The organism is Micromonospora sp. NPDC023888, from assembly GCF_040639415.1.
In the GTDB taxonomy this organism is placed as follows: Bacteria; Actinomycetota; Actinomycetes; order Mycobacteriales; family Micromonosporaceae; genus Micromonospora.
The window spans coordinates 54,741-110,083 of the sequence record NZ_JBEZZW010000003.1 but is presented as its reverse complement, the minus strand read 5'-3'; the positions used below and the strand labels follow the sequence as shown (position 1 = coordinate 110,083).

56 protein-coding genes (2 of these 56 cut by a window edge) are annotated in these 55,343 nt (G+C 72.0%); 28 read left to right on the top strand and 28 right to left on the bottom strand.

Annotation, left to right across the window (positions count from 1 at the left end; genetic code table 11):
• On the bottom strand, positions 1-80 hold the 5' end (the start) of the coding sequence (locus AB0F61_RS03600) for a fumarate reductase/succinate dehydrogenase flavoprotein subunit (protein WP_357802918.1). Its footprint begins 1,858 nt before the window's first position; only the first 80 of its 1,938 coding nucleotides appear in the window; its start codon is at positions 78-80; its stop codon lies beyond the left edge, outside the window.
• A 1-nt stretch (position 81) separates the two neighbouring features.
• Complete coding sequence (locus AB0F61_RS03595) at positions 82-765, bottom strand: succinate dehydrogenase cytochrome b subunit (protein ID WP_357802916.1); 684 nt, start codon at positions 763-765, stop codon at positions 82-84.
• Between the two features lie 83 nt (positions 766-848).
• Here AB0F61_RS03595 and AB0F61_RS03590 point away from each other — a divergent pair, with 83 nt between their 5' ends.
• Entirely contained in the window at positions 849-1,781 is a 933-nt protein-coding gene (locus AB0F61_RS03590) for a LysR family transcriptional regulator (protein ID WP_357802914.1), read from the top strand.
• Between the two features lie 51 nt (positions 1,782-1,832).
• On the opposite strand, the gene hrpA is transcribed toward AB0F61_RS03590, so the two are convergent.
• Complete coding sequence (gene hrpA / locus AB0F61_RS03585) at positions 1,833-5,903, bottom strand: ATP-dependent RNA helicase HrpA (RefSeq protein WP_357802912.1); 4,071 nt, start codon at positions 5,901-5,903, stop codon at positions 1,833-1,835.
• A 117-nt stretch (positions 5,904-6,020) separates the two neighbouring features.
• On the opposite strand from hrpA, the gene AB0F61_RS03580 reads away from it, so the two are divergent.
• Positions 6,021-6,413 carry a cytidine deaminase gene (locus tag AB0F61_RS03580; protein ID WP_357802910.1) on the top strand — a complete coding sequence of 131 codons (393 nt, stop codon included), beginning with the start codon at positions 6,021-6,023 and terminating at the stop codon, positions 6,411-6,413.
• Positions 6,414-6,441: 28 nt separating this feature from the next.
• Here the strand turns inward: AB0F61_RS03580 and AB0F61_RS03575 are convergent, their stop codons facing one another.
• Entirely contained in the window at positions 6,442-6,801 is a 360-nt protein-coding gene (locus tag AB0F61_RS03575; protein ID WP_357802908.1) for a YciI family protein, read from the bottom strand.
• A gap of 130 nt (positions 6,802-6,931) precedes the next feature.
• On the opposite strand from AB0F61_RS03575, the gene AB0F61_RS03570 reads away from it, so the two are divergent.
• The 5 genes from AB0F61_RS03570 (at position 6,932) to AB0F61_RS03550 (ending at position 13,039) form a co-directional block, all read left to right on the top strand.
• Positions 6,932-8,887 carry a multicopper oxidase domain-containing protein gene (locus AB0F61_RS03570; RefSeq protein WP_357802906.1) on the top strand — a complete coding sequence of 652 codons (1,956 nt, stop codon included), beginning with the start codon at positions 6,932-6,934 and terminating at the stop codon, positions 8,885-8,887.
• Between the two features lie 61 nt (positions 8,888-8,948).
• A complete protein-coding gene (locus AB0F61_RS03565; protein WP_357802905.1) occupies positions 8,949-9,995 on the top strand; it encodes an iron ABC transporter permease in 1,047 nt (348 codons plus the stop codon).
• Positions 9,992-11,080, top strand: a complete 1,089-nt coding sequence (locus AB0F61_RS03560; protein ID WP_357802904.1) for an iron ABC transporter permease — start codon at positions 9,992-9,994, stop codon at positions 11,078-11,080. The genes AB0F61_RS03565 and AB0F61_RS03560 overlap by 4 nt, the downstream gene beginning before the upstream one ends.
• Positions 11,081-11,100: 20 nt before the next feature.
• The gene (locus AB0F61_RS03555) at positions 11,101-12,027 is read left to right on the top strand and encodes an ABC transporter ATP-binding protein (protein WP_357802902.1); all 927 of its coding nucleotides are present in this window, start codon (positions 11,101-11,103) and stop codon (positions 12,025-12,027) included.
• 64 nt (positions 12,028-12,091) lie between these two features.
• Positions 12,092-13,039: an iron-siderophore ABC transporter substrate-binding protein gene (locus AB0F61_RS03550; RefSeq protein WP_357802900.1), complete on the top strand. Its 948-nt coding sequence runs from the start codon at positions 12,092-12,094 to the stop codon at positions 13,037-13,039.
• 129 nt (positions 13,040-13,168) lie between these two features.
• On the opposite strand, the gene AB0F61_RS03545 is transcribed toward AB0F61_RS03550, so the two are convergent.
• Together AB0F61_RS03545 and AB0F61_RS03540 are read right to left on the bottom strand one after the other, a co-directional pair.
• Complete coding sequence (locus tag AB0F61_RS03545) at positions 13,169-13,813, bottom strand: hypothetical protein (protein WP_357802898.1); 645 nt, start codon at positions 13,811-13,813, stop codon at positions 13,169-13,171.
• A 551-nt stretch (positions 13,814-14,364) separates the two neighbouring features.
• A complete protein-coding gene (locus AB0F61_RS03540) occupies positions 14,365-15,252 on the bottom strand; it encodes a LysR family transcriptional regulator (protein WP_357802896.1) in 888 nt (295 codons plus the stop codon).
• Positions 15,253-15,359: 107 nt separating this feature from the next.
• On the opposite strand from AB0F61_RS03540, the gene AB0F61_RS03535 reads away from it, so the two are divergent.
• A complete protein-coding gene (locus AB0F61_RS03535; protein ID WP_357802895.1) occupies positions 15,360-16,277 on the top strand; it encodes an oxidoreductase in 918 nt (305 codons plus the stop codon).
• Here AB0F61_RS03535 and AB0F61_RS03530 read toward each other — a convergent pair.
• Both AB0F61_RS03530 and trmB read right to left on the bottom strand, forming a co-directional pair.
• Positions 16,274-18,787, bottom strand: a complete 2,514-nt coding sequence (locus tag AB0F61_RS03530) for a DUF3516 domain-containing protein (protein ID WP_357802893.1) — start codon at positions 18,785-18,787, stop codon at positions 16,274-16,276. The two genes, AB0F61_RS03535 and AB0F61_RS03530, sit on opposite strands and share 4 nt — an antisense overlap.
• Positions 18,788-18,890: 103 nt before the next feature.
• Positions 18,891-19,520: a tRNA (guanosine(46)-N7)-methyltransferase TrmB gene (gene trmB, locus AB0F61_RS03525; protein ID WP_357803221.1), complete on the bottom strand. Its 630-nt coding sequence runs from the start codon at positions 19,518-19,520 to the stop codon at positions 18,891-18,893.
• A gap of 208 nt (positions 19,521-19,728) precedes the next feature.
• Between trmB and AB0F61_RS03520 the strand changes: the two genes are divergently transcribed.
• From AB0F61_RS03520 to AB0F61_RS03510, 3 genes are all read left to right on the top strand, one after another.
• Positions 19,729-20,490 (top strand): hypothetical protein, encoded by a 762-nt coding sequence (locus AB0F61_RS03520; protein WP_357803219.1) that lies wholly within the window; start codon positions 19,729-19,731, stop codon positions 20,488-20,490.
• 77 nt (positions 20,491-20,567) lie between these two features.
• Positions 20,568-20,717, top strand: a complete 150-nt coding sequence (locus tag AB0F61_RS03515) for a hypothetical protein (protein WP_357802891.1) — start codon at positions 20,568-20,570, stop codon at positions 20,715-20,717.
• Positions 20,714-21,355 carry a class F sortase gene (locus tag AB0F61_RS03510; RefSeq protein WP_357802890.1) on the top strand — a complete coding sequence of 214 codons (642 nt, stop codon included), beginning with the start codon at positions 20,714-20,716 and terminating at the stop codon, positions 21,353-21,355. The genes AB0F61_RS03515 and AB0F61_RS03510 overlap by 4 nt, the downstream gene beginning before the upstream one ends.
• A 303-nt stretch (positions 21,356-21,658) precedes the next feature.
• Here AB0F61_RS03510 and AB0F61_RS03505 read toward each other — a convergent pair whose 3' ends face one another.
• From AB0F61_RS03505 to AB0F61_RS03490, 4 genes are all read right to left on the bottom strand, one after another.
• A complete protein-coding gene (locus AB0F61_RS03505) occupies positions 21,659-22,534 on the bottom strand; it encodes an alpha/beta hydrolase (RefSeq protein WP_357802889.1) in 876 nt (291 codons plus the stop codon).
• 365 nt (positions 22,535-22,899) lie between these two features.
• On the bottom strand, positions 22,900-23,217 hold the full coding sequence (locus AB0F61_RS03500) for an antibiotic biosynthesis monooxygenase (RefSeq protein ID WP_357802887.1): 318 nt from the start codon (positions 23,215-23,217) through the stop codon (positions 22,900-22,902).
• A gap of 17 nt (positions 23,218-23,234) precedes the next feature.
• Positions 23,235-24,032, bottom strand: a complete 798-nt coding sequence (locus tag AB0F61_RS03495; protein WP_357802886.1) for an exodeoxyribonuclease III — start codon at positions 24,030-24,032, stop codon at positions 23,235-23,237.
• A 37-nt stretch (positions 24,033-24,069) separates the two neighbouring features.
• Positions 24,070-24,990 carry a PAC2 family protein gene (locus AB0F61_RS03490; RefSeq protein ID WP_357802884.1) on the bottom strand — a complete coding sequence of 307 codons (921 nt, stop codon included), beginning with the start codon at positions 24,988-24,990 and terminating at the stop codon, positions 24,070-24,072.
• A 420-nt stretch (positions 24,991-25,410) separates the two neighbouring features.
• Here AB0F61_RS03490 and AB0F61_RS03485 point away from each other — a divergent pair, with 420 nt between their 5' ends.
• The 3 genes from AB0F61_RS03485 (at position 25,411) to AB0F61_RS03475 (ending at position 27,317) form a co-directional block, all read left to right on the top strand.
• Complete coding sequence (locus AB0F61_RS03485) at positions 25,411-26,259, top strand: peptidase M23 (RefSeq protein ID WP_357802883.1); 849 nt, start codon at positions 25,411-25,413, stop codon at positions 26,257-26,259.
• 106 nt (positions 26,260-26,365) lie between these two features.
• On the top strand, positions 26,366-26,512 hold the full coding sequence (locus AB0F61_RS03480) for a hypothetical protein (RefSeq protein ID WP_357802881.1): 147 nt from the start codon (positions 26,366-26,368) through the stop codon (positions 26,510-26,512).
• A gap of 49 nt (positions 26,513-26,561) precedes the next feature.
• On the top strand, positions 26,562-27,317 hold the full coding sequence (locus AB0F61_RS03475; protein ID WP_357802880.1) for an EcsC family protein: 756 nt from the start codon (positions 26,562-26,564) through the stop codon (positions 27,315-27,317).
• Between the two features lie 17 nt (positions 27,318-27,334).
• On the opposite strand, the gene AB0F61_RS03470 is transcribed toward AB0F61_RS03475, so the two are convergent.
• Both AB0F61_RS03470 and AB0F61_RS03465 read right to left on the bottom strand, forming a co-directional pair.
• A complete protein-coding gene (locus AB0F61_RS03470; RefSeq protein ID WP_357802878.1) occupies positions 27,335-28,186 on the bottom strand; it encodes a GDSL-type esterase/lipase family protein in 852 nt (283 codons plus the stop codon).
• Positions 28,187-28,307: 121 nt separating this feature from the next.
• Positions 28,308-28,898, bottom strand: coding sequence for an antibiotic biosynthesis monooxygenase (locus AB0F61_RS03465; protein WP_357802877.1), 591 nt, complete (start codon positions 28,896-28,898; stop codon positions 28,308-28,310).
• Positions 28,899-29,021: 123 nt separating this feature from the next.
• On the opposite strand from AB0F61_RS03465, the gene AB0F61_RS03460 reads away from it, so the two are divergent.
• Genes AB0F61_RS03460 through AB0F61_RS03440 form a run of 5 tightly spaced genes read left to right on the top strand, consistent with a single transcriptional unit; the run spans position 29,022 to position 33,596 of the window.
• Positions 29,022-29,285: a DUF6343 family protein gene (locus tag AB0F61_RS03460; RefSeq protein WP_357802876.1), complete on the top strand. Its 264-nt coding sequence runs from the start codon at positions 29,022-29,024 to the stop codon at positions 29,283-29,285.
• A 12-nt stretch (positions 29,286-29,297) separates the two neighbouring features.
• Positions 29,298-30,713 carry an NADP-dependent succinic semialdehyde dehydrogenase gene (locus AB0F61_RS03455; protein ID WP_357802874.1) on the top strand — a complete coding sequence of 472 codons (1,416 nt, stop codon included), beginning with the start codon at positions 29,298-29,300 and terminating at the stop codon, positions 30,711-30,713.
• A gap of 53 nt (positions 30,714-30,766) precedes the next feature.
• Entirely contained in the window at positions 30,767-31,732 is a 966-nt protein-coding gene (locus AB0F61_RS03450) for a TIGR03885 family FMN-dependent LLM class oxidoreductase (RefSeq protein WP_357802872.1), read from the top strand.
• A gap of 38 nt (positions 31,733-31,770) precedes the next feature.
• Positions 31,771-33,342, top strand: coding sequence for a Na+/H+ antiporter (locus tag AB0F61_RS03445; protein ID WP_357802870.1), 1,572 nt, complete (start codon positions 31,771-31,773; stop codon positions 33,340-33,342).
• The gene (locus AB0F61_RS03440; protein ID WP_357802868.1) at positions 33,339-33,596 is read left to right on the top strand and encodes a UBP-type zinc finger domain-containing protein; all 258 of its coding nucleotides are present in this window, start codon (positions 33,339-33,341) and stop codon (positions 33,594-33,596) included. The genes AB0F61_RS03445 and AB0F61_RS03440 overlap by 4 nt, the downstream gene beginning before the upstream one ends.
• Here AB0F61_RS03440 and AB0F61_RS03435 read toward each other — a convergent pair.
• Together AB0F61_RS03435 and AB0F61_RS03430 are read right to left on the bottom strand one after the other, a co-directional pair.
• Positions 33,572-34,843, bottom strand: coding sequence for an MFS transporter (locus AB0F61_RS03435; RefSeq protein WP_357802866.1), 1,272 nt, complete (start codon positions 34,841-34,843; stop codon positions 33,572-33,574). The two genes, AB0F61_RS03440 and AB0F61_RS03435, sit on opposite strands and share 25 nt — an antisense overlap.
• Before the next feature lie 198 nt (positions 34,844-35,041).
• Entirely contained in the window at positions 35,042-35,233 is a 192-nt protein-coding gene (locus AB0F61_RS03430; protein ID WP_357802864.1) for a hypothetical protein, read from the bottom strand.
• A gap of 283 nt (positions 35,234-35,516) precedes the next feature.
• Between AB0F61_RS03430 and AB0F61_RS03425 the strand changes: the two genes are divergently transcribed.
• Both AB0F61_RS03425 and AB0F61_RS03420 read left to right on the top strand, forming a co-directional pair.
• Positions 35,517-35,723 (top strand): hypothetical protein, encoded by a 207-nt coding sequence (locus AB0F61_RS03425; protein ID WP_357802862.1) that lies wholly within the window; start codon positions 35,517-35,519, stop codon positions 35,721-35,723.
• A 14-nt stretch (positions 35,724-35,737) separates the two neighbouring features.
• The gene (locus AB0F61_RS03420; protein ID WP_357802860.1) at positions 35,738-36,007 is read left to right on the top strand and encodes a hypothetical protein; all 270 of its coding nucleotides are present in this window, start codon (positions 35,738-35,740) and stop codon (positions 36,005-36,007) included.
• A 56-nt stretch (positions 36,008-36,063) separates the two neighbouring features.
• Here the strand turns inward: AB0F61_RS03420 and AB0F61_RS03415 are convergent, their stop codons facing one another.
• The 4 genes from AB0F61_RS03415 to AB0F61_RS03400 form a co-directional block, all read right to left on the bottom strand.
• Positions 36,064-37,314 (bottom strand): DUF222 domain-containing protein, encoded by a 1,251-nt coding sequence (locus tag AB0F61_RS03415; RefSeq protein WP_357802858.1) that lies wholly within the window; start codon positions 37,312-37,314, stop codon positions 36,064-36,066.
• A 266-nt stretch (positions 37,315-37,580) separates the two neighbouring features.
• Positions 37,581-38,141: a barstar family protein gene (locus tag AB0F61_RS03410; protein ID WP_357802856.1), complete on the bottom strand. Its 561-nt coding sequence runs from the start codon at positions 38,139-38,141 to the stop codon at positions 37,581-37,583.
• A gap of 109 nt (positions 38,142-38,250) precedes the next feature.
• On the bottom strand, positions 38,251-38,514 hold the full coding sequence (locus AB0F61_RS03405; RefSeq protein WP_357802854.1) for a hypothetical protein: 264 nt from the start codon (positions 38,512-38,514) through the stop codon (positions 38,251-38,253).
• 78 nt (positions 38,515-38,592) lie between these two features.
• On the bottom strand, positions 38,593-41,202 hold the full coding sequence (locus tag AB0F61_RS03400) for a glycoside hydrolase family 9 protein (RefSeq protein WP_357802852.1): 2,610 nt from the start codon (positions 41,200-41,202) through the stop codon (positions 38,593-38,595).
• A gap of 260 nt (positions 41,203-41,462) precedes the next feature.
• Here AB0F61_RS03400 and AB0F61_RS03395 point away from each other — a divergent pair, with 260 nt between their 5' ends.
• On the top strand, positions 41,463-42,188 hold the full coding sequence (locus tag AB0F61_RS03395) for a protein phosphatase 2C domain-containing protein (RefSeq protein WP_357802850.1): 726 nt from the start codon (positions 41,463-41,465) through the stop codon (positions 42,186-42,188).
• 9 nt (positions 42,189-42,197) lie between these two features.
• On the opposite strand, the gene hrpB is transcribed toward AB0F61_RS03395, so the two are convergent.
• Genes hrpB through AB0F61_RS03380 form a run of 3 tightly spaced genes read right to left on the bottom strand, consistent with a single transcriptional unit; the run spans position 42,198 to position 45,821 of the window.
• The gene (gene hrpB, locus AB0F61_RS03390; RefSeq protein WP_357802849.1) at positions 42,198-44,726 is read right to left on the bottom strand and encodes an ATP-dependent helicase HrpB; all 2,529 of its coding nucleotides are present in this window, start codon (positions 44,724-44,726) and stop codon (positions 42,198-42,200) included.
• Positions 44,727-44,754: 28 nt separating this feature from the next.
• The gene (locus AB0F61_RS03385; RefSeq protein WP_357802847.1) at positions 44,755-44,955 is read right to left on the bottom strand and encodes a DUF397 domain-containing protein; all 201 of its coding nucleotides are present in this window, start codon (positions 44,953-44,955) and stop codon (positions 44,755-44,757) included.
• 41 nt (positions 44,956-44,996) lie between these two features.
• A complete protein-coding gene (locus AB0F61_RS03380; protein WP_357803218.1) occupies positions 44,997-45,821 on the bottom strand; it encodes a helix-turn-helix transcriptional regulator in 825 nt (274 codons plus the stop codon).
• 183 nt (positions 45,822-46,004) lie between these two features.
• Here AB0F61_RS03380 and AB0F61_RS03375 point away from each other — a divergent pair, with 183 nt between their 5' ends.
• The 3 genes from AB0F61_RS03375 to AB0F61_RS03365 are packed head-to-tail and all read left to right on the top strand — an operon-like array spanning position 46,005 to position 48,771.
• Positions 46,005-46,631, top strand: coding sequence for a GPP34 family phosphoprotein (locus tag AB0F61_RS03375; RefSeq protein ID WP_357802845.1), 627 nt, complete (start codon positions 46,005-46,007; stop codon positions 46,629-46,631).
• A gap of 47 nt (positions 46,632-46,678) precedes the next feature.
• Complete coding sequence (locus AB0F61_RS03370; protein ID WP_357802843.1) at positions 46,679-48,184, top strand: APC family permease; 1,506 nt, start codon at positions 46,679-46,681, stop codon at positions 48,182-48,184.
• Positions 48,181-48,771, top strand: a complete 591-nt coding sequence (locus tag AB0F61_RS03365; RefSeq protein ID WP_357802841.1) for a GNAT family N-acetyltransferase — start codon at positions 48,181-48,183, stop codon at positions 48,769-48,771. The genes AB0F61_RS03370 and AB0F61_RS03365 overlap by 4 nt, the downstream gene beginning before the upstream one ends.
• Positions 48,772-48,887: 116 nt before the next feature.
• On the opposite strand, the gene AB0F61_RS03360 is transcribed toward AB0F61_RS03365, so the two are convergent.
• A complete protein-coding gene (locus tag AB0F61_RS03360; protein WP_357802839.1) occupies positions 48,888-49,712 on the bottom strand; it encodes a SigB/SigF/SigG family RNA polymerase sigma factor in 825 nt (274 codons plus the stop codon).
• A 389-nt stretch (positions 49,713-50,101) separates the two neighbouring features.
• On the opposite strand from AB0F61_RS03360, the gene AB0F61_RS03355 reads away from it, so the two are divergent.
• On the top strand, positions 50,102-50,857 hold the full coding sequence (locus AB0F61_RS03355) for a hypothetical protein (protein ID WP_357802838.1): 756 nt from the start codon (positions 50,102-50,104) through the stop codon (positions 50,855-50,857).
• Here the strand turns inward: AB0F61_RS03355 and AB0F61_RS03350 are convergent.
• Positions 50,806-52,395 (bottom strand): phospholipase D-like domain-containing protein, encoded by a 1,590-nt coding sequence (locus AB0F61_RS03350; protein ID WP_357802836.1) that lies wholly within the window; start codon positions 52,393-52,395, stop codon positions 50,806-50,808. The two genes, AB0F61_RS03355 and AB0F61_RS03350, sit on opposite strands and share 52 nt — an antisense overlap.
• Positions 52,396-52,528: 133 nt before the next feature.
• On the opposite strand from AB0F61_RS03350, the gene AB0F61_RS03345 reads away from it, so the two are divergent.
• Positions 52,529-52,657 carry a hypothetical protein gene (locus tag AB0F61_RS03345; protein WP_255508778.1) on the top strand — a complete coding sequence of 43 codons (129 nt, stop codon included), beginning with the start codon at positions 52,529-52,531 and terminating at the stop codon, positions 52,655-52,657.
• Positions 52,658-52,714: 57 nt separating this feature from the next.
• Here the strand turns inward: AB0F61_RS03345 and AB0F61_RS03340 are convergent, their stop codons facing one another.
• Together AB0F61_RS03340 and AB0F61_RS03335 are read right to left on the bottom strand one after the other, a co-directional pair.
• Entirely contained in the window at positions 52,715-53,701 is a 987-nt protein-coding gene (locus AB0F61_RS03340; protein WP_357802835.1) for a pirin family protein, read from the bottom strand.
• Between the two features lie 10 nt (positions 53,702-53,711).
• The gene (locus tag AB0F61_RS03335; protein ID WP_357802833.1) at positions 53,712-54,194 is read right to left on the bottom strand and encodes a MarR family transcriptional regulator; all 483 of its coding nucleotides are present in this window, start codon (positions 54,192-54,194) and stop codon (positions 53,712-53,714) included.
• A 156-nt stretch (positions 54,195-54,350) separates the two neighbouring features.
• Between AB0F61_RS03335 and AB0F61_RS03330 the strand changes: the two genes are divergently transcribed.
• Positions 54,351-54,884: a GNAT family N-acetyltransferase gene (locus AB0F61_RS03330; RefSeq protein WP_357802832.1), complete on the top strand. Its 534-nt coding sequence runs from the start codon at positions 54,351-54,353 to the stop codon at positions 54,882-54,884.
• 61 nt (positions 54,885-54,945) lie between these two features.
• On the opposite strand, the gene AB0F61_RS03325 is transcribed toward AB0F61_RS03330, so the two are convergent.
• Positions 54,946-55,343, bottom strand: the 3' portion of a protein-coding gene (locus tag AB0F61_RS03325) for an FBP domain-containing protein (RefSeq protein ID WP_357802831.1). Its footprint extends 91 nt past the window's final position; 398 of the gene's 489 nt are visible here — the last part of the coding sequence; the start codon falls outside the window, past its right edge — the gene reads right to left on this strand; its stop codon occupies positions 54,946-54,948.

The window sequence follows — 55,343 nt, the reverse complement described above, 5'->3', positions numbered from 1 at the left end:
CGGGTCTCCCAGCGCTTCTCGACCGGGCCGGCGGGAGCCCTGGTGTCGGCGATCGGGTCGCCCTCGGTGAAGAGTTCCATGTCAGGACACCAATCCGGTGAGTACGGCGAACGGGACCACCAGGTATCCGGCGCAGAGCAGCACGGCGAAGACGAGCGCCGCGGTGCGCGCCCGGCGCTCGCCACGGGGCGTCTGCTGGCCGAGGCTGCGGAACGCGCTGAACGCGCCGTGGCGCAGGTGGAAGCCGACCGCGAGGATGGCGAGGGTGTAGAAGAGCGTGACGTACCAGCGCTCGGGCGCGAAGTCGGCGACGACGTTGCCGTACGGCTTGCTCTCGTTGCCGACCGGGTTCAGCGTGCCGGTGGTGAGGTCCAGCAGGTGGTAGATCACGAAGAGCAGGATGATCACGCCGCCCCAGCGCATGGTGCGGGCCGCGTAGCTGCCGTTGACCTTCTTGCGGTGGGCGTACTTGACCGGGCGGGCGGCGCGGGCGCGCCGGGCCAGCACGGTGGCGGCGACGATGTGGGCGACGACTGCCACCACCAGCACGGTGCGCAGGATCCACAGGAACCAGACGCCGGGCAGCAGCGGCTTGCCGATGTCGCGCAGCCAGTGCGCGTAGTGGTCGAACGAGGTCTCCCCCGTGAACACCTTCAGGTTCCCGAACATGTGGGCGATGAGGAACAGCGCCAGCAGGATGCCCGTCACCGCCATGACGGCCTTGAGGCCGACGTTCGAGCGGATGGGCGACCGAGTTTTCGTCATTACCACGTACCCGACGCTAGGAGCACTTCGATCAGTCGTCCAATGCATCAAAGTCGTAGTGTTGATAGCCGTAGGCTATGTAGATGCAGCTCCATCAGCTCAGGTACTTCGTTGCGGTGGCCGAAGTACGACATTTCACCCATGCGGCCGACATCGTGGGCATCACGCAGCCCTCGCTCAGTAAGCAAATTCACGCTCTGGAGGCCGACCTCGGGGCGCCGCTGTTCGAGCGGGTAAGGGGCAACATCGCGCTCACCGCGGCGGGCGAGGTGCTGCTGCCGTTGGCCACCCGGATCCTCGCCGACGTGGAGACCGCGACCCGGGAGGTGCAGGAGCTGGTCGGGCTGCGCCGGGGCCGGGTCCGACTCGGCGCCACCCCGAGCCTGGCCACCTCGCTCGCCCCGCCGGTGCTGCGCCGGTTCCGCGACGCCCACCCCACCATCGACCTGCGCGTCGAGGAGGGCGGCTCCCAGGACCTGGTGCGTGACCTGCTCCGCGGCGACCTCGACCTGGCCCTGATCATCATGCCGGCGCAGGGGGCCGACCCGGGCCTGCGCGTCGACCCGATCCTGCGGGAGAGCCTGGTGGTGGCCTCGGTGGGGGAGGTGGCGACCGCCTCGGTGACCGGTGAGCTGCGCATCACCGACCTGCGCGACCAGCCGATGGTGATGTTCCGGGAGGGGTACGACCTGCGCGACGCCACCATCCAGGCGTGCCGGGAGGCGGGCTTCGAACCCACCTTCGCGGTGGACGGCGGCGAGATGGACGCGGTGCTCAGCTTCGTCGAGGCGGGGCTCGGCATCGCGCTCGTGCCCGGCATCGTGCTGGCTCGCCGGCCGGGCGTGCGGATCACCCCGCTCGCCCCGCCCGGCGTGCGGCGGACCATCGCGGTGGCCCGTCGGCGCGACGTCGTACCCACCCACGCCGGCCGGGAGCTTCGCCGGATCCTGCTCGACTACATCCAGTCGGCGATCGACCTCGGCGAACTGCCCCCCGGTGTGGAGCCACTGACCTGACCCGGCCGGGGCCGCCGCCGCGAAGAGCCCGGCAGCGGCCCGGCCGCCGGCTCAGCGGCCCTCGGCGTCGTCCATCGCCCGGTAGATCCGCTGTTCCGAGACGGGGTACGGGGTGCCCAGCGCCTGGGCGAAGACGTTCACCCGCAACTCCTCGATCATCCAGCGGATCTGCCGCACGGCGGTCGCCTGTCGGCGGGCCGGCGGCAGCGCGGCGAGCAGGTCGTCGTACTCCTTCTGCACCACCGCGACGCGGTCCTGCTGCTGGCGGTCCCGCTGCGGGTTGCCGCCGAGGCGGTCCAGTCGGCGTTCGATGGCGGTGAGATAGCGCAGCAGGTCGGGCAACCGGGCGTACCCGGTCTCGGTGATGAAACCGGCGTGCACCAGACCGGCGAGCTGCTTGCGGATGTCGGCAAGCGCGGCCACCACGGCGAGGTTGCGGGTGGCGCCGAGGCGCTGTTCCACGGCGTACGCGGCGGCGAGGACCTTGCGGACGCGGTCCATCACCTCGACCACGGTGTCGACCAGGTCGGCGCGGACCTTCTCGCGCAGCGCCGCGAACCCCTCGGCGTCCCAGGCCGGGCCGCCGGCGTCGCCGATCAGCCGGTCGATGGCCGCGCCCGCCGCGTCCTCGATCAGCTCCTGCACGCCACCGTGCGGGTTACGGCTCAGCGCCAGCTTCGCCTCGTTGCTGAGCCGCCCCTGCAGGAACCGGGCGGGAGACGGCACGGTGAGCCGCAACAGTCGGCGGGTGCCGGCCCAGTGCGCAGCCTCCGCCTCGGCGGCGGAGTCGAACACCTTCACCCCGACCGTGGCGCCCTCGTCGACGAGCGCCGGGTACGCGGTCACCGCGTAGCCGGCCCGGACCTGCTCGATGGTCCGGGGCAGGGTGCCGATGCTCCACTCGCGCAGCCCGGTGCGGGCCACCTCCGGCGCGGCGGCCGCCACCACCTGGCGTACCTCCTGGCGCAGTTGACGTTGCAGGGCCGGCAGGTCCTTGCCCTCGGCGACCGGCTTGTCGTCGTCGCCCAGGACCCGGAAGGTCACCCGCAGGTGGGCGGGCAGCTTGCCCGGCTCCCAGGCGTCGCGGGGCACTGTCACCCCGGTCATCCGGCGCAGCTCACGGGTGAGCGCGTCCAGCAGCGACTCCTCGCCGGGGGTGATCGCCGCCAGGGCGGCGCGGGCGTAGTCCGGCACCGGAACGAAGTTGCGGCGGATCGCCTTGGGCAGCGAGCGGATCAGCGCGATGACGGTCTCCTCGCGCAGCCCCGGCACCTGCCAGTCGAAGCTCTCCGCCGGCACCTGGTTGAGCAGCGGCAGCGGGATGTCGACGGTGACGCCGTCGTCCGGCGTGCCCGGCTCGAACCGGTACGTCAGCGGCAGGCGGACCCCGTCGGCCTGCCACTCGTCCGGGTAGTCGTCCTCGTCCACCCCCGGCCGGCCGTCGTTGACCAGCACCTCGCGGGTGAAGGTGAGCAGGTCGGGCTGCTCCCGGCGGGTCTTCTTCCACCAACTGTCGAAGTGCCGCCCCGAGGACACGTCGGCCGGGATCCGGCTGTCGTAGAAGCCGAAGATCGTTTCGTCGTCGACCAGGATGTCCCGCCGTCGCGCCCGGCTCTCCAACTCCTCGATTTCGGCGAGCAGCCGCTTGTTGTCCGCCCAGAACTGGTGGTGGGTCTGCCAGTCGCCCTCGACGAGGGCGTGCCGGATGAACAACTCCCGGCTCAACACCGGGTCGATCCGCCCAAAGTTGACCTTGCGCGAGCTGACCAGCGGGACGCCGTACAGGGTGACCTTCTCGTAGGCCATCACCGCGGCCTGCTTCTTCTCCCAGTGCGGCTCGCTGTAGCTGCGCTTGACCAGGTGCTGCGCCAGCGGCTCCACCCACTCCGGCTCGACCCGGCCGGCGATGCGCCCCCACAGCCGGGAGGTCTCCACCAGCTCGGCGGCCATCACCCAGCGTGGCGGCTTCTTGAACAGCGCCGACCCGGGGAAGATCCCGAACTTCGCGCCCCGCGCCCCCAGGTACTCATGCTTCTGGGCGTCCTTCAGGCCGATGTGCGACAGCAGGCCGGGCAGCAGCGACTGGTGCACCTTCGGGGTGTCGATCTCCTCCGGCAGGTCCGCGCCGCCGCGCCGGTTCTCGCCACGGCCGGCGTCCGCGCCGTCCGAGGTGTCGCGCGCCGGTCGCCCACCACGCCGGTCACCGTCGGCCGGGGTACGCAGCACCTGCCGCAGTTGGCTGACGATGTCCTGCCACTCGCGGATCCGCAGGTAGTTGAGGTACTCCGCCTTGCACATCCGGCGGAACGCGCTTGAGGACAGCTCCCGCTGCTGCTCCCGCAGATAGCGCCACAGGTTGAGGTAGGCGACGAAGTCCGACTCCTTGTCGGCGAACCGGGCGTGCGCCTGGTCGGCCTGGGCCTGCTTCTCCGCCGGCCGCTCGCGCGGGTCCTGAATGGACAGCGCGGCGGCGATCACCAACACCTCGGTGGCGCAGCCGTTGCGTTCGCCCTCGACCACCATCCGGGCCAGCCGCGGGTCGACAGGCAACTGGGCCAGGCGCCGGCCCAGCGCGGTGAGCCGCTTCGCCGGGTCGGCCTCGGTCGGGTCCAACGCGCCGAGCTCGTGCAGCAGGTTGACGCCGTCGGTGATGTTGCGCTTGTCCGGAGGATCGATGAACGGGAACGCCGCCAGGTCGCCGAGCCCGATCGCGGTCATCTGGAGGATGACCGACGCCAGGTTGGTGCGCAGGATCTCCGGGTCGGTGAACTCGGGCCGGGAGAGGAAGTCCTGCTCGTCGTAGAGACGGATGCAGATGCCGTCCGAGGTACGCCCACAGCGGCCCTTGCGCTGGTTGGCAGACGCCTGGGAGACCGGCTCGATCGGCAGCCGCTGCACCTTGAGCCGGCTGGAGTAGCGGGAGATGCGGGCGGTGCCCGGGTCCACCACGTACTTGATGCCGGGCACGGTCAGCGAGGTCTCCGCGACGTTCGTGGCGAGCACCACCCGGCGCGAGGTGTGCGCGGCGAAGACCCGGTGCTGCTCGGCGCTGGAGAGCCGCGCGTACAGCGGCAGGATCTCGGTGCCGAGCAGGGAGCGTTTGGACTGCACCAGCTTGGCGAGCGCGTCGGCGGTGTCCCGGATCTCCCGCTCACCGCTGAGGAACACCAGGATATCGCCGGGACCCTCGGCGGCCAGCTCCTCGACGGCGTCGCCGATCGCCTGGATCTGGTCGCGGACGTTCTCCTCGTCGCCGTCGCCGTCCTCCTCGCCCTCGGCGAGTTCGAGCAGCGGCCGGTAGCGCACCTCAACCGGGTAGGTGCGGCCGGAGACCTCGACCACCGGCGCGGGCACGCCCTCCGGCTCGTCGGCGGTGGGCGGCCCGGCGAAGTGCCGCGCGAACCGGTCGGTCTCGATGGTCGCCGAGGTGATGATCACCTTGAGGTCGGGTCGCCGGGGCAGCAGCTCCCGCAGGTACCCGAGGATGAAGTCGATGTTGAGGCTGCGCTCGTGCGCCTCGTCGATGATCAACGTGTCGTACTGGCGCAGCATCCGGTCGGTCTGCAACTCGGCGAGCAGGATGCCGTCGGTCATCAGCTTGACCAGGCTGCGCTCGCTCACCTGGTCGCTGAAGCGCACCTTGTAGCCGACCACGTCACCCAACTCGGTGCCCAACTCGTCGGCGATCCGGTCGGCCACCGTCCGGGCCGCCAACCGTCGGGGCTGGGTGTGCCCGATCAGGCCGTGCACCCCGCGCCCCAACTCCAGGCAGATCTTGGGCAACTGGGTGGTCTTGCCGGAGCCGGTCTCGCCCGCCACGATCACCACCTGGTGGTCGCGGATGGCGGCGGCGATGTCGTCCTTGCGCTCGCTGACCGGCAACCCCGCCGGGTACGTGATCACCGGCACCGCCGCTCGGCGGGTGGCGAGCCGCTGCTCGGCCCGGACCAGGTCGGCGGTGATCTCGGCCAGCGCTGCCTCCCGGCGCTGCGGGTCGCGCAGCTTGCGGGCACCGTCGAGGCGCCGCTGGAGCCGGCGCTGGTCGCGGAACATCAGAGGAGTCAGGCGGCGGTGCAGCTCGCGAACCGGGTCGGTCGCGACGGAGGCGGTTGGATTCTGCATGTCGTGCCCAAGGATAGGCAGCCCGACGGCGTACCGCTCCTGGGTTACCGCCCGGCCGGTCCCGCGACGCTCGCGGGACCTAGAGTTGGCGACCGACGTCGAGCGTTGGGGGCCGGGATGGAGTTGCGCGACACCGACCGCGCGTTGGTGCAGGCCGCCACGGCGGTCGCCAAACTGCGGTGCCGCAGCCAGCGCCACACTGTCGCGTCGGCGGCCCGGACCGCCGACGGGCGGGTCTTCACGGGCGTGAACGTCGCGCACGCCACCGGCGGAACCTGCGCCGAGCTGGTGGTGGTCGGCACGGCCGCCACGCAGGGCGTCACCGAGGTGGAGACGATCGTCACGGTCACCGACCGGGGCCGCGAGGTCAGTGAGCCGTGCGGCGACTGCCGGCAGGTGCTGCGCGAGTACTTCCCGGCGCTGCGGCTGATCGTCGGCCCGGTGGACGATCTACGGGTGGTCCCGCTCGGGGAGGTGCCGGCGGAAGCCGAGAGCGGCACGGCCGGCTGACGAGCGCGGCGTCCTGACCGGCGCGGCGTCAGTCGCCGGAGGCCGCCTCCAGCATCGAGCGTGGCATCGGCACGCCCTCGAACCGCACGTTGCCCTCGGCGACCAGCCAGCTCGTCACGTGTGCGACCAGGCGTCCGGCCCGCACCGCCGGGTCGTTGGCGTAGAGGGTGCGCGCGTCGTCCGGGGCGATGGAGAGCACGACGAAGCCCCGTAACTGGTCGTCGTCGGGGTGCAGGAACGGCCCGGTCGCGAGCACCAGCCCCTGTTCGACGAGCCCCGCCTGGTGGGCCAGGTGCGCGTCTTGCAACCTGTCGATCGCGTCCTGCGGCAGCTCCGGCGGGTCCGCCGGTCGGACCAGCAGGACGACCGTGTGCTGGTCGAATCGCATGCCCACACCCTAGGACGCGAATGGTGTCGGATGTCCCTCTTACGGGTCTGATCCGCCATCTGCCCCTCTTGTGACCCTCCGCGAAACTCATTCTTCTTCTGTCAGGGTCGGGAGCAACTGGAGGTGCGGCATGGTCAGCAGACGACGGCTGCTCGCGGCTGGTGCCGCCGGCAGCGCCGCGGTACTGGGTCCGGCGGGCTGGACGTCCGGCCGGGCGGCCGCCGCGGTGGCGCCGCTGGACGCTCGGGACATCCCGAAGTACGTCACACCGCTGCGGATCCCACCGGCCATGCCGGCGGTGGCGACCGACGCGGAGCGCGACACGTACGAGATCGCGGTGCGACAGTTCCGCCAGCAGATCCTGCCGCCGTCGTGGCCGCGCACCACCGTGTGGGGATACGGCTCCACCGCCCATCCCGACAGCTTCGGCTACCCCGCGCCCAGCATCGTGGCGCGGGTCGGCCGCCCGGTGCGGGTGACCTGGGTCAACCAGCTCGTCGACGGCCGGGGCGATTACCTGCCGCACCTGTTGCCGGTGGACCCCTCGTTGCACTGGGCCAACCCGGCCGGTGGGGCCGAGGGCCGCGACCGGCACGGGCGCTGGGACGGCAGCCCGCAGGGATACCGCGGGCCGGTGCCGCAGGTGGTGCACGTGCACGGTGCGCACAGCACGCAGGACAGCGACGGGCACTCCGAGGCGTGGTTCCTGCCGGTGGCCCGCGACCTACCGCCCGACTTCGCCGTTTCCGGCAGCGCGTACCGCGAATTCCGGTCCCGCTTCGTCGAACGCTGCGGCCTGCGTTGGACGCCGGGTTCGGCCACCTTCGAGTACGCCAACGACCAGCGGCCCTGCACCCTCTGGTACCACGACCACACGCTCGGGCTCACCCGGGAGAACATCTACGCCGGACCGGCCGGGTTCTACCTGCTCGGCGGCGGGGACGACCTGCCGGACGGGGTGCTGCCCGGGCCGGCGCCGGCCCGCGGCGATGCGCCGAACACCGCATACCATGACATCCCGCTCATGATCCAGGACCGCAGCTTCACCGCCGACGGCGAGCTGCGCTACCCGCGGCGGTACTCCGGCGGCGGCGACGGGGCGCCGACCTGGGTGCCCGGGTTCTCCGCCTCCACCATGGTGGTCAACGGCCGTACCTGGCCCACGCTCACCGTGCGGCGCCAGCGTTACCGGTTCCGGTTGCTCAACGGCTGCAACAGCCGCTTCCTGCTGCTCAGCGTGGTCGCCAACGCCACCGCGCGGCCGGCCCGCCCGGTGCTTCCGGTCTGGCAGATCGGCAGCGACGGCGGTTTCCTGCCCGAGCCGGTGCCGCACGAACGGGTGACGCTCGGCCCCGCCCAGCGGGTCGACGCGATCGTCGACTTCACCGACGTGCCGGCCGGCACCGAGCTGTACCTCGTCAACGAGGGACCCGACGGGATGTACGACGGCGGCCGGCCGGGTGTGGACTTCGCGCCGGCCGACCCGCACACCACCGGGCAGGTGCTGCGTTTCGTGGTCACCGACGCCACCGGCGTGGACCCGAGCGTCCCACCGGAGCGGCTGCGGCTGCCGTCGCACCCGCGGCTCGGAACGGCCCAACGGGTACGCCGGCTGTCGCTCAACGAGCGGATGTCCGACGGCTCGATGATCATGCTCCTCGGCGTCCTCGACGAACGTGGCAGGGGTCTGCCGCTGCGCTGGAGCGACCCGGTGACCGAGCAACCCACCCTCGGCGACACCGAGGAGTGGGAGGTGCGCAACTTCACCCGGCACGTGCACCCGATCCACCTGCACCAGGTCCAGTTCGAGCTGCTCGGGCGCGGGCACTCGGGCCGACTGCGGCCGGACCCGGGGGAGCGCGGCCGGATGGACACCGTGCTCGCGTACCCGTGGGAGGTGACCCGGATCAGGGCGCGCTTCGACCTGCCCGGTCGCTACGCCTGGCACTGTCACCTGCTGGAGCACGAGGACAAGGAGATGATGCGACCGCTGAACGTGCTGCCGCGCGGCGGCGCCGCGACCGGGGACGGCGGCGCGCTGGGTGTGCCGGAGAAGCCCCCGACGGCATCGACCGACGCCGGTTAGGTCACTTTCCGCAGGTCGGCTAAGGTTAGGCGAACCTAAGCCCGATCGTGCAGGGAGATTCGTGACCGCGCTCGCCAGCCGGCCGACCCAGGTCCGTAGCCGGTCCGGCACCCGCACCCGCAGGCGGGTGGCCGTCACCGTCGGGGCCGCCCTGGTGTTGCTGCTCGCCGTGCTGGCCAGCTTCGCGCTCGGCAGCCGGGACCTCGGCGTCGACCAGGTCTGGCACGCTCTCGTCGCACCCGACGGCGGCGAGGCCAGCACCATCGTGCGCGAGCTGCGGATGCCCCGTACCGCGCTCGGCCTCGCCGTCGGTCTCGCGCTCGCCGTGGCCGGCGTGCTGTTCCAGGCGCTCACCCGCAACCCCCTCGCCGAGCCGCGCATCCTCGGCATCAGCGCCGGCGCGTCGTTCGGTGTGGTGCTCGCCATCTCCGTCTTCGGCGTCGGCACCCTCGCCGGGTACGTCTGGTTCGGCATCGCCGGCGCGCTGATCGCCGGGCTGCTGGTCTTCGCCATCGCCACCCGGGCCCGTGAGGGCGCCAGCCCGGTCACCCTCGCGCTTGTCGGCGCGGCACTCGACGCCAGCCTCGCCTCCGGCGTGTACGCGCTGCTCAGCATCGACGCCCGCACCTTCGAGGAGTACCGGTTCTGGGTGGTCGGCGGGCTGGCCGGCCGGGACCTGACCGTCACCGCGCAGGTGCTGCCCTTCGTCCTCGCCGGTCTGGTGCTCGCCGCCCTGGTGGCCCGGGGTCTGGACGCGTTGGCCCTCGGCGACGACGTGGCCCGCGGCCTCGGCCACCGCATCGGCCTGGTCCGACTCGGCGGTGGCCTCGCCGCGGTGCTGCTCACCGGCGCGGCGGTGGCGGCGGCCGGACCTGTCGCCTTCGTCGGGCTGGCCGTGCCGCACCTGGCGCGTGCCCTGGTCGGCGCGGACCACCGCTGGACCCTCGCCGTCTCCGCCCTGCTCGGCCCGGCGCTGCTGCTCGGCGCCGACGTCGTCGGCCGGCTCGTCGCCCCACCCGGCGAGATACCGGCCGGGATCGTCACCGCGCTGATCGGAGCGCCGCTGCTGGCCGTGCTGGTCCGCCGCGCCCGGGTGGTGACCGCGTGACCAACACGCGTGTGTCGACCGCCGCGACCGCCGCCTCGCCCGCTGCCGGCGATGCCCGGCTGGCCGGACGGTCGCTGCTGCGGCTCGGCCCGGTCAGCCTGCTGATCCGCCGCCGCGCGGTGCTGGTGGCCGTCGTGCTGACCGTGCTGCTCCTGCTGGCCGTCGTGCTGAGCCTCTCGCTCGGCACCCCGTACGTCGCCCCGGCCGACGTGCTGCGCGCGCTCTCCGGCGCCGGCACCCCGTACGACCTGGTTGTCTTTGATCTTCGGCTGCCACGGGTCGTGCTGGCGGCGGTGGCCGGCGCGGCGTTCGGCGTGGCCGGCACCCTGATCCAGAGTGTGGCCCGTAACCCGCTCGCCAGCCCGGACGTCATCGGCATCACCCAGGGCGCCGGCCTCGCCGCCACCATTGCCCTGACCAGCGGAATGGCCGCCGTGCTGGTGGCGCCCACAGCGCTCGTCGGCGGGCTGCTCGCGGCGGTCCTGCTGTTCGCCCTCGGCGCCCGGCACGGGCTGGCCGCGCAGCGGTTCGTCCTCGCCGGAGTGGCGGTGGCGTTCGCCTTCCGGGCCCTGACCGAGGTGGTCATGCTCACCGCCGACCCGATCGACGGGCTGCGCGCGCAGATCTGGCTGATCGGCACCCTCGCCGGCAAGGGCTGGACCGAGGCCGCCTGGATCGCCGGCACCCTGCTGGTGCTGCTGCCGGTGCTGGCCTGGGCCGGTTGGGCGCTGAACAGCACCGCCCTGGACGACGACACCGCCCGGGGTGTCGGGCTGCGCCCGGTGGCTCGCCGGATCGGCCTGGCCGGCACCGGTGTGCTCGTCGCGGCGATGGTCACCGCCCAGGTCGGCGCCGTCGACTTCGTCGCGCTTGTCGCCCCCCAGGTGGCCCGGCGGCTGGTACGCGCCGAACGGCCACCGCTGGTCTGCGCGGCGCTGCTCGGCGCGTTGCTGCTGGTGCTCGCGGACCTGGCCGGCCGGCGGCTGTTCGCGCCCACGCAACTGCCCGCCGGGGTGCTGACCGCGGCGATCGGTGGCCCGTACCTGATCTTCCTGCTGCTGCGTGGACGGCGGCGGTCGTCGTGACGCCCCCAAGGAGTCGTGTGATGCTCTCCACCCGCGACCTGGTCGCCGGCTACGACGAGCGGACCGTGCTCGACGGTCTCGACCTGGACCTGCCCACCGACGCGTTCACCGTGATCGTCGGGCCGAACGCATGTGGCAAGTCCACCCTGCTGCGCACGATGGCCCGGCTGCTCACCCCGCGTCGGGGCGCGGTGCTGCTGGACGGCACCGCGATCCGCGACCTGCCCACCCGGGAGGTCGCCCGCCGGCTCGGCGTCCTGCCGCAGAGCCCGCTGGTGCCCGAGGGCGTCACCGTGGCGGACCTGGTCGGCCGCGGCCGGCAGCCCTACCAGCGTTGGTGGCGGCAGTGGTCGTCGGAGGACGGCGCGGCGGTGGACGAGGCGATGGCCCTGGCCGACGTGACAGACCTGGCGGACCGGCCGGTGGACAGCCTCTCCGGTGGTCAGCGGCAGCGGGTGTGGATCGCCATGACGCTCGCCCAGGACACCGACGCCCTGCTGCTGGACGAGCCGACCACCTTCCTCGACCTGGCCCACCAGGTGGAGGTGCTGGACCTCCTGCACCGGCTGCGCGTCGAGCGGGGCCGCACCGTGGTCGCCGTGCTGCACGACCTGAACCAGGCCGCCCGGTACGCCGACCACCTGGTCGCGATGCGCGACGGTGCCGTGGTGGCCGCCGGACCGCCCCGGGAGATCCTCACCGCCGACCTGGTCCGCGACGTGTTCGGGCTGGCCTGCGTGGTCGTGCCCTGCCCGGTGACCGGCGCGCCACTTGTGGTGCCCGCCTACACGGGAGGCACCACCAGCCCGGCCCGGCCGTCCACCGACGCGCCCGCTGCGGCGGGCGCGTCTCACGGTGCCGGCAACCCGGTCGTCGGGCCGCGCTCCGGGTCGCCCGCCGTCGCGGACGACCTCAATTCGTCGAAAGCGTCCGCACCGGACGCCTGACCCGCCACCACCGGCGACGCGGCCACCCCGCTCGCCGGCCCGTACCCCCCTCGAAAGGACTCTGATGCGTCGTCTCGTCGCCGCTCTCGCCGCGGCCGTCGCCCTCGGCGTCGGTCTCACCGCCTGCGGTGAGAGCGACCCGGTCGCCGGCTCCACCACCGGGGACACCCGGGAGATCACCCACGCCATGGGCACCACCAAGGTCCCGGCCGAGCCCAAGCGTGTCGTCGTGCTCGACACCGACAAGATCGACACGGCGCTCTCGCTGGGCGTCACGCCCGTCGGCGCCGCCACCGCCGGTGAGGCCAAGAGCTGGCCGACCTACTTCGGCGCGGACAAGCTCGCCGGCATCAAGACGGTCGGGGTGCTCGCCGAGCCCGACCTGGAGGCGATCAACGCTCTCAAGCCCGACCTCATCCTCGGCAGCAAGTTCCGCCAGGAGAAGTTCTACGACGAACTGTCCGCCATCGCGCCGACCGTGTTCACCGACAAGGTGGGCATCACCTGGAAGGACAACTTCCTCCTCGACGGCAGGGCGCTCGGGCGCGAGCAGCAGGCCAAGGACCTGCTCGCCGCGTACGAGAAGCGGGCCAAGGACTTTGGCGCCACCCTCGGCGACGCCGCCGCCCGCAAGGTGTCGATCGTGCGGTTCCTGCCCGGCAACATCCGGGTGTACGGCCCGGACTCCTTCTCCGGCATCGTCCTGCGCGACACCGGGCTGGGGCGCCCCGAGCGGCAGTTGCTCGCCAACAAGGAGGACAAGCGCTTCGACCTGGTCAGCCCCGAGCGGGTCAGCGAGGTCGACGGTGACGTCATCTTCGTGACCGCGTACGGCGACAAGGCCGCCGCCGAGCAGGCCAAGGTGGCCGGCGGGACCCTCTGGAAGGGCCTCAGCGCCGTCCGGGCCGGCAAGGCGTACTCCGTCTCCGACGAGGTCTGGATGACCGGCATCGGCGTCGGCGCCGCCAACAAGATCCTCGACGACCTGGCAAAGTACCTCCCCGCCGCCTGAGGCCCCCGCCACACCGCACACAACGCCCAAGATCCGCGCAACTTCGGTGAAACTGCTGCCTCATGAGCTGTTCAGGCAGCAGGATCCCTGATGTTGCGCGGATCTTGGGGTGTCTGGGTGGGTGGGGGGTTAGGCGGCGGTGGACCAGATGGCGCGGAAGGCGGCGGCTTCGCCGGACAGCCAGCGTTCGATCTGGTCGGGCTTGGCGTCGCTGGGCATGCGGTGGGCCTGGCCGCGGCGGACGTCGACCAGGATCGGCTCGGCGTGCGGGAGCACCGCGTCCATGTGTCGGGCCATCAGGTGCAGGGTGGCGAGCACCGACTCCTCGCTCGGTGGGGTCTCGTCGAAGTGCAGGCGGACCGCTTCGGCGCGACCGTCGGCGTGGCGTACCCCGAAGTGGGGGTTGATCTTGACGGGCAGGTCGCCCAGCATGGCGAGGGCGTCGCGGGTCTGGGCGAGGTCGACGGCGGCCGGCTCGCCGAGGGAGTGCAGCCAGGCCGTGGCCCCGGGGACGAGGGCCTGGTAGAGCGGGCGCCAGCGTGGCTTGACCACGTCGACCACCCCGGTCAGGTGGGTGCCGCCGGTGTGGAAGGCGATGTCGGCCTTGAGCGCCTTGACGAACTGACCGTGCGGGTTGAAGCCGGACCGACTGGCACGCTGCTTGCGCAGGCCACCCACGAAGGTCGCCTTGGTGGGGCCGGTGCGGTCGACGTAGCGGGTGAAACCGAGCAGTGTGGCGTAGGGGGTGAGGGGCGTGGAGGTGGGCGCGGTCACGGGCGTCCTCCCAGGTCAGGATCTCTATTAGTACATACATTCTAATCGACGGGTCTGACATTGCCCAGCGAAAGTGGGGCCTGCGGGGGCGCCGGGGAGTGCCGGAATTCGCACACACATCCGTGATGATGTGGGCGCATATGACCGATATGCAACATTATTGCGCCCTGTGACCATTACCTGGGCACCCCGGGTGCCGGCTGACCGGGGTGTGCCTGCTGACCGCCGGAGCGGTGCTGCTGTTCGGCTGGATCGAGGACGTGACCGCCCGGCGTACCCCGGCGCTCTTCCGCCCCGGGCCGGTCCGCCCCCGACGGCCCGTCGGGGGCGGACACGTCAGAGCTGGCCGACGTCGGTGATCCGGACGACCGCCGCCCCGACCTCGTCGGTCCACCGCTCCCGGCCCTGCTCGATCATCAGCAGTGCCGGCCCTCGGGCCAGTGTCCCGTCCGCGGTGATTCGGCACGGTCGGGAAGTTGGTCGGTACGCCGGAGCTGGCGGCGGCGAGCACCCACCACCATGTCCCATGGCTGCACACCGCAACGGTCCGGCTAGGCCCTCTCGGCGGCGAGCTCCCGGACCACCTGGGCGAAACCGCCGACGAGTCGGGTGTCGGTGCGGTCGGGCCAGGCGAGGGCGATCCGGAGCGGTTCGACGTCGATCAGCGGCACCCAGGCGAGGTCGGGACGGGCGTAGTAGCTCGCCATGCTCTCCGGTGCGAAGCAGATGGCCGTCCCCTCCGCCACCTGCTCCAACATCTCCTCGACGTTGTTGCTGGTCGGGCCCCAGCGAGGGCTCGACCCGTCCGGCCGCGGGTTCACCGCCCACCAGTCCACCCACTCGCGCGGCGCCCGCTCGGTCCACACCAACGGCTCGTCGTTGGTGTCCAGGATCGAGACGCTGTCCCGACCGGCGAGTGGGTGTTCCCGGGCCACGGCAAGCAGCCGCTGCTCCGTCTGCACCACCTCGACACGCATGCCGGTGAGGTCGTTCGGGAGCCAGACGAAGGCGACGTCGACCCGGCCATCGCGCAGCGCGGTGGCCTCCTCGCCCCAGTCAAATCGCCTTGGCTCGACCCGTACGCCCGGATACCGGCGGGCGAACTCCGCCCGGGAACGCGTCGTCAGCTCGCCCGCGCCGCTCGCCTCGAAGCCCACCCGCAGCACCCCGGTCTGGCCGCGCCGGTGCCGCTGCGCCACGGCCGTGATCCGGTCGACCTGCCGGAGCGTACGGCGCGCCTCGGTGATCACGTCGCGCCCGGCGGCGGTCGGCGTCACGCCCCCGGCGTGCCGGTCGAAGAGCTGCACGCCGATCTCCGCCTCCAGTTTGCGCAGGGCGTAGGAGAGAGCGGGCTGGCTGACGTAGAGCCCTTGGGCGGCCCGGCCCAGATTCCCGGCCTCGTCGATCGCCACCAGGTAGCGCAGTTGGCGCAGCTCCATCCCGGAATCATAAATCGGCCTTATGGCCTGAACGATCTTCTGTCTTGGACGCGCCAGGGCGCCGCTGGCCACACTCTGCTCAGCTCATCGCGCCACTGGAGGCCGAGATGTCCACCGAAACCCCGTCCACCCGCCCGCCGACCGGCCGGATCTGGCTGATCACCGGGACCTCCTCCGGCTTCGGCCGGACGATCGCCGAGGCAGCACTGCGCGCCGGTGACACCGTCGTGGCAACCGCCCGCCGCCCGCAGACGCTCCAGGACCTGGCCGAGGCCCACCCCGACCGGGTACGCCTGGTCGAACTCGACGTCACGGACGCAGCCCGGATCACCGCGGTGGTCGCCCAGGTCATCCTCTGGTACGGCCGGATCGACGTCCTGGTCAACAACGCCGGCCGCGCTCTGGTCGGCGCGGTCGAGGCGACCACCGACCGGCAGCTACGTGACCTGATGGACCTGCACTTCTTCGGTCCCGCGGCCCTGACCCGGGAGGTGCTGCCGCACATGCGCCGGCGGGGTTCGGGCGCCATCGTGCAGCTCAGCAGCATGGGCGGGCGGATGTCCTTCGCCGGAGTCTCCGCCTACTCGGCGACCAAGTTCGCCCTGGAGGGACTCTCCGAGGCACTGGCGGCCGAGGTGGCTCCGTTCGGGATCAAGGTACTGATCGTCGAGCCGGGAGCCTTCCGGACGAACCTCAACGCCGCTGGGGCCATGCTGCGCGCTCCTGCGATCGACGCGTACGCCGACAGCGTGGGGGCGGTCGCGGCGAACCTCGACGCGGCCGACGGCCGGCAGCCCGGCGACCCCGCCAAGGCCGCCACCGCCATCCTCGCCGCCCTCGACGCTGACGCGACCCCGCTGCGGCTGGTCCTCGGCAACGATGCGGCCGACGCGATCTCGGCCAGCCTGGAGCAAGCCCGCGCCGAGTTCCTGGCCTGGGAACCGACCACCCGCAGCGTCCACTTCGCCGACGTCCAAGGGGAGCCGCCGGCGTACCGGCGACCCCCTGGTCGAGACGGTCGCTAGAGCTGGCCGACGTCGGTGATCCGGACGACCGCCGCCCCGACCTCGTCGGAGGCCACCAGGTCGATCTCGGCGCTGATGCCCCAGTCGTGGTCGCCGTTGGGGTCGTCGAAGCTCTGGCGTACGGTCCACCGCTCCCGGCCCTGCTCGATCATCAGCAGTGCCGGCCCCCGGGCGTCCGGCCCGACGCCGATCGAGTCGTACTCCTCGAAGTACGGCGCGAGCGCGTCGGCCCACGCGTCGTAGTCCCAGCCGTCGCCGGCGTCCAACTCGGCGAGCAGATCCCAGCGGCGCAGCGCGGCCAGCTCCACCCGGCGGAACAGCGCGTTGCGCACCAGCACCCGGAACGCCCGCGCGTTGCGGGTCACCGCGGGTGGCCGGTCGGTCAGGGCGGCGTGCGCCTGGGCCACCTCGGCCACGTCGGACGGGTTGCGCAGCCGCTCCCACTCGTCGATCAGGCTGGAGTCGACCTGGCGGACCAACTCGCCCAACCACTCGATGAGGTCGATCAGCTCCTCGGTCTTGGCGTCCTCGGGGACGGTCTGCCGCAGCGTCTTGTACGCGTCGGCCAGGTAGCGCAGGACGAGGCCCTCCGAGCGGGTCAGCCCGTAGAACTGCACGTACTCGGTGAAGGTCATCGCCCGTTCGAACATGTCGCGGACGACGGCCTTAGGGGAGAGCTGGTGGTCGGCGACCCAGGGGTGGCCCTGCCGGTACATCTCGTACGCGGCTTCCAGCAGCTCCGCCAGGGGCTTCGGGTGGGTCACCTCGTCGAGCAGTTCGAGGCGGGCCTCGTACTCGATGCCTTCGGCCTTCATCGCGGCGACCGCCTCGCCGCGCGCCTTGAACTGCTGCGCGGACAGGATCTGCCGGGGATCGTCGAGGATCGACTCGATCACGCTCAGCACGTCGAGCGCGTACGACGGGGACTCGGCGTCGAGCAGCTCGATGGTGGCCAGCGCGAGGGGGGAGAGCGGCTGGTTGAGCGCGAAGTCGAGCTGGAGGTCGACGGTGAGCCGGATCCGCCGGCCGGTCTCGTCCGGCTCGGGCAGCTCCTCGACGACCCCACCGGCGCGCAACGCCCGGTAGATGGCGATGGCCCGACGGATGTGCCGGCGCTGGGCGGCCGGCTCCTCGTGGTTGTCGGTGAGCAGGTGCCGCATCGCGGTGAACGCGTCCCCGGGTCGACCGATGACGTTGAGCAGCATCGAGTGGCTGACCTGGAAGCTGGAGGTCAGCGGCTCCGGCTCGGCGTCGACAAGCCGGTCGAAGGTGGGCTGACCCCAACCGATCGAGCCCTCCGGCGGCTTCTTGCGGACCACCTTGCGCCGCTTCTTCGGGTCGTCGCCGGCCTTGGCGAGGGCCTTCTCGTTGTCGATGACGTGCTCGGGTGCCTGCACCACGACCCGGCCGATGGTGTCGTAACCGGCCCGACCGGCCCGCCCGGCGATCTGGTGGAACTCCCGGTTCTTGAGCAGCCGGGTACGGATCCCGTCGTACTTGGACAGGCCGGTGAACAGCACGGTGCGGATCGGCACGTTGATGCCGACGCCGAGGGTGTCGGTGCCGCAGATGACCTTGAGCAGGCCGGCCTGGGCGAGGGTCTCCACCAGGCGGCGGTACTTGGGAAGCATGCCGGCGTGGTGCACGCCGATGCCGTGCCGGACCAGCCGGGACAACGTCTTGCCGAAGCCGGAGGTGAACCGGAAGGCACCGATCGCCTCGGCGATCATGTCCTTCTCGGCCCGGGAGCAGACGTTGACGCTCATCAGCGCCTGGGCGCGTTCCAGCGCGGCGGCCTGGGTGAAGTGCACCACGTACACCGGGGCCTGCTTGGTCTCCAGCAGTTCCTCAAGCGTCTCGTGCAGCGGCGTCATGGCGTACGAGAAGATCAGCGGGACCGGCCGCTCCGCCGTGCGCACGACGGCGGTCGCCCGCCCGGTACGCCGGGTCAGGTCGTCGACGAACCGGGTGGTGTCCCCCAGGGTGGCGGACATCAGGATGAACTGGGCCTGCGGCAGCTCGATGATCGGCACCTGCCAGGCCCAGCCCCGGTCGGGCTCGGCGTAGAAGTGGAACTCGTCCATGATCACCTGGCCGACGTCGGCCTTCGCGCCCTCACGCAGCGCCAGGTTGGCCAGGATCTCCGCGGTGCAGCAGATGATCGGGGCGTCGGCGTTGACGCTGGCGTCGCCGGTGAGCATGCCGACGTTTTCCGCGCCGAAGACCTCGCAGAGGGCGAAGAACTTCTCCGACACCAGGGCCTTGATCGGGGCGGTGTAGAAGGTCGTCCGGCTGTCGGCGAGGGCCGCGAAGTGCGCGGCGATCGCCACCAGGCTCTTACCCGAGCCGGTGGGCGTGTTCATGATCAGGTTGGCGCCGGAGACGATCTCGATGACCGCCTCCTCCTGATGGGGATAGAGGTCGAGGCCGCGCTCCTTCGCCCAGCCGGCGAACGCGTCGAAGAGGGTGTCGGGGTCGGCGCTTGTCGGCAGCGCGGCGGTGAGCGTCATATCCCGTCCATGGTGCCTGGATCATGCCCCGCTCCGCCAACCCGGCGTCGACCGGACCCCCGTCCGGGCCCGACGGCCCGGGCCGGCGGGACGGGCCAGCGCGTCACCGTCGGCGGTAGAGCAGGTCGGCGACCGGCCGACCAGCCGTGATCGCCCGCCGCTCGAACTTCGTCACCGGCCGGTGCGCCGGACGCGGCGCGAAGCCGCCGTACGCGTCCACCAACTCCGGGTCCGCCTCCAGGGTCTCCCGCATCGCCTCGGCGTACTCGGCCCAGTCCGTCGCGCAGTGCAGCGTCCCGCCGGGCCGCAGCCGGGACCGCAGCAGCGCCACGTGCGCCGGCTGGATGATCCGCCGCTTGTGGTGGCGGGCCTTCGGCCACGGGTCCGGAAAGAAGACGTGTACGGCGTCCAGGACGTCCGCAGGCAGGCCGCTGACCAGGGACAACGCGTCACCCCGGGCCACCCGCACGTTTTCCAGGCGGTGCCGGTCCACCAGGTCGAGCAGGTTGGCGATTCCCGGCGTGTGCACCTCGACCGCCAGATAATCTCGATCCGGGTCGGCGGCAGCCATCGCGGCGGTGCTGTCACCCATGCCAGAGCCGATCTCCAACACCACCGGCGACCGGCGACCGAACAGGTCGGCCAGGTCGACGGGTACGACCGGTCCGTCCGGAACATCCAGGCCGTACGCGGGCCAGAGCCGGCTCAACGCATCGGTCTGCCGGTCGCTCATCCGACCCCGGCGGGGATGGAACGTCCGGATCGTCCGGCTCACGGGCGGGACGGCGGGGTCATGGTCGGTGGCGGTCACAGCCACCCGAGAGTACGCGACGCCGCCAGCGAATCGGATGTGATGTGCGACCGGAAATGAGAGGATCCAACTGGTACGGCAGGTCGGGTGCTCCGCTGCCCGACTCAGCCGCGCGGCGTCGAGAGGGGGCATCGTGGCAGTGACCCGCGGCGGCGTGACCCGGTCGGTGCTGGCCACGCTCACCGGCCCCCTGCTCACCGCTCTTCTGCTCACCGGGCCTGCGGTTGCCGGGCTCGCGGTTGCCGGGCTCGCGGTTGCCGGGCCTGCGGTTGCCGGGCCTGCGGTTGCCGGGCCTCAATCTGTCGCCGTTCGTGGTGCGTCGGCCGTGCCGGGTGCGCTCGTTCCCGCGGTTCAGCCCGCCGGTGTCGTGCGCCCGGCATCCGGTGTTCGCCAGCAGGCCGCTGCCGGATCCGCGCCGCAACCCGAAGGCCCGCCGGGTGGCGCGCCCCAGCCGACGCCGCCGGTGGACATCTTCGTCGAGGTGAGCCCCAGCACGGTGCAGCCCGGCTACCTGGTCGGGATCCGGGCCAGTTGCCGGGACAACTCGGTGGGCGCGACCGTCGTCTCCGACGCCTTCGGCGCGATCGGCGTGCAGCCGCAGAACGGGGTGCTCACCGCCGCGCCGATGGTGCGCGAGCGCACCCGCCCCGGCAACTACCGGGTCAAGCTGGAGTGCCGCGACGGCGAGACCGCCTCGACCATGCTCCAGGTGGTCAAGAAGATCCCGGTCCACCCCAGTCGCGGTCCGGCCACCGGCTTCGGTGGGAGTGCCAACGGGATCACCGGCAAGCTGCTGCTGCCCGGTGGCGCGGCGCTGACCATCACCGGGTTGGTCCTCGCCGTCGTGGCGCTACGCCGGCCACGTCCGGTCCGTGGCGCTGCGCGTCGCTGAGGCCGCCATGGAGATCTTCCACCCACCGCCGCCGCCCGGTCCCCCGCCACGCGCTCCCGGCTCGTCGCCTCCGGCCGGTGCCCGTCCAGCCACTGGTGCTCGTCCGCCGGTGGATGATCGTGCGCGGGCCGCCGACCGTCGGGAGGTGGTGGCTCGCCCGCCGGTGGATGATCATGCGCGGGCCGCCGAGCGTCCGGTGGTCGCTGCTCGCCCTCCGACGGCGGTGACCCCTCGGCGTAGCCGTCAACCCGGCCGCAGCCCCTGGTCGGTGCCGCTGGCCGTGGTGCTGGTGCTGGCCGGTGTCTTCGCCACCGGGGCAGGGCTGGGCCGCTCGGTCGGCCCGTTCGACTGGGCCCCGGCGGGCGGGGACCGTCCGGCCCGCAGCGAGTCGGTCGGGTTGTCGGCCAGCCGCCCGGTGCGCCTCACCGTGCCCGCCATCAAGGTGGCCGCGCCGGTGGCGCCAGTCGGGCAGGCCCGCGACGGCTCGATCGCCGTACCGCCGCTGGAGCGGCACAACGAGACCGGCTGGTACGACCGTGGTCCCACGCCCGGCGAACCTGGTCCGGCGGTGATCGTCGGGCACGTGGACACCAAGAGCGGGCCATCGGTCTTCTACGACCTGGGCAAGCTGAAGCCGGGCGACCTCATCGAGGTGGCCCGCGCGGACCGGTCGACTGTCATCTTCAAGGTCGACACCGTGGAGCACTTCCCGAAGGACCGGCTGCCCGCCGAGCGCATCTACGGCCACGACGGCCCCGCCGGGCTGCGGCTGATCACCTGCGGCGGCCAGTTCATCGGCGGTCGCACCGGTTACGCCGACAACGTGATCGCCTTCGCCACGCTCCAGTCGTCCCGCAAGCCCTGACCCGAGCCCGCCAACGGCGCCTGGCCCGCTCGCCTGGCCCGCCCGCCTGTCTGGCCCGCCCGCCTGTCTGGCCCGCCCGCCTGTCTGGCCCGCCCGCCTGTCTGGCCCGCCCGCCTGTCTGGCCCGCCCGGCCACCTGCCTGGCCCGCCCGGCCACCTGCCTGGCCCGCCCGGCCACCCGGCCGCCCGCCCCTGCTTGATCGACTCGGGATCATTGAAGTCGGGGTGTCAGGTCGACTTGGACACCCCGGTTTCGCTGAAGCCGAGTGGATCAGGCCGTCGGCGCCCGCAGATCGGCCCGGCGTCAGCTCAGGAAGGCCAGGAGCTGGCGGGTGGTCTCGTCGGGGGCCTCTTCCGGGATGAAGTGCCCGACCCCGACCGGCTCGCCGCGCACGTCGTCGGCCCACTCCCGCCAGATCGCGAGCGGGTCGTCGTAGAGCTTCGCGACCTGACCACGTTGGCTCCAGAGGAACAGCACCGGGCAGGTGATCTTCCGTTTCCCTCGGTCCGCCTCGTCCTGCTGGTAGTCCAGCGTCGCGGCCGCGCGGAACTCCTCGCAGATCGCGTGGACCGTGGCGGGATCGCTGAACTGCCTGACGTACGCCGCCCGCACCTCGGGCGGGAAGGCGTCCTTCACCTCGGGCCAGGTGTCGAGCATGTAGTCGACGAGCACGGCGGGCGCAGCGTCGATGAACTGCTCGGGCACCGGCGCCGGCGCGGCCAGGAAGGACCAGACCCAGTAGGAGAGGCTGAACGCCTTGTCGGCGCGGTCGTAGACGTCCCCGACCGGCACGACGTCCAGGACGGCCAGCCGGCTGACGGCATCCGGTGCGTCGAGCGCGAGACGGTACGCGCAGCGGGCCCCGCGATCGTGGCCGACGAGGCGGAACTGCTGGTAACCCAGACTCCGCATCACCTCGATCTGGTCATGGGCGATGGCGCGCATGCCGTACGGCTCGTGGTCGGGCGTGCTCGGCGGTGTGCCGCTGTCGCCCCAGCCCCGCAGGTCGGTGGCGACGACTGTGAAGTTCTCGGCGAGACGTGGCGCGACCTGGTGCCACATGAGGTGCGTCTCGGGGATGCCGTGCAGGAGCAGCACCGGCGGCCCGCTGCCGCCCCGGCGTCCGTGGATCGTCGCGCCGGACGTGGCGATGTCGAACTCGTCGAAGCCGTCGAACATGCCCAGAACCCCCGCAGCTTGGGATGCGCCCTGAGCGAACGGCGTGGGACGGCAGGCAGGGCGACCGGTGGCCGGCTGCCGCTCGGGCCGCCTCGACGCTATCAACTGAGACATTCGGCCCGACGCGATTCGGCCGTGCTGCGGCGTCCTCGGCACAGGGCTCTGCCCGAGGGCTTGATCGACACGCGATCCTTGATGTCGGGGCATCCCACGCACTTGGACACCCCGGTTTCACCGAAACGGAGTGGATCAAGCGCCGCGCGGGCCGGCCGCGCCGCGAGGGAAGCGCCGTGCGGGCTGGGCGCGCCGCGAGGGAAGCACCGCGCGGCCCGGCCGCGCCGCGAGGGCGGTGCCGCGCGGGCTGGCTAGGGCTGGGGGACGTGCAGGGCCACCTCGAACTCCAGCAGGCTGGCCCCGCTGGAGACCGGCGGTCGGGGCTTCTCGCCGGGCGCGGTGGCGTGGGCGGCCCGCGACGGGCCGGCGGCCCACGCCTGGTACGCCTCCTCGTTCTCCCATTTCGTGTAGACGAAGTAGCGGGTCTCGCCGGCCACCGGCCGGAGCAGCTCGAAGCCGAGGAAGCCGGGGGAGTTCTCCACCGCGCCGGCCCGGGCGGCGAACCGCTTCTCCAACTCCGCGCCGGCGCCGGGCGGGACCTCGATTGCGTTGATCTTCACGACTGCCATCTGCCCACCCTAGCCACTCAGAACCCCTCGACCGCGGGCACCAGCTCCGCGTCGACCACGATCGGGGCATGGTCGGAGGGGCCCTTGCCCTTGCGGGCCTCCCGGTCCACGTAGGCCGAACCGACCGCGCGGGCGAACGGCGCGGACGCGTACACCAGGTCGATCCTCATGCCCTTGTTCTGGTGGAACATCCCGGCCCGGTAGTCCCAGTAGGTGAAGGGGTGCGGCCCTTTCATCGGGGTCGGCACCACGTCGACGAGGCCCAGGTCGCGCAGTGCCGCGAGGGCCGCCCGCTCGGCCGGCGTGACGTGGGTGGAGTGGGTGAAGACCGCCGGGTCCCAGACGTCGGCGTCGGTCGGGGCGACGTTGAAGTCGCCGCAGACGGCCAGCGGGAGCCCACCGGACAGCTCGGCCTCCAACGCGTCGCGCAGCGCCGCGAACCAGGCCAGCTTGTACGCGTAGTGCGGGTCGTCGGGCGTCCGGCCGTTGGGCACGTACACCGACCAGACCCGTACCCCGTCGCAGGTGGCGGAGATGGCGCGGGCCTCCGGGTCGGGAAAGCCGGGCTCACCGGCGAACCCGACCCGGACGTCGTCCAGCCCGACCCGGGACAGGATGGCGACCCCGTTCCACCGGCCGTCGCTGTGGCTGGCCACGGTGTAGCCCAACGCGCCCACCTCGGTCACCGGGAAGGCGCCGTCCGGGCACTTGGTCTCCTGCAGGCAGACGACGTCCGGCCCGGTGTCGGCCAACCACTGCAACAGCCGGGGGAGTCGGGCCTTCACCGAGTTGACGTTCCAGGTCGCCAGGCGCATGCCTCCAGCCTGCCGCATCCGTCCGGGGTACGCCGGGTCAGCTACCCGGGGTGTCGCCGGGACGGGTCTGTTCGGCCAGGAACCGTTCCAGTTCCGCGCCGAGTTCGTCGGCCGTGGGCAGCGGCCCGGCGTCCGGGGCGAGCAGGCTCTTCTCGCCTCGACCACGGGCGAACGCGTCGTACTGCTCCTCCAGGGCCTGGACCAGGGCGGCGGCGTCCTCGGTCTGGGCGACCTGGCGGTCGATCTCCACCCGGACCACCTCGGCGGCCGAGCGGAGCCCGTCGCCGGGCAGCAGCAGCCCGGTGCTGCGCGACACGGAGGTGAGCAGCACCTCGGCGGCGGCCGGGTATTCGGTCTGCGCCACGTAGTGCGGCACGTGGGCGGCGAAGCCCAACGCGTCGCGGCCCTGCTTGCCGAGGCGGAACTCCAGCAGGTGACCCACGCTGCCGGGCACCTGGACGCGTTGCAGCCAGGGCTCGTATCCGGCGATCAGCTCGGGGCGGGTGGCGTGCGCTGTCACGCCTGTCGGTCGGGTGTGCGGCACCGCCATCGGGATCGAGTTGAGCCCCACGGTGAGCCGGACGTCCAGGCGGGCGGCCAGCCCGGCCACGGCGGCCACGAACCGCTCCCACTGCAGGTCCGGTTCGGGGCCGGTGAGGAGCAGGAACGGGGTTTCGTCGTCGTCGTGCAGCAGGTGCAGCTCCAGCTTGGGCGCGTCGACGCTCTCCCAGTGGTCCTCGACGAAGGTCATCACCGGTCGTCGCGACCGGTAGTCGAAGAGCTGGTCGACGTCGAAGATGGCGATCGGTCGACCCTCCAGCGAGGTGAGGAGCTGCTCGCGCGCCAGCCGGCTGGCGTTGCCGGCGTCCACGAACCCGGTGAGGGCCTGGATGAGGACCGGTTGCCCCAGGTCGGGCAGATCGTCGGTGAGCTGGTAGAGCTCGTGTGGGTCGAGCACCGGTGCGGACCTCCCTGAAATGTGCCTGCGGGGTGCCGTCGCGACGGAGGGCACCCGTTCGGGCAACGTACCCGCCATCCTGGTGCATTCCTGCGCCGGGCGATTCGTCGCCCGGGGGATGAGCGTGACCGGACTATTCGCCTGATTACGCCGCCAGGTGGCTGCTTCCGGCCGTTCGGCCGAGGTCCGGTTCGGTCGAACGGACCAGTTTGTCGATCATGTCAGGTCCGAGGGTCCGATGTCGGGGCCTGTCACCGACCGTGCCGGCCCGCGTGCCCCGCCGGGTTCATCCGGTACGCGAGGAATGTTCCCCGGGCGGGTCGCCCCGGCCAGGTCGTCCACCAGTACCACCCCGATCTGTGGCGATCACCACGTGATCACCGTGCGTGATCGGGGTTTCTCCCTGCCTAGCCTCGGTTGATGCGTGACGACGACACCCTCGACGACCCGTACGCCCCGAGCAGCCCCAGTGCCGAAACGGAGGATGGCACCTCAGCCGAACGGACAACCACCGCGACTCGACTGCGGGCGTACGTCCGGGACCTGACCGGTCGACGCCGGGCCCAGGTGGCGCTGGCCACGGGTGTGGTCTGCTGCCTCGGCCTGACTGTCGTCGCCCAGGTCTGCGACGAGAAGCCCGGCGCGGCGACCCGATCCGGCCCGACCGCCAGCTCGGAGCTGGCGCAGCGCGCCGAGCAGCAGGGCGCCGCCTCCCGGGGTCTCGACCGCGCCGCTGCCCCGGCACCGTCCGCCACGGCGACCCCCGGTGACCCCGACACGTCGGCCCCCGCCCGCAAGGTCGCCCCGGCCCGCCCGACCAGACCGGCGCCCGTCGCCGGGCTGGACGAGGACCAGATGGAGAACGCCGAGGCGATCGTGCGCGCCGGCCGCAAGATGGGGGTGCCCCGACGGGGTCTGGTGATCGCGGTCGCCACCGCCATGCAGGAGAGCAACCTCTACAACGTGGCAAGCGGTGTGCTGCCCGAGTCGCAGGACTACCCGCACCAGGGTGTCGGCTGGGACCACGACTCGGTCGGGTTGTTCCAGCAGCGCTCCAGCAGCGGCTGGGGCCCGGTGGGCCGGCTCATGGACCCCGAGTTCGCCACCCGGCAGTTCCTCGCCGCCCTGGAGCAGGTGCCCGGCTGGGAGCGGATGCGACTCACCGACGCGGCCCAGGCGGTGCAGGTCTCCGCGTACCCCGAGTACTACCAGCAGCACGAGTGGCGGGCCACCCGGGTCGTCGACGCCATCGTGCCGGCGGGGCGGTAATCTACCGGCCACTGTGGACGGTCAGGGTTGAGGCTGTCGCATCCCGGGTACATGTGTTGCGGGTTCGGGGTACACATGACAGAGGGACCATCGACAGGAGGACGCCATGTCACTGATGCAGCGGATCACCACGTTCCTGAGATCGCCGAAGGGGCAGCAGTTGGTCGAGCGCGGTCGTCGAGAGATGTCCAAGCCCGGCAACCAGCAGAAGCTCAAGGGTCTGGCGGCCCGGTTGTCCAACCGCCGCCGCTGACCGCTCCATCGGCCGCCCTGTCCGCCGTTCCCATCCCAGGGGAGACCCGGTGACCGACACCCCACCCGTCGGCGGCCAGCCCGCCGCCCCTACTCCGCAGCCGTCCGTCGATCTGCCCGCCGGGCCGGCGGACGCCCCAGAGGGGCCGCCGGCCCGTCTCTGGGACCGGATGCGCGACGACCCCCAGTACGCCCCGGAGCACCTCGCCCTGGAGGCGGTGCGCCGGCTCGGGCCGGAAGCCGAGCAGTGGGCCGACCGGGCCCGAGCCGAGCAGCCCGGCATATCGTCCGACGCGCTGGCCGACCAGGCGGCGCGCAAGTTCGTCAACCTCGCCCGGCTGTCCGGCGCGGTCTCCGGCGCGGCCGGGCTACCTGGCGCCGTGATCGACGTGGGCGTGCTGGCCTGGACCCAGGCCCGGATGGTGTTGCACATCGCCGCCGCGTACGACGTCGATCCGCTGCACAGCGACCGGGCCACCGACCTGCTGGTGTTGCAGCGCGTGCACAAGGTCGCCGAGAGCGCCAGACTGGCGCTCGGCGTGGCCGCCGGCCGGGAACGCGCGGACGCGCTCTTCGGTCTGGGCGGCCAGCGCCCGCTCGGTCGGGTGATGCTGCAACTCGGCGTCCGGCTGGCCCAGATGGCCGGCGTCCGGGCCGCCAAGCGGATCGTCGCCAAGATCGTCCCAGGCGCGGCAATCGTGCTCGGCACCTGGGCCAACTCGTCGGCCACGAAGGACCTCGCGCAGCGTTCCCGGGCCCTCTACCGCCCGCGGGGCGGCGCCCTGCCGGGGCCCCGCCAACCCTGACCGCCCGTCCGGGACGGTCAGCTGGCCATCCCGGAGGCTCGCCAGGTCACCTCGGCGAGCCGACCCTGGCCGGTGGCGTTGGGGTGGAACCAGTCCAGCGGGTTGAGCAGGTCCAGGGTGAACCGGACCTTGTGCGCCGCGCCGCCGTCGTGGCGACAGCGTGACCCGTACGCCCGGCAGGCCGCGACCAACTCGGCGTTGTACGCGTCGATCCGATCCCGGACGGCGGCCCGGCGCGCCCGGTCGGCGGGCGCTGTCGAGGTCGCCTCGGCCAGCAGGGCCGGGCAGACGCCGCGCCGCCACGCGCGGACCGCCCGTGGCTCGTCGTGCCCGACCTCCCAGAGCCGGTACAGGTCGGGGATGCTCACCACCAGCACCCGGGCCTTCGGCCGGCCGGTCCGCAGCACCTGTAGCCCTCGGTCCACGTCGGCTCGGAACTGCGCCACGGGCGTCATCGCGTCCACCCCGCCCCGGCAGACGTCGTTGGCGCCGATGAGCACCGTGACGTAGTCGGGGCGGTCGCGTACCGCTGCCTGGGCCTGACCGACGAGAGCGTCCGCGCGGGCGCCGGCCCGGGCGTGGTTGTACGTGCGGTCGCGGATCGCCGAATTCTGGTCGAGCAGCCGCCGGTAGTGGCTCTGCACCCGCAGGCCGTCGCCGGTGGACCAGGAGTTGCGCTCGCAGGAGGTGAGCACCAGGCAGGACGCGAAGCCGGTGCTGATCGAGTCGCCGAGGGCGGCGATGCCGCCCGGCCCACTCGACGGCGGACCGCTTCGGGTGGGGCGGGGCGTCGCCGAGGTGCCACCCTCACACGCCAACGCGACGAGCGCGACCAGGCAGGCAAGCGCGGCGACCCACCGTCGAGGCATGACGTCCCCCGTTCCGCAGCGCAGAGCGACAGCGCGGTAACTGTATGCGTAGGACGTGGCTCAGCGGGAAGTTGCTGTCGGGTATGCGGCAGAGTGTCGGCGGCCCGGTCGGTGGGGTGCTTTAATCCCGCCGCGGTGCCGGCTGGCCGTGCAGCCACCCGTGCAGTGCCCGGGTGATCCGGGGCAGCACCAGGTAGGTCATCAACGGGGTCAGGCAGAGCGTCATCAGCAGCACCCGCGCCGCCAACGGCACGGCGGCGAGGAAGTGACTGGTCAGCAGAGTGGCGCTGAGGCTCAGCGGAAAGAACGCCAACCAGATGGTCACCGCCTGCTTCCACCTCGGCGGCGACACCGGTCCGACCGGCTCGACCGGATCAACGGAATGCTCGAGCGGCGGGTCGAACCAGCCCTCGATTCCGGTACGCCGCTCGACCCGGGTGTGCTCGACGATGCCCTGGGCCGAGCTGAGCCACCAGTGCCGCTGCGGCGACTCCTCCCACCGGCGCAGCGTCTCGGCGTCGGCGAAGCGGTAGAGCATGTGCCACTCCGCCGAACCGGGGCCGCTCTGCACCCAGCCGGCGCCGAGGAAACCCGGGAAGGCCTCGGCGAGCGCGGTGCCGGCCCGCATCCACGCCACCATCTCGCTGGCCCGGGTCGGATCGACACGGCGGGCGATGGCGACGGTCACCGGCACGGCGAGGGTCATTGACATGTGCCCATCCTGCGGGCAGCGGGGGCCGCGGCGCGATCGGATGTGCCGGAGCACACCGGCACACCTGCGGCCGGGAGCGCGCGGTACCGGTTAACCCGGCCGATCGGGGGTAGGTCGGGGGGTATGACGAGATCGCAGCCCCGTCGCGCCCGTGGCACGGTGGGTCACGCGAACAGCGCCCTCAACCTCCGGCTCGTTCTCGCCGGCTTCGGGTTGGTGATCATGGTGATCTTCGCGGTGCTGGCGTTCTGGGCCGGAATCGCCTGGCTCGGCGTGGTCTGTGCGCTCTTCGCCGTGGTCGCCGTGATCGACCTGGTCGTGATCCAGCGCCGCCGCGCCGCCCGCCGCCGCGAGGAGCCGGGCGTACGACACTCGTTGTTCGAGTGACAGGAGGACGAGATGCCCCACATCGCCACCACCAACCCCGCCACCGGCCAGGTGCTCAAGACCTACGAGGCGATGTCCACCGAGCAGCTCGACGGTGCCATCGAGCGCACCGACCTCGCGTACCAGCAGCTCCGGACCACCACCGTCGACGAGCGCGCCAGGTGGATGAACGCCGCCGCCGACCTGCTGGACGCCGAGCGCGACGAGATCGCCCGGATCATGACCACCGAGATGGGCAAGACGTACGCCTCCGCGCAGGCCGAGGTGACCAAGTGCGCCACGGCCGCCCGCTTCTACGCCGACAAGGCCCCGGGGTTCCTCGCCGACGAGCCGGCCGACGCCGACGCCGTGAAGGCGACCAGGGCGTTCATCCGCTACCAGCCGATCGGTGTGGTGCTCGCGGTGATGCCGTGGAACTTCCCACTCTGGCAGGTGATGCGCTTCGCCGCGCCGGCGCTGATGGCCGGCAACACCGGCCTGCTCAAGCACGCCTCGAACGTGCCGCAGACCGCGCTGCTGCTGGAGGACGTGTTTCGCCGGGCCGGCTTCCCCGAGGGAGCCTTCACCACCGTCCTGGTCGGCTCGGACGCGGTCGAGGCGATCCTGCGCGACCCCCGGGTCCGCGCCGCCACGCTCACCGGCAGTGAGCCGGCCGGCCGGTCCATCGCCCAGATCGCCGGGCGGGAGCTGAAGAAGACGGTCCTCGAACTCGGCGGCAGCGACCCGTTCGTGGTGATGCCCTCGGCCGACGTCGACCGGGCCGCCGAGGTGGCGACCACCGCCCGCTGTCAGAACAACGGCCAGTCCTGCATCGCCGCGAAGCGGTTCATCGTGCACACCGACGTCTTCGACGCGTTCGCCGAGAAGTTCGCCGCGAACATGGCCGCGCTGCGCGTCGGCGACCCGATGGACCCGAACACCGACGTGGGGCCGCTGGCCAGCGAGCGTGGCCGCGACGAGGTGCACGCCCAGGTCCGCGACGCGGCGGACCGCGGGGCGACGGTGCTCTGCGGCGGCGAGTTGCCGACCGGCGACGGCTGGTTCTACCCGCCGACAGTGGTCACCGACCTCACCCCGCAGATGCGGATGTGGTCCGAGGAGGTCTTCGGCCCGGTCGCCGGGCTGTTCCGGGTGTCGTCCTACGAGGAGGCGATCGAGGTCGCCAACGGCACCAACTTCGGGCTCGGCTCGAACGCCTGGACCCGGGACCCGGCCGAGCAGGAGCGCTTCGCCACCGACCTGGACGCCGGCAACGTCTTCATCAACGGCATGACCACCTCCTATCCGGAGTTGCCGTTCGGCGGCGTGAAGAACTCCGGCTACGGGCGCGAGCTGTCGGCGCTGGGCATGCGGGAGTTCTGCAACACCAAGACGGTCTGGGTGGGCGAGGGCGCCGCCTCGGCCGGAGCCGGCGCGCACGCCGAGTAGGGTCCCGGCGCGGCACGCATCAGCGGGGGCGGGCGTGGGTAGGAAGTGCGCCCATGACGCTGTACGGATTTCACGCCTCGCATGAGCAGATCGGTCCCCGCGCCCTCCTGGAGGCGGTGAGACACGCCGAGCGGGCCGGCTTCGACGCGGCCATGTGCTCCGACCACTTCTCCCCGTGGAGCGCGCGGCAGGGCGAGTCCGGCTTCGCCTGGTCCTGGTTGGGCTCGGCGCTGCAGGCCACCGGCCTGCCGTTCGGCGTCGTCAACGCGCCCGGCCAGCGGTACCACCCGGCGATCATCGCGCAGGCGATCGGCACCCTCGGCACGATGTACCCGGGCCGGTTCTGGGCGGCGCTGGGCACCGGCGAGGCCAGCAACGAGCACATCACCGGCGACCCGTGGCCGCGCAAGGACGTCCGCGCCGCGCGGCTGCGGGAGTGCGTGGACGTGATCCGGGCGCTGCTGGCCGGTGAGGAGGTCAGCCACGACGGCCTGGTCCGGGTGGACCGGGCCCGGCTGTGGACCCGACCCGAGGAACCGCCCGCCCTTGTCGGCGCCGCCGTCAGCGTGGCCACCGCCCGTTGGTGCGCCGAGTGGGCGGACGGTCTGATCACCGTGAACGCGCCAGTGGCGCACCTGCGCGAGATGATCGACGCGTACCGGGACGCCGGTGGGCGCGGTCCGCTGCACCTACAGGTGCACGTCTCCTGGGCACCGGAGCAGGAGCAGGCCGAGGCGCTCGCGTACGACCAGTGGCGCAGCAACGTCTTCGCCCCGCCGGTCTGCTGGGACCTGGAGACGGTCGAGCACTTCGACGTGGTCTCCGCCGACGTGCCGGCGCACCGGGTCGCCGAGGTGGTGAACGTCTCAGCCGACCTGGGCCGGCACGTCGGCTGGCTGGAGGAGTACGCGCAGCTCGGCTTCGACCAGATCGCACTGCACCACGTCGGGCAGGAACAGCACGGCTTCATCGACGCGTTCGGCGCCGAGGTGCTGCCGAAGCTGCGGCCGACCGGCTGATCGAGGAACGGATCGGCGGACCCCTAGGCTCGTACCCCATGGAAAGCCTGTTCCCGGTAGTCGTCTTCCTGGCGATCGCCACCTTCGGTGCTGCGCTGGCCCGCCGGCTCGGCCTGCTCGCGCCGATCGTGCTTGTCGTGCTCGGCCTGGCGCTCTCCTTCGTGCCAGGCGTCCCGCACGTCGAACTCGACCCGGAGCTGGTGCTTGTCGGCATCCTGCCGCCGCTGCTGTACGTCGCGGCGCTGGAAACCTCGGTGCCGGCGTTCAAGAACAACATTCGGCCGATCCTGTTGCTCGCGGTCGGCCTGGTGCTGTTCACCGCGTTCGTGGTCGGGTTCGTGCTGCACCTGCTGTTGCCGCAGGTGCCGTTCGCGATCTGCCTGGCGCTGGGCGCGGTGGTCGCCCCGCCGGACGCGGTGGCCGCCACCGCTGTCGCGCGCCGGGTCGGGCTGCCCCGCCGGGTGGTCACCATCCTGGAGGGGGAGAGCCTGGTCAACGACGCCACCGCGCTGGTGCTGCTGCGGGTCGCCACCATGGCCACCGCCGGCTCGGCGGTCGGCGCCGCCGACGTCACCCTCGAGGTGCTGCGGGCCACCGGCGGCGGCATCCTGATCGGCGCGCTCGGCGCGGTGGTCTTCGGCTTCCTGCACCGGCGGATCACCGACCCCCTGTTGGACAACGCGCTGTCGTTGATCATTCCGTTCGCCGTGGTGTTCGCCGCCGAGGCGGCGCACTCCTCCGGCGTGGTCGCCGTGGTGGTCACCGGGCTGGCGCTCGGCCACAAGCTGTCCCAGTTGCTCTCGGCGGCCTCCCGGTTGCAGACCGCCGCGTTCTGGCGGCTGGTCCGGTTCCTGCTGGAAGGGCTGGTCTTCCTGCTGGTCGGCCTGCAACTGCGGGAGGTGCTGCGTGACCTCGACGAGCCGGCCGGATCGCTTGCGCTGATCACCGCGGCGGTGCTCGCCACGGTCGTCGTGACCCGCTTCGTCTGGCTCTTCCCGGCCACCTACCTGGCCCGGCTGGTTCCCCGGGTCCGCCGCCGGGACTCGGCCCCGTCACCCCGGTTCCCGATCGTCATCGGCTGGGCCGGCATGCGGGGCGTGGTGACGCTTGCCGCCGCGTTGGCCCTGCCGCTGACCCTGGCCGGCGACGAGCCGTACCCCCGGGCCCTGTTCATCTGGCTGGCCTTCGCGGTGATCGTGGTCACCCTGGTCGGCCAGGGTGCCACGCTGCCGGTGGTCGCCCGCCGGTTGAAGCTGCCCCAGGACGACCCGGTGCAGGACGCGTTGTCGGCTGCCGGGGTGCAGCAACAGGCCAGCCGGGCCGCCCAGGAACGCCTCGACGCACTGGCCGACAGTGCCCCCGAGGCGGTGGTGGACCGGTTGCGCCGCGCGCTCGAGGATCGCAACAACCTGGCCTGGGAACGGCTCGGTGGCACCGAGCGGGAGACGCCGTCGCAGGCGTACGGTCGGCTACGACAGAAGATGATCGACGCCGAGCGGGAGGTCTTCCGGGCTGCCCGGGACTCCGGTCGAATCCCCGAGGAGGTGCTGGTGCGGGCCTATCGTGACCTGGACCTGGAAGAGTCGTTGCTGCGAGAGGTTGAGAAGTGAGCTGTCAGCATCTGACCGAGGCCGTTGCCGCCGAGCCCCGCACCCCCGACGAGTGCGCGGACTGCGTCGCCATCGGCGACACCTACTGGGTGCACCTGCGCACCTGCCTGAGCTGCGGGCAGGTCGGCTGCTGTGACTCGTCGCCAAACCAGCACGCGAGCAAGCACTTCGCGTCCACCGGCCACCCGGTGATCCGCTCGGCGCAGCCGGGCGAGGCCTGGCGGTGGTGCTACGTCGACGAGGAGATCGGCTGATCGCTGGCCGGGGACGGCTCGGGGCGGTTGGACAGAGCCCGCCGGGTGAGTGGTGGCACGGCCAGGCCGGCGCCGGCGAGGAGCCCGGCCAGGGCCAGCCAGCCGACCGGGCCGCCGCCGAGGATCAGCCAGGTCAGCAGCGCCGGCCCCGCCGCGCGGGCCAGCCCGGCGAGCAGCGTGTCGACCCCCTGGTAGGCGCCGATGGCGTCCGGGGCGGCGAGGTCGTAGGCCAGTGCCGCCCCGGCCCCGGCGTGCCACAGGTCGCCGACGGTGTAGATCACCGTTGCGCACAGCAGCAGGCCGACCGTCAGGGCGCCGGAGACGAAGCCGGTCGCGGCCCAGAGCACCATCGCGGCCGCGAGCACCAGCCCGGCCCGACGCATCGTCGCCGCCGCCGGCAGCGCGTGCCGGGCGCCACCGCTCAGCCGTACCGCGAGCACCACCGTGAGCAGCGTGTTGACCAGCAGCATGGCGGAGACCAGCACCGGCGGGGCGTCGGTGCGGGTCACCACCCACAGGGGCAGCAGCACTGTCAGCGCCACCCAGTGCAGGGACAGCACGGCCGATGCCCCGGCGACCGCGAGGAACCGTCCATCGCGCAGGGCCCGACGGGGGCCGGGCCGCAGCCGCCGGACCGGCGGATACCCCGGCAGTCGCATGATCAGCGCCGCCGAGACCAGATAGGTGGCGGCGTTGCCGACCACGAGCAGTCGGTACGCCCACCCGGTGTCCGCCACCAGCGCGAACCCGGCCAGCCCCGCACCGAGCGCCACACCCAGGTTGGCCACCGCGCGCAGGGTGGCGAAGGCGTGCACCCGACCCTCCGGCCCGCCGACCGCGGCGACAAGCGCCGCGCGGATCGCCAGGTTGCCGGAGACCAGCAGCGCGTCCAGTGTGGACACCACCAGGAAGACCGGGAACGAGCCGACAAACAGGTACGCGACGGCGACGGCGGCCTGCGCCAGTTGTAGCAGCGCCCGGAGGTTTCGCGGATCACGCCGGTCGGCCAGCCCGCCGAGCGGCACGCTGGCGGTGAGCCCGACCAGGCCGGCGAGCGTGAGCCCCAGCCCGACGTTCGTCGGACTCAGCCCGACGACGCGAGTGAGGTAGAGCACCGAAGCGGTCACCCACAGCCCGGTACCGACGGTGTTGGCGAGCGTGGCCAGCGACAGGGTGCGCAGCCGACCCGGCGGCGGCAGCGGCCACAGAGACCGTAGGCGGCCGCGAATCCCCGCCCGGATGCCCACACACCGACCCTAGGTCCGTGGCGACTTCACCGATGTCCCGAGCGATGCGGCGCCCGTCACAGCCCGGCTACGGCGCATTTGTTGCCCCAGCGCCTCCGACGCGTCGCGTCGCTCGCGCCACGGGTGATCTGACCGAGGTGCCCCCGGCGTGAGACTTCCTCGGGCCGGGAGCGCTCTGCGTCCCGGCCCAAGTTGGCGTCAGTCCTCGTCCGTCGGGCTGGGGCGGTTCTTGGCGATCCACGCTCGGACTGCCTTGCCATCCCAGACGCGGCCCATGCTCAAGGTGGCGAGAGGGTCAGGGAATCCCTTGCGGCCCACGATGATCGTGGCGCGCTGCTTGCTGATCCCTCCAAGCAAGTCGCGGACCTCATCCAGCCCCAGCAATTCCACAATCTGACGGTAGGAGCCCTGGGAGTTGCCCTAGGCGATTCTGGGTCATTCAACCCCTATAGGCGTTGCCCTCGTACAACTGCCTGTGATGCCATGGGTACATGACCCGACGCGTCACTTTTGGGGAGTATCTGACCGCTGTAGCCCTGACCCTGGCCCGCAGGCATAGGCCCGTGTGGTCGTGGGTCAGGTGGCGCAACGTCTGTAAGTGCGGGAACGAGCTGCCATGTCGGGCCAGACACAGGATCCCGATCAACCGGGGTCACTGGCCGGGTGAGAGCTGATGTCCACACACGGGCCGGTCCTGCCGCTCTGGCTGTGCGAGGGGTGCGACCGTCCCTGGCCCTGTGCCAGACGCCGCGCGGAGCTGCTGGCCGAACGGGAGCAGGTGCCGCTGGCGTACTACCTGTGCCTGATCTCTGCCGGACAGGGCATGAAGTGGGCACGCCCGGATGTGCTCCGACGCGGGTTCATCGGTTGGCTGCCATGAGGGCGGGAGACGTCATGTTCATCGGTCCGGACTGCTCGGTGCAGTTCACAGGGGACCGGGCGCTGTTGATGCGGGTGGTGTCCCTCGGCGAGAACGACCCCTACAACGGGTGGGTGTGGATCACGGGGTACGTGCTCGACGCGCGGGGGATGGCCACAGCCAAGCGTGAGCTGTACGTGATCAAGTCCGGGCTGCGTCCCGCCTCGGCACCCGTGGTGATCGGAAAACCGGGGCGTAAGGAGCGCGTCAGTCGGCGCGCACGGGGCCTAACAGGTAGGCGATGATCCGGCACCCCACCAACGCTCAGCGCACACATCCGTCGGTTGGTGGCGCGAGAGGGTCACGTTCGTCGGTGGTAGTGGTTGCGGCGGGGGACCTGGTCGGGGTCGAGCCAGGCGGGTGGGATGAATTCGGGGTGGCCGTCGCCTGCCAACCGCACGGTCCAGTCGGTGTGGTGGAGGTGTCGGTGGTGGTGGCCGCAGAGCAGGACCGCGTTGGCCAGGCTGGTGGTGCCGCCGTCGGCCCAGTGCCGGATGTGGTGGGCGTCGCACCAGCGGGGTGGGCGGTCGCAGCCGGGGAAGGCGCAGCCGCGGTCGCGTAGGACGAGGGCGCGGCGGAGGGGGCCGGTGATGAGTCGGCGTTGTCGGCCGAGGTCGAGTGGTTGGCCGGCGCTGCCGAGGACGGCGGGCAGGATGGCCGCGTCGCAGGCGAGTCGGCGCACCGTGTCGGGGGTGAGGTGCAGGCCGGTGTCCAGGGTGCCTGCGCCGAGTTGCCCCGCGAGAGCGTCGAAGCTGGTGGTGACGACGATCTGGGCGGGATCTCCGCCGTGCTCGGGCAACTCGCCGGTGCGCAGGGCGAGGCGGCACACGTCACTGAGGGCGTCGTGGCGGCGTTGTCCGGGAGAACGCTGGTCATCAGGGCCGGAGGGTGCGCTGAGTGGGTCGATGGCGGCGCGGAGCAGGCCTGCGGTTTCGGTGTCGAGGGTGCCGGTGAGTCGGAGGCGGCCGTCGGTCAGGGTGGAGAGGGTGAGGTGGCGGTCGCGGTTGGTGCGGCGGGCCTCGGCTTCCAGTGCGGCTTGGGTGGCGGCGTCGGCGATGTCGGGGGCGACGTGGTCGAGGATGCGGGTGCCGAGTTTGCGCAGGAGGGTGGGGTCGAACTGCCCGGCCCAGTCGACCAGCACACCGACGGCCTTGTCCGCTGCCTGCGCTCCAGCGGTCGTGTGCACGGCGGCGACGGTGTCGCCGATGACCCGGGCCTGGTCCACTGTGATGTTCCCGTTTGCCAGAGCGGCGCGGATCTCGGGGTTGCCGGTGTCCAGGGCGGCGGCGAGGTCGACGAGCCGGCGGGCGGTGGGAACGGTGAGGCGTAGTCGCTCGCGCAGCCACACCGCCGTCGACGAGGCTCCCCGCGTCACGGCCGTGCCACGACCGTCCAGCTCCCGCACCAGCGACAGCTGCACGGCCGCCAGACGCTGCTCGAGCCGGTACGCGGCGTCGAGTGCCGCGACGAGATCGGACTCCGCAAGAGTCCAGGCCGACGCGTCAACGCACGCGGCCACCGCCGCCTCAGCCTGCGTCAACTCCTCCAACACGAACCAAGACTAGAACAGGTGTACGACAATTTTGCCGTCCAGTGGGGACGGTTGCGGTGTCCGGGGCCGCCCGGCTTGGCGGCGAAAGGCTGCGGTGTCGGAAGGGTCAGCCCAGCGGAGACGGTTGCGGTGCCAGGAGGATCGGTTCAGTGGGGGCGGCCGGGAGGCTCGGCTCAGCGGAGGCGGTTGCTGTGCCCGGGTTGGCTCAGGCGGAAGCGGATGCTGTCCCCGGGCGGCTCGGTGGGGAGCGGCTGCCAGGGCGCGTTTCAGAAGCTCTCTGGGGTTGCGGATGAGTTGGGGCGGCGCTTGGAGTCGAGCCACTCGGCGGTGTTCCAGGAGACGGGAGCGGCGCCGACGGGCGCGAATCTGATGTGTGGGTCGTTGCTCTGTACCAGGCACATGAGGCGACGGCCGAAGAGAGCGGCGCGGCGGGAGTGGTCAGCCATGATGTCGAGCACGAACTGGGCAGCGCGAGGGCAGTGGGCAGCGAAGGTGTCGTAGTCAGTGAAGACCAGAGCGAGGCCGGTTGTGCTCGGTGCCCACCCGTAGTCCTGGCTCACCACGTCACGCATGCAGTCGTTGAGGGCATCGAGGTTGCGTCCGTAGTAGTCCGGGAAGCTGAGCGCTGTGGCGATGTCGCGGTGGAGGTCGTCTTCGGTTGACCAGTGCGACGCATTGATGCGGATCACCTGATAGGCGTGGGCGCGCAACCAGGCGGTCGTCTCGTCCAGAACCTCCGGGCGCCAGAACAAGGTCACCGGCGTGTTGACCAGCAAGCGGAATGCGTGGTCATGGTTGTGGTCCACGTCCGGGTCGAAGGCCGCCATGATCGACGAGGATACTGGTGTGAGCGCCGCAGCGGTACGAGGTGGAGGGCGCTAGGCCGCCGGACGGTGGCAGCGGTGACAGCCCCCGGATCAGCGCGCGGGATCGCGGTCAGGGCATGCCGCCGGAGTCGCTTGCGACGCCACTGGTGGTGGCCTGGTTGTCGTTGCCGCCGTATCCCTTGCCGCGCATGGTGCCCCGGCGCTGGCGGCGCTGGTGGTGCCCGCTCTCCCGAATCGCCTGCCGGGCTCGGCGCATCGCCTCGTCGGCTCCGGCAGGGGCCCGCCGCCGTCGTGCGAAGACCAGCAGCGCGGCGAGCAGCACAGCGAGCAGCAGGACAACTGCCCCGACCAGGATCCACGCTCGTCCATCCATGCTCGCGATGGTAGGTGCGCGGGTCACGTGAGCCGGTGGCCTCCGGGTCTGGGAGGCCACCGGCTCGACGAGCGTCGGTCAGGAGAGCGAGCAGGGTTTGCCGTTGACGGTGACCAGGCCCGGGTTCGGGTTGGCGCCGCCGGAGGTGGTCGCGTTGAAGCCGAACGTCACGGTGCCGCCGGGTGCGATCCTGGCGTTGTGTGACTCGTTGCGTGCGGTCACCGTCGCACCGGACTGGCTGACCTTCGCCAACCACGCCTCGCGTACCCGCTGGTCGCCGGTGAACGCGAAGCGTACGTTCCAGCCGTTGATGGCCGTGGCACCGGTGTTGCGCACGGTCAACTGCGCGGTGAACCCGGTGCCGCCCTGCCAGGTGCCGTAGTTGCTGTAGCCCACCGAGCAGGTGACGGCCGGCACCGCGCCGGCGTCACCCTGGTCGGCCAGGAACGAGGAGATCCAGGCCAGTGCCGAGTTCCAGTTGATCGCCACCTCGTTCGTCGAGTACGAGTTGATGTCGTCGACGTAGCAGAACATCGGCTTGCAACCGGCGAGCAGTTGCGCCACGAACGGGTCCTGCAGGGCCGCGTTCGCGCCACCGGCGAGGGAGCCGGCGGGCGGGCGGGGCAGGTTCGGGTCGAGCTGGTGGCCGAAGATCCGGCTGTGCTGGTTCTGCGCGTTGTGTTCGCCCCAGCCGGTGACGTAGGAGATGTTCAGGGCGTTGCGGCCGAGGATGTAGTCCATCGCCTGCACGGCGCCGTCGCGGTAGGCGGCGTTGCGGGTCAGGTCGAAGGCGGTGGCCAGGACGATGGCGTTGTTGATGATGCTGCTGTTGCCGCCCCAGAAGTAGCTGTTGGCGTCACCGGGCATCGGCAGCCCGTACGCCTGCCGGCGCAGCTCGGCGAGGTACGCGTCGGCAGCGGTGGTGACCGAGGCGCGGACCCGGGTGAGGTCGGCGGTGGGCAGCCCGTTCGGCACGGTGGCGAGGTCGAGGCGGCCCAGCGCCGCGGTGCTCTGCCAGCCGAAGCCGCGCGGGTCGAACACGTCACCGGTGTGGTGCGGCGACGCGGTCAGGTCGGTCAGGTAGGTCTGCGCTCCGGTGGTGAGGTACAGCTCGGCCGCCGCCCAGTAGAACTCGTCGGTGACGTTGCTGTCGTCGTACGCGCCGCCGCCGGTGCCGTCGGTCGGGCTGGCGTACACCGCGGGGTGGGCCTTGGCCGCGGCGTAGGCCGTCTTCGCGGAAGTGCCGCAGCGGGTCGCGAACGCCGCGTCGTAGGGGGCGAAGAGCCGCGCGCACTGGGCGGCGGTGGCGGCCAGGTTGAGGGTGGCCGCGGTCGACGGCGGGTGCAGCTCACGCGGCTGCGGGTCGTCCTGCGGGGCGAGCGGCAGCCCGGTCCAGTTCTGGTCGTGGATCTTGTGGTGGACCATGCCAGCGAGGGGCTTGCCGGCCGGTACCTGCATGCGCAGCAGGAATTCCAGCTCCCAGCGGGCCTCGTCGAGGATGTCCGGCACACCGTTGTCGCGTTCGGGCACCCGCAGGGTGCCGTCGGCGAGTTCGGCGCCGCCGTCGGCGGTGGCCGCGGTCTTGGTGCGCTCGAAGGTGTTCAACAGTTGGTAGGTGGCGATGCCGCCGTTGACCACGTACTTGCCGTGGTCACCGGCGTCGTACCAGCCGCCGCGCACGTCTAGCGAGTAGTCGCAGACGCCCGGCTGGCAGGGCACGTTGGTGTCGCCCTTGTTGGGTGCCACGTCGAGGTGCCCGGCGGGGCGGGCGTACTCGTCGCCGATCAGGTCCCCGTCGATGGCGATGCCGCTGCGCTGGGCGTAGAAGAACTGCAGCGAGTCGGAGCGCAGTTGGTCGTAGAGGGCGCCGGAGATGTCGAACGGGTGACTGGTCTCGCCGTCGACGGTGAGCGTCAGCCCGGTGCCGGGGGTGCGGTAGCTGGAGAAGTCGACAGTCTGCACGTTCTGCCCGGAGGCGGCGTCGACGCCGCGTGCGGTGGTGGTGCCACTGGCCACGACGGCACCGGCGCCGCTGCGCAGTTGCCAGGGCAGCGGGCTGGTGGACTCGGTGACGACTGTGGCGTTCTTCGGCCCGCCGGGCAGGTAGCCGACCTGGTTGACGCGCACCCGCGGCCCGGTGTCCGGCTCGTACGGCTCGGGCGGTTCGCCGCCGCGCAGCGAGACGTCGTCGAGGCAGATGGTCTGCGTCTGGGCGGAGCCGCCGACCTGGAAGATCAGTTGGGCGTTGGGGTTGTCGTCCGGGACGGTGAAGGTCTGCTCGACCCGCTGGGCGGTGCCGGTCGCGGTGGCGTCCACTGCCGCGTACGTGGTGTACGGGGCGCTGCCGAGTTGCAGCACGGCCTTGACGGCGGCGCCGGGGGTCGCGGAGACGGCGAAGCCGAGGGTGTATTCGGCGCCCGCGATCAGCGGCACCCCGTCCTGGCCGATGCCGGCGTCCCAGGGGTTGGCCAGCCCGCCCGCGACAGTGGTGCAGAGCCGTCCGTCGGTGACCGCGAGGGGGCCGGTGCCGAAGGAGAACCAGGGGCTCACCCCGGCGCTGAAGTCGCCGTTGTCGATCTGCTCGGGGGCATCCGGTGGCGGCGCGGCGTAAGCCGCGCCGGCGCCCGCGCCGGTGAGGGCCAGGGTGGTCGCCGCAGCCAACAGGAGGCGGCGTCGGGATCTCGTCACGAGGAGTCCTTCCGGACGGGTGGGGGACGGTGGTGGCAGCCGAAACCTGGGAGCGCTCCCAGGTATCGGCTCGATGTTTCCAGCGGCGGCATCCCGTGTCAATTGATCTGACTGGATGGGTTCTGGCCGGCGACGAGGGCGAGCGCCGCGGCCGGCACGGCTCGGGAGACCGGCCTGCGGACGTGAGATTGGCCGCGCCACGCGCCGTCGTCCTGATCTCCTAGAGACAACTGCGCCCTTCGCCTGGCAGGCTGCCTCCCATGACCCTGAAGCTGCGTTCCGTGGGAACGAGCGACCGTGGGCTGATCCGCAGCGGAAACCAGGACGCCCTGCACGCCGGGAACTGGCTCGTCGCCGTCGCCGACGGCATGGGCGGGATGGCCGCCGGCGACCTGGCCAGCGCCCTCACCATCGACGCGGTGGCCCCGCTGGACGTGGAGACCCCAGAGGACGCCCTGGTGGCCGCGCTCGAAGGTGGCATCGCGCTGGCCACCTCCCGGATCCGGCAGGCGGTTGCCGAGGATCCCGAGCGCCAGGGCATGGGCACCACACTGACCGCCCTGCTCTTCGCCCGGACCGGTAGCTGCCTGGCCCTCGCGCACGTCGGCGACTCCCGGGCCTACCTGTTCCGCGAGGGCGTGCTCAAGCAGGTCACCCGGGACGACACGTTCGTCCAGATGTTGGTGGACCAGGGCGTGATCACCGCGGACCAGGCCAGCAGCCATCCGCGCCGCGCCGTCGTCACCCAGGCCCTGCAGGGGGACGAGGTCAGCCCGTCGTACTCGACGATGGTGCCCCGGGCCGGCGACCGCTGGCTGCTGTGCAGCGACGGCCTCTCCAACGTCGTCCGCCCGGACACCCTCACGGAGGTGCTCCGGGACTATCCCGACCGGACCGCCTGCACGGGCAAGCTGATCGATCTGGCCCTGCACGCCGGCGCACCGGACAACGTGACAGTCGTGGTGGCCGACGTCCTGGAGGAGTAGGGCCGGCGCTCAGCGTCGACGTGGCGCGGCGCGGCGGGTGGGGGTCGCCGTTCGCGGATCCTCCGGCCACGGGTGCCGGGGATAGCGCCCGCGCAACTCGGCGCGCACCTGCGGATAGCCGGTACGCCAGAACGACTCCAGGTCGGCGGTGACCGCCACCGGCCGGCCCGCGGGGGAGAGCAGGTGCAGCAGCACCGGCGTGCGCCCGGCAGCGACACGGGGCGCCGCCGACCAGCCGAACGTCTCCTGAAGCTTCACGGCGAGCACCGGTGCGGCCGGGTCGGTGTAGTCCACCCGTACCCGAGAACCACTCGGCACCTCGATCCGCTCCGGGGCGAGCTCGTCCAGACGGGCGGCCTGCGCCCAGGGCAGCAGCCGGCGCAGCGCCGACGTCACGTCCACCCGTGCCAGGTCGGACCGACGCCGAGCCGCGGCCAACTCGGGGCCCAGCCAGGTCGTCGCGGCGTCGAGCAACGCCTCGTCGCTGACCTCCGGCCACGGGGCGCCCAGGTGGTGCCTGAGGAACCCGAGGCGCTCCCGCAGCGCCCGCGCGGCCGGCGTCCAGGTCAGCAGCCCCAGCCCCTCCTGGCGAAGACCGGTCAGCACGGCCGCCGCCACCTCGGCCCGCTCCGGCCGGTCCAGCCGCCGCTGGAGCAGCTCGATCGCGCCCAGTCGGGTGACCTCCCGGGCCACCACGTCGCCGTCGGACCAGCCGACCTCGCGACTCGTCCGCAGCAGCGGGGCGCCCGCCTCCCGGGCCGTCGCCTCGTCCACCGGCGAGGCCCGACGGATCCGGGCCGACGGCGCGCCGGGGGTGCGGTCCGCGACGGCCACCGCCAGCCAGTCGGACCCGGCCAGCCCCGACCCGGCCATCAGCTCCGCGGCGGTCCCGCCGGTCATCAGGTACGCGGATCCGCCCGGCCGCCGCACCCGGGCCAACCGCTCCGGGTACGCCAGACCGACGAGCAGCCCGGCAGCCAGATCGTCGCTCAGCCCACCCGGAGCCGGGGCGGTGCGGCCGTCGGCCGGGGAGCCTGCGGGCAACGCCGCGCGCAGCCGGCGTACCTCGGTGCGCCAGCGGGCGGTCGCGCCCGCGTCGACGCCGGCGCGCAGCCGACGCCAGCCGGCGACCAGGTCGTCACCGGGGCCGGCCGCGCTCTCCTCGGCGAGCAGGGCGACCACCTCGGCCGCCCGGTCGGCGCCGACCCGACCGGCGCCGTCGAGCAGCGCCCGGGCCAGCCGTGGGTGCGCCCCGGCGGCGGCGATCACCCGCCCCCGCGAGGTGATCCGACCGTCGGCGTCGACCGCGCCCAGGGTTCGCAGGGTGTCCCGGGCCACCGTCAGCGCGGCAGCCGGTGGCGCGTCGGGCAGCGCCAGCCCGACGCCGTCCGGCCGGCCCCAGGCGGCCAGCTCCAGTGCGAAGCCGGTCAGATCGGCGGTGGCGATCTCCGGCTCGGCTCGGGCGGGCAACCGTTCGTGGGTCGCCGCGGACCAGCAACGGTAGACGTACCCGGGGGCCTCCCGGCCGGCCCGGCCGGCCCGCTGGGTGGCGGCGGCCCGGGAGACCGGCACTGTGACAAGCGCGCCCAGCCCACGGGCGAGGTCGATGCGGGGCACCCGGGACAGCCCGGCGTCGACCACCACCCGTACGCCCGGCACGGTCAGGCTGGTCTCGGCCAGCGCGGTGGACAGCACGACCCGGCGTCGATCAGCGGGGCGCAGGGCGGCGTCCTGTTCGGTGCCCCGCTGCCGACCGTGCAGCGGCAGCAGCGCGACGGTGTCCCGCAGGTCGGCCAGTCGGCCGCTGACCGCCGCGATCTCGCCCGCGCCGGGCAGGAAGACAAGCACGTCACCGGCACGTTCGCGCAGCGCCCGCCGGACGGTGGCGGCCACGTGGTCGAGCAGGGCCCGGTCCACCGGCCCGGCTCCGGACGCGACGATCGGGCGCGCCGGCGGTGCCCAGATCCGCTCCACCGGGTGCAGCGCCGAGTCGGCTCGTACCACGGGTGCCGGGGCGGACCCGCCGAGCAGCGCGGCGAAGCGGTCGGTGTCCGGGGTCGCGGACATCGCCAGCAGCCACAGATCCGGCCGGAGCGCGGCCCGCGCCTCCACCGTGAAGGCAAGCGCCAGGTCGGCGTCGAGTTGCCGCTCGTGGCACTCGTCGAGCAGCACCGCGCCCGTACCGGGCAGCTCCGGGTCGTGGTGCAGCCGGCGGACCAGCAGACCGGTGGTGACCACCTCCACCCGCGTCGCGGGGCTGACCCGACGTTCGCCGCGCACCGCGTAGCCGACCCGGTCGCCGACCCGCTCACCGAGCAACTCGGCCATCCGTCGGGCGGCGGCGCGCGCGGCCACCCGACGGGGTTGCGCGATCACCACCCGACCGCTCACCCGGTCGGCAACGGCCAGCGGAGCGAGGGTGGTCTTGCCGGTGCCCGGCGGGGCGACCAGGACGCCGGCCCCGGCCGCCTCGAGTGCCGCGACAAGCGCCGGCAGGACCGGGCGTACCGGCAGGTCCAGGGTTACGTCGGAGAGCACGGCCCAGTCTCGCACCGGCGCGGGTGCCTCAGGGGCGGCGGACCTCGCCGACGCCGAGCACGAAGGCCCGCCAGGCCACCGGGTCGAAGGCGAGCGAGGGGCCGGAGCGGTCCTTGCTGTCCCGGACGGCGACCTGCCCATCGGCTGTCGCGACCTCCACGCAGTTACCGTTGCCGCTGCTGCGCGTGCTGGTGCGCCAGTCCGCCCGGGTCAGGTCGTGCGCCGTCATCCGTGGTACCTCTCGTCTGCGTCGGCGTGCCGCAGAAGCGGTCACGCAAAGTAACGAGAAGCCTGCTCCAGGCGGATCAACGATGCCGCCGGATCGAGCGCCATCCGGCACAGCTCCTCGTGGAGAAGGCTATACCGCAGCACCTGGTCGACATCCTCCAGCGCCAGCCCCATCGATAGGTTATCCAGGTAAACCACGGACGCGTCGGCGGTGTCGGCGAAGTTGAGGAGCACGTACGGGGTACTCATCGCGGGATGCCCGCCGGCCGCGAATGGAAGTACCTGAATTGTTACTCTGGGTGATTGCGCGATCCGACTCATGTGGGTCAGTTGTTCGGCCATCACGGCGGCGCCGCCGACTGGCCGCAGCAGCACCGCCTCGTTGAGCACCACCGACAGGTGGACCGGATCGTCGCGGCGCAGCACCTCCTGCCGATGCAGGCGGGCGGCGACCTTGCGCTCCAGGCCGTCCTCGCCGGCGGTGCGCCGGTAGATCTCCCGGGCGTACGCCTCGGTCTGTAACAGTCCGGGCACCGACTCGGCCTCGTACGTGCGCAGCGCCGCGGCCTCCGCCTCCAACCCGACGTAGAACTCGAACCACTCGGGCAGCACGTCGCTGTAGCTCTGCCACCATCCGCGTTGCTGCGCCCCTCGGGCGATCTCGATGAGCGCCTCGGCGTCCGCGCCGGTCACCTGGTACAGCGCGAGGGCCGCCCGGACGTCGCGGGGCTTGATGCCGATCAGCGCGTTCTCGATCCGGGAGAGGTTGCTCTTCGACATGTCGAGCTGGCGGGCGGCCACATCGAGGGTCATGCCCGCGCGTTCCCGTAGCTGGCGAAGCTCCCTGGCGATGCGGCGACGGCGCACGGTGGGGCTGGCGGCGGGTCGGCTGGCGGGGGTGACGGTCACCGTCCGAGTCTGCCACGCCAAGATCCGCAGGTGGCGCCAGCACGGAGTGCAACTGTCAAATCTGGGAGTTGCGTTGCAGTAGCGGTCGGTGCATCCTTTCCCGGTTGCGATCACTGTGGACACACTTGTGCGGGAGGGCCGTTGCTCATCGCCGACGAGTTCTTTCTGGTCGCCCACAACGACAGTCGCGGCAAGCCGAAACTGCACGCGGCGGCGACCGGGCTCGGACTGGCCGGCGGGCTGCTCGGCGAGCTGCTCATCTACGGACACATCCACATCTCGGCCGGACGGGTCACCGTCATCGACAGGCGTCCGCCCGCTGACGCGCTGGCGCACACCGTGCTCGACCAGCTCATCGGCGAGTCCCAGCACCAGGAACTGCGTACCTGGCTCAGTTTCCTGGCGCAGAGCGCCACGACCTCGGTGGGGGAGCGGCTGGCCCGCGCCGGGGTGCTGCGCCGCCAGGAGAGCCGCCGGCTGCTGCGTACCTCGGTCAACTACCTGCCGATCGACCTGAACGCGGTGGCCTGGCCGGCCACCCGGCTGCGGGCTCTGCTGGACCGGCCGGACCCGCCGAGCGTGCCGGACGCCCTGCTGCTCGGCCTGGTCGTGGCCGCGGGGCTGACCCGCGAGGTGCTGTGGAGCGCCGGCCCCCGCGCGCACCACCGGCTGAACGTCCTCATCCCCGCTCTGCCGGCCCCCCTGAAGGAACTCGTCGGGCACACCGAAGCCGCCGTCGGCGCCGCCGTGCTGCGCGGCATCCCCTGACCCCCGGTAACCCCCCAACCCCTCCCCTCGACGACCGGAGTAGTCGTATGCCCCCGACATCGACAGTCGACAGACCCAGCAACGTCTCCGAATCCCTGGCCCGAGGCCGCCTCGGCATCCCCTCGGTGATCTTCTTCGTGCTCTCCGCCGCCGCGCCGCTGACCGTGGTGGCCGGCGTCGTCACCACCGGCTACGGCGTCGTCGGCGTGACCGGCATCCCGCTTGCCTTCCTGCTGGTCGCCGCGGTGCTCGCCCTGTTCTCGGTGGGCTACGTGGCGATGTCGCGGCGGGTGGAGAACGCCGGGGCCTTCTACGCCTACATCTCCCGTGGACTGGGCCGCCCGGCCGGCGTCGGTGCCGCCTGGGTCGCGCTGATCGCGTACAACGCGCTCCAGGTCGGGCTGTACGGCACCATCGGTGCGGCGGCCGAGCCGGTGCTCGACCGGATCTTCGGCGGACACCCGCACTGGGCCGTCGTGGCCCTGGTGGCGTGGGCGTTGGTCGGTCTGCTCGGCCTGCTGCGGGTGGACCTCAACGGTCTGGTCCTGGCCGCGCTGCTGGTCGCCGAGATCGTCGTGATCCTCGTCTTCGACCTGGGACAGCTCGGCAACCCGGCCGGCGGTGAGGTCAGCTTCGCCACGTTCTCGCCGGACAACCTCTTCGTACCGGGCGTCGGAGCGGTGCTGGTGCTCGCCATCCTCGGCTTCGTCGGCTTCGAGTCGGCGGTGGTCTTCAGCGAGGAGAGCAAGGACCCGAAGCGGACCGTGCCGCTCGCGACCTACCTCTCGGTGGCGATCATCGCCGGGCTGTACGCGCTGTCGTCCTGGACCATGACGGTCGCCGTCGGGCCGGACCAGATCGTCGCCGCGGCTGGTGAGCAGAGCGTCGGGCTGATCTTCAACCTGGCCGCCGCGCACCTCGGCGACACCGCCGTCACCATCGGGCAGGTGCTCTTCCTGACCTCGGTGCTGGCCGCGATGATCTCGTTCCACAACACCACGGCCCGGTACACGTTCGCGCTCGGTCGGGAGCGGGTGCTGCCGGCGGTGTTCGGGCAGACCTCGACCCGTAGCGGGGCGCCGCGGGCGGCCTCGATGGCGCAGAGCGTCCTCGGTCTCGCGGTCATCCTGGTGTACGCGATCAACGGCTGGGACCCGGTGGTGAAGCTGTTCTTCTGGGGCGGCACCACCGGTGGGTTCGGCGTACTGCTGTTGATCGCCACCACCTCGGTGGCGGTGATCGGCTACTTCGTCCGCTCCGGCGGCGACGAGAACCTCTGGCGGCGAGCCGTCGCACCCGGCCTGGCCACCATCGCGCTCTTCGTGATCATCTGGTTGGCCGTGGCGAACTTCGCCAACCTGCTCGGTGTCGCGCCGGACTCCACGCTGCGCTGGGCGCTGCCCGTCGTGTACCCGGTGGCGGCGCTGCTGGGCATCGGCTGGGCGCTGGTGCTGCGCAACAACCGTCCGGACACGTACGCCCGGATCGGCCTCGGCGCGGCGAGCGCCGCCGTCACGCCGGAACCCCCGGCCAAGGTGGAGGTGACCCGATGAGCGTGACCATCGAGCAACTCGGACCCGAGGAGACCACAGTGGTGGCGAACCGGATCGCCGAGGCGTTCACCGCCCTGCCCGTGACGTACTGGCTGGTGCCCGATGCCAGCAAGCGGGAGGCCGTGCTGGCCGGTGACTTCGAGATTCTGGTCGACCACGCGATGCGGCACGGCATCGTCCACGCCACCGCCGACCGGGCCTCGGTCGCGGTCTGGTTCCCGTCGGTCGGCGAGCCGGCTCCGCCGCCGGTGGACTACGACGCCCGACTGGCCGCCGCCTGCGGCGAGTGGACCGACCGGTTCCAGCACCTCGACGAGCTGTTCGCGGCGAACCACCCGCACCCGGACCACCACCACCTGGCCTTCCTGGCGACCCAACCGGGCCGGCAGGGTCAGGGGCTGGGCAGCGCGTTGATGCGGCATCACCACGCCTGGCTGGACGCCAACGAGATGCCGGCGTACGTCGAGGCGAGCAGCCCGCGCAGCCGGGACCTGTACGCGAAGCACGGTTACCTGGCCGGCGAGCCGTTCCGGGTGCCCGACGGCACCCCGTTCTGGCCGATGTGGCGGCAGCCGGGCGGCAGCTGACCGGTCGCCGACGGGCGGACGGGCCGGCGGCCTTCTCCCGCACGTCACGTGAGCGGGACAACGGAGGTACGACGGTGGGCCGGGTCGACAGACCCGGCCCACCGTCGTCAGCTACCTCAGTACGTGCCGTCGAGCTGGCCGCGAAGCTTGGTCAGCGCCCGGGTCAACAGCCGCGAGACGTGCATCTGCGAGACACCGATCTGGTCGGCGATCTGCGACTGGGTCAGGTTGCCGTAGAAGCGCAGCGTGAGGATCTTCTGCTCGCGCTCGTCGAGGGTGGAAAGCGCCGGGCCGAGGGCGACCCGCAGCTCGGCCAGCTCGAACTCGCTGTCCTCGCCGCCGAGCATGTCGCCCAGCTCGGTGGCGCGCTCGCCGTCACCGGTGGGGGTGGACAGCGACACCGCGTTGTAGGCGCGGGCGCCCTCCAGGCCCTCCAGCACCTCTTCCTCGGTGAGCTTGAGGTGGGCGGCGATGTCGGCGACCGTCGGCGAGCGGCCGAGGGTCTGCAGAAGCGAGCTGTTGGCGTCGGAGATGGACAGCCGCAGCTCCTGGAGCCGGCGGGGCACCCGGATGTCCCAGGTGCGGTCCCGGAAGTGCCGCTTCAGCTCGCCGATGATGGTGGGGATCGCGTACCCGGCGAAGTCGACACCGCGGGACGGGTCGAACTTGTCGATGGCCTTGATCAGGCCGACGGCGGCGGTCTGGGCCAGGTCGTCGGTCGGCTCGCCCCGGCCGCTGTAGCGGTGGGCCAGGTGGTTGGCGAGCGGCAGCCAGGCCTCGATGGCCCGGTCGCGCAGCGCGGCGCGTGACGGGTGGTTGGCGGGCAGCGCCGCCATGGCGTTGAGCAGGTCGGCGGCGCTGTCGGTGAGCGCACGCGGGTCGAGCTTGGTGGTGGCCTTGGCAGTGGTGCTCGGCTGCTCAGTGATCGTTGGCGCGGTCATGGGTGGTCCTCCCTGCACCTCGTCCGCGGACAAAAAGGTGTGACGCTTCGGTTTAGCTTTCAATAGGCCGTTCGGGACTCACCTTAGCCTGATCGTCTCCCCGAAATCTAGCCGAAAGGCTGATGTACTTAAGGTGTGTCGAGTCAGAAATGACGCAAATCGGACGGAGATTGGCAGGGTTGTGATCACCCTTACCCGTTCCGGGCCGAAGCTGGACGCCACCAGCCGCTCACCCGCTCAGTCGTCCGGCTCGTCCGGTCAGCCGCGCCGGCTCGACCGACTGGTCAACATGAAATCCGACAGGTGGACAGGAGTGTCGACTATCCGTCGTTGTCCCGCCGGTGGGACCGGCCGTAGCGTCGCCTGTACACACCCGGTTCGGAGGCACCGTGCTCGATCCAGCCGCTCCCCAGCTCGTCGTGAACAGTCGCACCCTCTACTTCAGCTGGATTCCGGCGGACCCGGACGCCGTCGCCGCACTGGTCCCGCCCGGCCTGTGCCCGCGCCCCGACCACCAGGTGTTCCTCAACCAGTACGTCGTCGAGGACGAGACGCAGACCTCCGGTTTCGGCGCGTACTCCCTCACCTACCTCGGCGTCTCGCTCCTCGGTGTCGACGCGCCCGGCGGGCTCAACCCGGGCGGCTGGTGGACCACCTACGTGGCCTCCACCAGGGTGGTCCGTGAGTACGCCGCCGCCCGCGGCGCCCCGGTGTTGACCGGCCAGACCCGGATCGAGGTGAGCGGCGAGGGCCTGCTCTCCGAGACGGAGATCGACGGGACCACGTTGATCCGGGCGCGGTGCCGGGTGGGGGAGACCGGCCACGCGATCAGCAGCGGGCACCACCGCTACTTCACCCGCCGCGACGGCCAACTCCTCAGCTCGGTCTACCCGTTCGTCGCCGAACCGGTCGCCCCGTTCGAGATCGAGTCGGTGGAGTTCCTTCAGCCGGGGCACCCGATGTACGCGCTGCGCCCGGCCAACCCGCTGACCATCGGCTTCGGCTACTACTCGCCGCGCTCCTCGTTCGCCTACCCCGGTGGGCTGAGCGTGCATCCGGTCGTCGCCACCCCGGCGGAGCCGATCCGGTCGACTCACCAGGTGCCGGCCAGCCTCGCCCGCAGCGGCCTGCCATCCGGGTCGTAGACCAGCCGGTACACCGGCAGCGCCCAGGCACGGGTGTACCACGGCAGCCGCTCGGGGCGGTGCGGGCGCAGCCGGCCGGGCGGTCGCTCGCCGACCTGGCCGTCGTCGTACCACGTTTGCAGCGCGTCGGCGGCGGCCGTGATGGCCGCCACGGCGTCGGCCGGGTCGAGCAGGTCGGCGTCGTCCGCGCCGTCCGGATCCCGGTCCAGGTGCTCGCGCCACAGCCGTAGCCGCAGCTCCCGGGCGAAGGTCCGCGCACCGTCGCCCTGGCCGGCCGGGTCGGTGGGCGCCCGCTGGTCGCGGGTGTCGTCGAGCACCGCGCAGGACAACTCGCTGTCGTGCGTCCAGGACCGGCGGTTGAAGTTGTCGCTGCCGACGCTTGCCCAGACGTCGTCGACCACGCACACCTTCGCGTGCACGTAGACCGGGTTGCCGGTGTGGTTCTCCAGGTCGAACACGTGCACCCGGTCCGGTGCGGCCCGTTCGCACAGCGACAGCGCCTGCTCGCGCCCGACCATGTTCGGCGGCAGCGCCAACCTGCCGTCCACGTCCGGGTGCCGGGGCACCACGGCGATCAGGTGCAGCTCCGGGTTGTCCCGCAGCGCGTGCGCGAACAGGTCCGCCACCTCGGCCGACCACAGATACTGGTCCTCCAGGTAGATGAGTCGGCGGGCGCGGCGTACCGCTTTGGTGTAACCCCGGGCCACGGTCCGCTCGCCGTCGGGTGCGAACGAGTAACGCGGTCGGACGGCGGGATAGGTGCGCAGCACCTGGATCTGGTGCGGGCCACACTCCGGCGGGTCGGCGGGTTGCTCGGGGAGCGGGTCCGGCCGCAGGTCCGCGCCGCGCAACCGGTCCCGCAGGTAGGCCATCGGGTTCTCCGAGTCCAGTGGCATCGGGTCGGTCCAGCGTTCCCGGAACAGCGTGTCCAACGCGCCGACCACCGGGCCGCGCACCGCGAGCTGCACGTCGTGCCAGGGTGGGTTGGGTCCGTACCGGGCTGACATCTGCACCGGCTGCGGGTCGCCGTGGTGGGCGGCGTCGTCGCGCCGACTGTGGCACAGGTCGATCCCGCCGGCGAAGGCGACGTCCCGTTCGGGTGCGCCCGGGTGCCGCAGCACCACGAGCTTCTGGTGGTGCGAACCGCCTCGCCGGACCCGCTGGTCGAGCAGCACCTCGCCGCCGGCCGCGGAGATCGTCTCGCTGAGGTCGCGATTTTCCGCCTCGCTGTAGGCGAGCACGTCGAGGTGCGAGCGCCAGATCAGTCCCTTGACCACCACGCCGCGCTGGGCGGCCTGGGCGAAGAGCTGGGCCACGGTCGGACCGTCGGGCCGCAGCCGCTGGTCCGGGTCACCGCGCCAGTCGGTGAAGAACAGGTGGTCGCCGGACTTCAGTGCCTCCACCTCGTCGACCAGCCGGTCGAAGTACGCGGCACCGTGAATCAACGGCTCAGCGAGGTTTCCGGTGGTCCAGACGGGTAACCCAGAGACCGGGTTGGCGCGTTCCTGCGCGGTGAGGAACCAGTCCTGCGACGGCAACGTCCAGCCCCCCTGGAGGTCGGCAACGTCCTCACGGTAGGACCCCCGACGTGGGTCCGCACGCCAGCCCGGCACTCCGGTGACCTGGCCAACGCCATCGAAGCGACGCGACAACAGCCGAGGAGACCACACCATGCCCCGCGACACGACGAATCCCGTGACCGAGTACCGCGAGCCGGCGGTGGAGAGCGAACGGGGTGCGCTGGTAGCGGTGTTGGTGATGGTGATTTTGGGCGTCGCCGGGATATTCGCGGTCTCCTGAGCCGCCTGGGCGCCCCGTCCGATCGACGGGGCGCCCAGGCGATCTCGGTGACTCAGGTCAGGGCCGCGCGCCCTGGCCGCCGGTGTGCGGCAACCGCTCGCTGGGGATCACACCGAGCCGACCGGCCTTGAAGTCCTCGAACGCCTGGACCAGCTCGTCGCGGGTGTTCATCACGAATGGGCCGTACTGTGCCACCGGCTCCCGGATCGGCTTGCCACCCATGATGTAGAGATCCAACGCCGGGGTGTTGCTGTCCTGCGCGGTGTCGGCGCTGAACCGCAGCGCGTCGCCCGGACCGTGCACGGCGAGCTGACCGGTGCGGACCGGCCGCCGGTCGGTGCCGACCGTGCCACGGCCGCCGAGCACGTACACCAGGGCGTTGAAGTCGGGCTGCCAGGGCAGGTCGACCTGCGCTCCCGGCTGCACCGTGACGTGGGTGATGGTGATCGGCGTGAAGGTCGACCCCGGGCCGCGGTGCCCGGCGATCTCACCGGCGATGACGCGGATCAGCGCGCCGCCGTCGGGCGTGGTGAGCAGCGCCGACTGCCGGCCCCGGATGTCCTGGTAGCGGGGCGGGTTCATCTTGGCCGAGCGGGGCAGGTTGACCCAGAGCTGGGTGCCGTGGAAGAGCCCGCCGCTCATCACCAGGTGCTCCGGCGGCGCCTCGATGTGCAGCAGGCCGCTGCCCGCCGTCATCCACTGGGTGTCGCCGTCGGTGATGGTGCCGCCACCGCCGTTGGAGTCCTGGTGGTCGAAGACGCCGTCGATGATGTACGTGACGGTCTCGAAGCCGCGGTGCGGGTGCCACGGGGTGCCCTTGGGCTCGCCCGGCGCGTAGTCGACCTCGCCCATCTGGTCCAGGTGGATGAACGGGTCCAGGTCGGTGGTCGACACGCCGGCGAAGGCCCGACGGACCGGGAAGCCCTCACCCTCGAAACCGCTGGGCGCGGTGGTCACCGTGCGGACCGGGCGGAAGGTGGTGCTCTCGGCGAGTTGGGGCAGGCGGGGCAGGACGACGACGTTGTCGACGGTGATCGCGGGCATCGGGTGCTCCTTAGCGGGTGGCGTGGGTGGTCGAGGAGGCTCGGGCCGCTCGCAGGCGGCGGCCGAGCCGGTCGAAGACCCGGGTGAGGCAGGCGACCTCGGCGTCGTCGAGGTCGTCCATGAGGTGGGCCCGGACCGACGCCAGGTGGTGCGGGGCGGCTTCGGAGAGGGCGAGCAGCCCGGCGGCCGTGAGCACCGCCTCGCTGCCGCGTCGGTCGTCCGGGCAGGGCTCCTTGCTGACCAGGCCGCGGCGCTGCATGGCGGAGATCTGGTACGTCAGTCGGCTGGGCGAGAAGATGAGCCGGTTGGCCAGCTCGCCCATCCGCAGCCGCTGCCCCGGTGCCTCGGAGAGCAGGACCAGCACGTGGTAGTCGGCGAAGCTGAGCTCGCTGTCGGCGCGCAGGTCCTCTTCCAGCCGGGTGTAGAGGAGCTGGCTGGCCTCGATGTAGGCGCGCCAGGCGCCTTCTCGGGTGCGGTCCAGGCTCTCGGTCATGCCATGACGATAGCACTACTTCAAAATTTAACTACTGCTGGCGACCGTTGCCTGGGTCACTTCTTGGCGGTCGAGCGACGGTTTTCTGCAACTTTTAAGAAGTTGGCCGCGAAACCGGCAGCGCGGTGGTGGCGCGGTGTGCCAGACTGCCGCCTCGTGGAACACGTGGAGCTCACCGCCGCCGACCTGCTGCTGCGCCCGTGGCGAGACGAGGACGCTCCGGCGGTGCGCGACGCCCTGCGCGACCCGGCCATCGCCCAGTGGAACCCGCAGGGTGGCGGCCCGGTCGACGACGAGCTCGCGCTGCTGTGGGTCCGCCGCCGGGCCGACTGGTCCGCCGGAGACCACGTCTCCATGGCGGTGACCTCGGCGGCCGACGGGAAACTGCTGGGTTCGGTGTCGCTGCACCACATCCACCACGGCGACGCGTCCATCGGTTACTGGACGGCGCCGGCGGCGCGCGGGCGGCAGGTGGCGGTGCGGGCCGTCGTCCGGCTCACCGACTGGGCGTTCACCGACCTGCGGCTGCACCGGGTGGAGCTGTGTCACGCGGTGGCCAACCCGGCGTCCTGCCGCGTCGCCGAGCGGGCCGGCTACCCCGCCGAGGGCACGCTGCGCGAGTCGTACCGGTACGGCGACGGCCGCCGCTACGACGAGCACCTGCACGCCCGGCTGTCGACCGACAGTTAGTCGGGCGCCGACCGGGGTTCGGACACGCTTCGGCCCCGGCCGCGCCGGTCGCCCCGAACCGTCACTCGGTGACCTTGCGGAGAAATGTCGCGAGGGCGGTCCTGACGCGCTCGATCCTCTCCGGCAGGGGCAGAGGCTCGGGCGCGGGCGGCCCGGCGTGCTTCTTTCCCCGCAGGTACAGCGAGCAGGCGAGGTCGGAGCACAGGTACGTGCCCACGGAGTCGCCCTGCCGTCCGCTCGGACCGGCCTTGGGGGCGGTCATCAACGAGACGCCACCGCCGAGGTGCGTGGTCAGACAGAACGAACACATGCTGTGCCGCACGCGCCCCGTCTGGTGCGTCGCGGCCCGCAGCACCACCCCGGCCAGCTTGCCGTCGGTCTCGGCGACCAGGTAGGCCCGCTGCGGCGCGGAGGGGTCCCGCCAGCCGAGGAAGTCGAGGTCGTCCCACTGACGCATTT

Coding starts and splice junctions, on each gene's coding strand:
- AB0F61_RS03370 (WP_357802843.1), top strand. CDS start 46,679: ATGCCCCCGACATCGACAGTCGACAGACCCAGCAACGTCTCCGAATCC.
- AB0F61_RS03485 (WP_357802883.1), top strand. CDS start 25,411: ATGCGTGACGACGACACCCTCGACGACCCGTACGCCCCGAGCAGCCCC.
- AB0F61_RS03505 (WP_357802889.1), bottom strand. CDS start 22,534: ATGTTCGACGGCTTCGACGAGTTCGACATCGCCACGTCCGGCGCGACG.
- AB0F61_RS03540 (WP_357802896.1), bottom strand. CDS start 15,252: ATGGAGCTGCGCCAACTGCGCTACCTGGTGGCGATCGACGAGGCCGGG.
- AB0F61_RS03570 (WP_357802906.1), top strand. CDS start 6,932: ATGGTCAGCAGACGACGGCTGCTCGCGGCTGGTGCCGCCGGCAGCGCC.
- AB0F61_RS03495 (WP_357802886.1), bottom strand. CDS start 24,032: ATGCGCCTGGCGACCTGGAACGTCAACTCGGTGAAGGCCCGACTCCCC.
- AB0F61_RS03450 (WP_357802872.1), top strand. CDS start 30,767: ATGACGCTGTACGGATTTCACGCCTCGCATGAGCAGATCGGTCCCCGC.
- AB0F61_RS03405 (WP_357802854.1), bottom strand. CDS start 38,514: ATGGATGGACGAGCGTGGATCCTGGTCGGGGCAGTTGTCCTGCTGCTC.
- AB0F61_RS03555 (WP_357802902.1), top strand. CDS start 11,101: ATGCTCTCCACCCGCGACCTGGTCGCCGGCTACGACGAGCGGACCGTG.
- AB0F61_RS03365 (WP_357802841.1), top strand. CDS start 48,181: ATGAGCGTGACCATCGAGCAACTCGGACCCGAGGAGACCACAGTGGTG.
- AB0F61_RS03575 (WP_357802908.1), bottom strand. CDS start 6,801: ATGCGATTCGACCAGCACACGGTCGTCCTGCTGGTCCGACCGGCGGAC.
- AB0F61_RS03445 (WP_357802870.1), top strand. CDS start 31,771: ATGGAAAGCCTGTTCCCGGTAGTCGTCTTCCTGGCGATCGCCACCTTC.
- AB0F61_RS03345 (WP_255508778.1), top strand. CDS start 52,529: ATGCCCCGCGACACGACGAATCCCGTGACCGAGTACCGCGAGCCGGCG.
- trmB (WP_357803221.1), bottom strand. CDS start 19,520: ATGAGCGACCGGCAGACCGATGCGTTGAGCCGGCTCTGGCCCGCGTAC.
- AB0F61_RS03410 (WP_357802856.1), bottom strand. CDS start 38,141: ATGGCGGCCTTCGACCCGGACGTGGACCACAACCATGACCACGCATTC.
- AB0F61_RS03465 (WP_357802877.1), bottom strand. CDS start 28,898: ATGTCAATGACCCTCGCCGTGCCGGTGACCGTCGCCATCGCCCGCCGT.
- AB0F61_RS03530 (WP_357802893.1), bottom strand. CDS start 18,787: ATGACGCTCACCGCCGCGCTGCCGACAAGCGCCGACCCCGACACCCTC.
- AB0F61_RS03535 (WP_357802895.1), top strand. CDS start 15,360: ATGTCCACCGAAACCCCGTCCACCCGCCCGCCGACCGGCCGGATCTGG.
- AB0F61_RS03500 (WP_357802887.1), bottom strand. CDS start 23,217: ATGGCAGTCGTGAAGATCAACGCAATCGAGGTCCCGCCCGGCGCCGGC.
- AB0F61_RS03360 (WP_357802839.1), bottom strand. CDS start 49,712: ATGACCGCGCCAACGATCACTGAGCAGCCGAGCACCACTGCCAAGGCC.
- AB0F61_RS03395 (WP_357802850.1), top strand. CDS start 41,463: ATGACCCTGAAGCTGCGTTCCGTGGGAACGAGCGACCGTGGGCTGATC.
- AB0F61_RS03590 (WP_357802914.1), top strand. CDS start 849: ATGCAGCTCCATCAGCTCAGGTACTTCGTTGCGGTGGCCGAAGTACGA.
- AB0F61_RS03420 (WP_357802860.1), top strand. CDS start 35,738: ATGTTCATCGGTCCGGACTGCTCGGTGCAGTTCACAGGGGACCGGGCG.
- AB0F61_RS03385 (WP_357802847.1), bottom strand. CDS start 44,955: ATGACGGCGCACGACCTGACCCGGGCGGACTGGCGCACCAGCACGCGC.
- AB0F61_RS03580 (WP_357802910.1), top strand. CDS start 6,021: ATGGAGTTGCGCGACACCGACCGCGCGTTGGTGCAGGCCGCCACGGCG.
- AB0F61_RS03470 (WP_357802878.1), bottom strand. CDS start 28,186: ATGCCTCGACGGTGGGTCGCCGCGCTTGCCTGCCTGGTCGCGCTCGTC.
- AB0F61_RS03595 (WP_357802916.1), bottom strand. CDS start 765: ATGACGAAAACTCGGTCGCCCATCCGCTCGAACGTCGGCCTCAAGGCC.
- AB0F61_RS03480 (WP_357802881.1), top strand. CDS start 26,366: ATGTCACTGATGCAGCGGATCACCACGTTCCTGAGATCGCCGAAGGGG.
- AB0F61_RS03340 (WP_357802835.1), bottom strand. CDS start 53,701: ATGCCCGCGATCACCGTCGACAACGTCGTCGTCCTGCCCCGCCTGCCC.
- AB0F61_RS03425 (WP_357802862.1), top strand. CDS start 35,517: ATGTCCACACACGGGCCGGTCCTGCCGCTCTGGCTGTGCGAGGGGTGC.
- AB0F61_RS03455 (WP_357802874.1), top strand. CDS start 29,298: ATGCCCCACATCGCCACCACCAACCCCGCCACCGGCCAGGTGCTCAAG.
- AB0F61_RS03550 (WP_357802900.1), top strand. CDS start 12,092: ATGCGTCGTCTCGTCGCCGCTCTCGCCGCGGCCGTCGCCCTCGGCGTC.
- AB0F61_RS03460 (WP_357802876.1), top strand. CDS start 29,022: ATGACGAGATCGCAGCCCCGTCGCGCCCGTGGCACGGTGGGTCACGCG.
- hrpA (WP_357802912.1), bottom strand. CDS start 5,903: ATGCAGAATCCAACCGCCTCCGTCGCGACCGACCCGGTTCGCGAGCTG.
- AB0F61_RS03335 (WP_357802833.1), bottom strand. CDS start 54,194: ATGACCGAGAGCCTGGACCGCACCCGAGAAGGCGCCTGGCGCGCCTAC.